The sequence below is a fragment of the Shinella sp. genome (assembly GCF_035998705.1).
GTDB lineage: Bacteria > Pseudomonadota > Alphaproteobacteria > Rhizobiales > Rhizobiaceae > Shinella.
In genome coordinates, this window is the sequence record NZ_DASYHH010000024.1 from 56,855 (window position 1) to 114,231 (window position 57,377).

50 protein-coding genes (2 of these 50 running past the window's edge) are annotated in these 57,377 nt (G+C 65.5%); 26 read left to right on the forward strand and 24 right to left on the reverse strand.

What is annotated here, in order from left to right:
- From VGN93_RS21015 to VGN93_RS21055, 9 genes are all read right to left on the reverse strand, one after another.
- Nucleotides 1-639 carry the 5' portion of an SDR family oxidoreductase gene (locus VGN93_RS21015; RefSeq protein WP_327508985.1) on the reverse strand. The gene continues 114 nt to the left of window position 1, outside the view, so the window shows 639 of its 753 coding nt (coding positions 1-639); the start codon lies at nt 637-639; its stop codon lies off the left edge, out of view.
- Between the two features lie 8 nt (nt 640-647).
- Entirely contained in the window at nt 648-1,682 is a 1,035-nt protein-coding gene (locus VGN93_RS21020) for a proline racemase family protein (RefSeq protein ID WP_327508986.1), read from the reverse strand.
- An 11-nt stretch (nt 1,683-1,693) separates the two neighbouring features.
- Nucleotides 1,694-3,169 carry an aldehyde dehydrogenase family protein gene (locus VGN93_RS21025; protein ID WP_327508987.1) on the reverse strand — a complete coding sequence of 492 codons (1,476 nt, stop codon included), beginning with the start codon at nt 3,167-3,169 and terminating at the stop codon, nt 1,694-1,696.
- An 11-nt stretch (nt 3,170-3,180) separates the two neighbouring features.
- The gene (locus VGN93_RS21030; RefSeq protein ID WP_327508988.1) at nt 3,181-4,419 is read right to left on the reverse strand and encodes an FAD-binding oxidoreductase; all 1,239 of its coding nucleotides are present in this window, start codon (nt 4,417-4,419) and stop codon (nt 3,181-3,183) included.
- A 127-nt stretch (nt 4,420-4,546) separates the two neighbouring features.
- The gene (locus VGN93_RS21035; RefSeq protein ID WP_327508989.1) at nt 4,547-5,422 is read right to left on the reverse strand and encodes a dihydrodipicolinate synthase family protein; all 876 of its coding nucleotides are present in this window, start codon (nt 5,420-5,422) and stop codon (nt 4,547-4,549) included.
- A 10-nt stretch (nt 5,423-5,432) separates the two neighbouring features.
- Nucleotides 5,433-6,098, reverse strand: coding sequence for an amino acid ABC transporter permease (locus tag VGN93_RS21040; RefSeq protein ID WP_327508990.1), 666 nt, complete (start codon nt 6,096-6,098; stop codon nt 5,433-5,435).
- 10 nt (nt 6,099-6,108) lie between these two features.
- Nucleotides 6,109-6,771, reverse strand: a complete 663-nt coding sequence (locus VGN93_RS21045; protein WP_319316089.1) for an amino acid ABC transporter permease — start codon at nt 6,769-6,771, stop codon at nt 6,109-6,111.
- Nucleotides 6,772-6,780: 9 nt separating this feature from the next.
- Nucleotides 6,781-7,557, reverse strand: a complete 777-nt coding sequence (locus tag VGN93_RS21050) for an amino acid ABC transporter ATP-binding protein (protein WP_327508991.1) — start codon at nt 7,555-7,557, stop codon at nt 6,781-6,783.
- Between the two features lie 226 nt (nt 7,558-7,783).
- Nucleotides 7,784-8,617 (reverse strand): substrate-binding periplasmic protein, encoded by an 834-nt coding sequence (locus VGN93_RS21055; RefSeq protein WP_327508992.1) that lies wholly within the window; start codon nt 8,615-8,617, stop codon nt 7,784-7,786.
- Between the two features lie 200 nt (nt 8,618-8,817).
- Between VGN93_RS21055 and VGN93_RS21060 the strand changes: the two genes are divergently transcribed.
- Together VGN93_RS21060 and VGN93_RS21065 are read left to right on the forward strand one after the other, a co-directional pair.
- A complete protein-coding gene (locus tag VGN93_RS21060; protein WP_327508993.1) occupies nt 8,818-9,537 on the forward strand; it encodes a GntR family transcriptional regulator in 720 nt (239 codons plus the stop codon).
- Nucleotides 9,538-9,540: 3 nt separating this feature from the next.
- Nucleotides 9,541-10,323: a pyrroline-5-carboxylate reductase gene (locus tag VGN93_RS21065; RefSeq protein WP_327508994.1), complete on the forward strand. Its 783-nt coding sequence runs from the start codon at nt 9,541-9,543 to the stop codon at nt 10,321-10,323.
- 29 nt (nt 10,324-10,352) lie between these two features.
- On the opposite strand, the gene VGN93_RS21070 is transcribed toward VGN93_RS21065, so the two are convergent.
- From VGN93_RS21070 to VGN93_RS21085, 4 genes are all read right to left on the reverse strand, one after another.
- On the reverse strand, nt 10,353-11,333 hold the full coding sequence (locus tag VGN93_RS21070; RefSeq protein WP_327508995.1) for an acyltransferase: 981 nt from the start codon (nt 11,331-11,333) through the stop codon (nt 10,353-10,355).
- Nucleotides 11,330-12,595, reverse strand: a complete 1,266-nt coding sequence (locus VGN93_RS21075; RefSeq protein WP_327508996.1) for an O-antigen ligase — start codon at nt 12,593-12,595, stop codon at nt 11,330-11,332. Before VGN93_RS21075 ends, VGN93_RS21070 begins: the two co-directional genes overlap by 4 nt.
- Before the next feature lie 7 nt (nt 12,596-12,602).
- On the reverse strand, nt 12,603-13,820 hold the full coding sequence (locus tag VGN93_RS21080; RefSeq protein ID WP_413818639.1) for a polysaccharide biosynthesis/export family protein: 1,218 nt from the start codon (nt 13,818-13,820) through the stop codon (nt 12,603-12,605).
- Nucleotides 13,821-13,921: 101 nt separating this feature from the next.
- A complete protein-coding gene (locus VGN93_RS21085) occupies nt 13,922-14,602 on the reverse strand; it encodes a sugar transferase (protein WP_327508997.1) in 681 nt (226 codons plus the stop codon).
- Between VGN93_RS21085 and VGN93_RS21090 the strand changes: the two genes are divergently transcribed.
- The 3 genes from VGN93_RS21090 (at nt 14,505) to VGN93_RS21100 (ending at nt 16,698) form a co-directional block, all read left to right on the forward strand.
- Nucleotides 14,505-14,843 (forward strand): hypothetical protein, encoded by a 339-nt coding sequence (locus tag VGN93_RS21090; protein ID WP_327509054.1) that lies wholly within the window; start codon nt 14,505-14,507, stop codon nt 14,841-14,843. The genes VGN93_RS21085 and VGN93_RS21090 overlap by 98 nt on opposite strands.
- Before the next feature lie 469 nt (nt 14,844-15,312).
- A complete protein-coding gene (locus VGN93_RS21095; RefSeq protein WP_319316053.1) occupies nt 15,313-15,624 on the forward strand; it encodes an exopolysaccharide production repressor protein in 312 nt (103 codons plus the stop codon).
- Between the two features lie 75 nt (nt 15,625-15,699).
- Nucleotides 15,700-16,698: a glycosyltransferase family 2 protein gene (locus VGN93_RS21100; RefSeq protein ID WP_327508998.1), complete on the forward strand. Its 999-nt coding sequence runs from the start codon at nt 15,700-15,702 to the stop codon at nt 16,696-16,698.
- Here the strand turns inward: VGN93_RS21100 and VGN93_RS21105 are convergent, their stop codons facing one another.
- Nucleotides 16,699-17,634, reverse strand: coding sequence for a polysaccharide pyruvyl transferase family protein (locus VGN93_RS21105; RefSeq protein ID WP_327508999.1), 936 nt, complete (start codon nt 17,632-17,634; stop codon nt 16,699-16,701).
- Nucleotides 17,635-17,659: 25 nt separating this feature from the next.
- Nucleotides 17,660-18,619, reverse strand: coding sequence for a glycosyltransferase family 2 protein (locus tag VGN93_RS21110; RefSeq protein WP_327509000.1), 960 nt, complete (start codon nt 18,617-18,619; stop codon nt 17,660-17,662).
- 121 nt (nt 18,620-18,740) lie between these two features.
- Between VGN93_RS21110 and VGN93_RS21115 the strand changes: the two genes are divergently transcribed.
- The 10 genes from VGN93_RS21115 to VGN93_RS21160 all read left to right on the forward strand — a co-directional run bounded on the left by VGN93_RS21115 (nt 18,741) and on the right by VGN93_RS21160 (nt 29,980).
- A complete protein-coding gene (locus VGN93_RS21115) occupies nt 18,741-20,219 on the forward strand; it encodes a lipopolysaccharide biosynthesis protein (protein WP_327509001.1) in 1,479 nt (492 codons plus the stop codon).
- 150 nt (nt 20,220-20,369) lie between these two features.
- The gene (locus tag VGN93_RS21120) at nt 20,370-20,519 is read left to right on the forward strand and encodes a hypothetical protein (protein WP_327509002.1); all 150 of its coding nucleotides are present in this window, start codon (nt 20,370-20,372) and stop codon (nt 20,517-20,519) included.
- Nucleotides 20,520-20,592: 73 nt separating this feature from the next.
- The gene (locus VGN93_RS21125; RefSeq protein WP_327509051.1) at nt 20,593-21,711 is read left to right on the forward strand and encodes an acyltransferase; all 1,119 of its coding nucleotides are present in this window, start codon (nt 20,593-20,595) and stop codon (nt 21,709-21,711) included.
- Between the two features lie 2 nt (nt 21,712-21,713).
- Nucleotides 21,714-22,487: a glycoside hydrolase family 16 protein gene (locus VGN93_RS21130; protein WP_327509003.1), complete on the forward strand. Its 774-nt coding sequence runs from the start codon at nt 21,714-21,716 to the stop codon at nt 22,485-22,487.
- A 13-nt stretch (nt 22,488-22,500) separates the two neighbouring features.
- Nucleotides 22,501-23,721, forward strand: a complete 1,221-nt coding sequence (locus tag VGN93_RS21135; protein WP_327509004.1) for a glycosyltransferase — start codon at nt 22,501-22,503, stop codon at nt 23,719-23,721.
- Nucleotides 23,711-24,709: a glycosyltransferase family 2 protein gene (locus VGN93_RS21140; RefSeq protein ID WP_327509005.1), complete on the forward strand. Its 999-nt coding sequence runs from the start codon at nt 23,711-23,713 to the stop codon at nt 24,707-24,709. Before VGN93_RS21135 ends, VGN93_RS21140 begins: the two co-directional genes overlap by 11 nt.
- Complete coding sequence (locus tag VGN93_RS21145; RefSeq protein ID WP_327509006.1) at nt 24,706-25,617, forward strand: glycosyltransferase family 2 protein; 912 nt, start codon at nt 24,706-24,708, stop codon at nt 25,615-25,617. Before VGN93_RS21140 ends, VGN93_RS21145 begins: the two co-directional genes overlap by 4 nt.
- On the forward strand, nt 25,614-26,627 hold the full coding sequence (locus VGN93_RS21150; RefSeq protein WP_327509007.1) for a glycosyltransferase family 2 protein: 1,014 nt from the start codon (nt 25,614-25,616) through the stop codon (nt 26,625-26,627). Before VGN93_RS21145 ends, VGN93_RS21150 begins: the two co-directional genes overlap by 4 nt.
- A 6-nt stretch (nt 26,628-26,633) precedes the next feature.
- Nucleotides 26,634-27,539 (forward strand): UTP--glucose-1-phosphate uridylyltransferase, encoded by a 906-nt coding sequence (locus tag VGN93_RS21155; protein WP_327509008.1) that lies wholly within the window; start codon nt 26,634-26,636, stop codon nt 27,537-27,539.
- A gap of 95 nt (nt 27,540-27,634) precedes the next feature.
- The gene (locus VGN93_RS21160; RefSeq protein WP_327509009.1) at nt 27,635-29,980 is read left to right on the forward strand and encodes a polysaccharide biosynthesis tyrosine autokinase; all 2,346 of its coding nucleotides are present in this window, start codon (nt 27,635-27,637) and stop codon (nt 29,978-29,980) included.
- A gap of 183 nt (nt 29,981-30,163) precedes the next feature.
- On the opposite strand, the gene VGN93_RS21165 is transcribed toward VGN93_RS21160, so the two are convergent.
- Nucleotides 30,164-31,096, reverse strand: coding sequence for a LysR family transcriptional regulator (locus tag VGN93_RS21165; protein ID WP_327509010.1), 933 nt, complete (start codon nt 31,094-31,096; stop codon nt 30,164-30,166).
- A gap of 143 nt (nt 31,097-31,239) precedes the next feature.
- Here VGN93_RS21165 and VGN93_RS21170 point away from each other — a divergent pair, with 143 nt between their 5' ends.
- The 3 genes from VGN93_RS21170 (at nt 31,240) to VGN93_RS21180 (ending at nt 36,813) form a co-directional block, all read left to right on the forward strand.
- A complete protein-coding gene (locus VGN93_RS21170) occupies nt 31,240-32,037 on the forward strand; it encodes an alpha/beta hydrolase (protein ID WP_319316023.1) in 798 nt (265 codons plus the stop codon).
- A gap of 58 nt (nt 32,038-32,095) precedes the next feature.
- Complete coding sequence (locus tag VGN93_RS21175; RefSeq protein ID WP_319316020.1) at nt 32,096-33,286, forward strand: efflux RND transporter periplasmic adaptor subunit; 1,191 nt, start codon at nt 32,096-32,098, stop codon at nt 33,284-33,286.
- Nucleotides 33,287-33,612: 326 nt separating this feature from the next.
- Nucleotides 33,613-36,813 (forward strand): multidrug efflux RND transporter permease subunit, encoded by a 3,201-nt coding sequence (locus tag VGN93_RS21180; RefSeq protein WP_327509011.1) that lies wholly within the window; start codon nt 33,613-33,615, stop codon nt 36,811-36,813.
- A 226-nt stretch (nt 36,814-37,039) separates the two neighbouring features.
- Here the strand turns inward: VGN93_RS21180 and VGN93_RS21185 are convergent, their stop codons facing one another.
- Together VGN93_RS21185 and VGN93_RS21190 are read right to left on the reverse strand one after the other, a co-directional pair.
- Nucleotides 37,040-38,293, reverse strand: coding sequence for a D-tagatose-bisphosphate aldolase, class II, non-catalytic subunit (locus VGN93_RS21185; protein ID WP_327509012.1), 1,254 nt, complete (start codon nt 38,291-38,293; stop codon nt 37,040-37,042).
- Entirely contained in the window at nt 38,290-39,279 is a 990-nt protein-coding gene (locus tag VGN93_RS21190) for a tagatose kinase (protein ID WP_414714138.1), read from the reverse strand. Before VGN93_RS21190 ends, VGN93_RS21185 begins: the two co-directional genes overlap by 4 nt.
- Nucleotides 39,280-39,584: 305 nt before the next feature.
- On the opposite strand from VGN93_RS21190, the gene VGN93_RS21195 reads away from it, so the two are divergent.
- From VGN93_RS21195 to VGN93_RS21210, 4 genes are all read left to right on the forward strand, one after another.
- Nucleotides 39,585-40,895, forward strand: a complete 1,311-nt coding sequence (locus VGN93_RS21195; RefSeq protein WP_327509013.1) for a sugar ABC transporter substrate-binding protein — start codon at nt 39,585-39,587, stop codon at nt 40,893-40,895.
- 121 nt (nt 40,896-41,016) lie between these two features.
- Nucleotides 41,017-41,787, forward strand: coding sequence for an L-iditol 2-dehydrogenase (locus VGN93_RS21200; RefSeq protein WP_327509014.1), 771 nt, complete (start codon nt 41,017-41,019; stop codon nt 41,785-41,787).
- The gene (locus VGN93_RS21205) at nt 41,787-42,797 is read left to right on the forward strand and encodes a zinc-dependent alcohol dehydrogenase family protein (protein WP_327509015.1); all 1,011 of its coding nucleotides are present in this window, start codon (nt 41,787-41,789) and stop codon (nt 42,795-42,797) included. Before VGN93_RS21200 ends, VGN93_RS21205 begins: the two co-directional genes overlap by 1 nt.
- A 125-nt stretch (nt 42,798-42,922) precedes the next feature.
- On the forward strand, nt 42,923-43,930 hold the full coding sequence (locus VGN93_RS21210) for a LacI family DNA-binding transcriptional regulator (protein ID WP_327509053.1): 1,008 nt from the start codon (nt 42,923-42,925) through the stop codon (nt 43,928-43,930).
- A 63-nt stretch (nt 43,931-43,993) separates the two neighbouring features.
- Here the strand turns inward: VGN93_RS21210 and VGN93_RS21215 are convergent, their stop codons facing one another.
- Entirely contained in the window at nt 43,994-45,322 is a 1,329-nt protein-coding gene (locus VGN93_RS21215) for a dicarboxylate/amino acid:cation symporter (protein ID WP_327509016.1), read from the reverse strand.
- Between the two features lie 222 nt (nt 45,323-45,544).
- Here VGN93_RS21215 and VGN93_RS21220 point away from each other — a divergent pair, with 222 nt between their 5' ends.
- From VGN93_RS21220 to VGN93_RS21230, 3 genes are all read left to right on the forward strand, one after another.
- Complete coding sequence (locus tag VGN93_RS21220; protein ID WP_327509017.1) at nt 45,545-47,383, forward strand: sensor histidine kinase; 1,839 nt, start codon at nt 45,545-45,547, stop codon at nt 47,381-47,383.
- Nucleotides 47,380-48,729 carry a sigma-54 dependent transcriptional regulator gene (locus VGN93_RS21225; RefSeq protein WP_327509018.1) on the forward strand — a complete coding sequence of 450 codons (1,350 nt, stop codon included), beginning with the start codon at nt 47,380-47,382 and terminating at the stop codon, nt 48,727-48,729. Before VGN93_RS21220 ends, VGN93_RS21225 begins: the two co-directional genes overlap by 4 nt.
- Before the next feature lie 129 nt (nt 48,730-48,858).
- On the forward strand, nt 48,859-50,160 hold the full coding sequence (locus tag VGN93_RS21230; protein WP_327509019.1) for a tetratricopeptide repeat protein: 1,302 nt from the start codon (nt 48,859-48,861) through the stop codon (nt 50,158-50,160).
- A gap of 3 nt (nt 50,161-50,163) precedes the next feature.
- Here the strand turns inward: VGN93_RS21230 and urtE are convergent, their stop codons facing one another.
- The 5 genes from urtE to urtA form a co-directional block, all read right to left on the reverse strand.
- Nucleotides 50,164-50,859 (reverse strand): urea ABC transporter ATP-binding subunit UrtE, encoded by a 696-nt coding sequence (gene urtE, locus VGN93_RS21235; protein ID WP_327509020.1) that lies wholly within the window; start codon nt 50,857-50,859, stop codon nt 50,164-50,166.
- 226 nt (nt 50,860-51,085) lie between these two features.
- Nucleotides 51,086-51,850 carry an urea ABC transporter ATP-binding protein UrtD gene (gene urtD, locus VGN93_RS21240; protein ID WP_327509021.1) on the reverse strand — a complete coding sequence of 255 codons (765 nt, stop codon included), beginning with the start codon at nt 51,848-51,850 and terminating at the stop codon, nt 51,086-51,088.
- Nucleotides 51,851-51,855: 5 nt separating this feature from the next.
- Nucleotides 51,856-53,019 carry an urea ABC transporter permease subunit UrtC gene (gene urtC / locus VGN93_RS21245; RefSeq protein WP_327509022.1) on the reverse strand — a complete coding sequence of 388 codons (1,164 nt, stop codon included), beginning with the start codon at nt 53,017-53,019 and terminating at the stop codon, nt 51,856-51,858.
- Nucleotides 53,016-54,647, reverse strand: a complete 1,632-nt coding sequence (gene urtB, locus VGN93_RS21250; RefSeq protein WP_327509023.1) for an urea ABC transporter permease subunit UrtB — start codon at nt 54,645-54,647, stop codon at nt 53,016-53,018. Before urtB ends, urtC begins: the two co-directional genes overlap by 4 nt.
- Nucleotides 54,648-54,917: 270 nt before the next feature.
- Nucleotides 54,918-56,210 carry an urea ABC transporter substrate-binding protein gene (urtA, locus tag VGN93_RS21255; RefSeq protein WP_319315984.1) on the reverse strand — a complete coding sequence of 431 codons (1,293 nt, stop codon included), beginning with the start codon at nt 56,208-56,210 and terminating at the stop codon, nt 54,918-54,920.
- Between the two features lie 338 nt (nt 56,211-56,548).
- On the opposite strand from urtA, the gene VGN93_RS21260 reads away from it, so the two are divergent.
- Nucleotides 56,549-57,377, forward strand: the beginning of a protein-coding gene (locus tag VGN93_RS21260; RefSeq protein WP_327509024.1) for a hybrid sensor histidine kinase/response regulator. It continues 2,540 nt past the right edge of the window; 829 of the gene's 3,369 nt are visible here — the first part of the coding sequence; it begins with the start codon at nt 56,549-56,551; the stop codon falls past the right edge of the window.

Sequence of the window (57,377 nt, forward strand, 5' to 3'; positions counted from 1 at the left end):
GCCGATCGGGATATCGGCCACCGCGGCCTGTTTGCCATGGGTGGCGATGAAATCCTCCGCCATGTCGGTGCGCACCCAGCCCGGCGCGATCGCCACGGCCGTCACGCCATCGGCGCCAAAACTGCGGGCGATGGATTTCGTGAGGTTGACGAGCGCCGCCTTGCTGGCGCCGTAGGGCATGGCATCCGCCGCATAACCGCGCTGCCCGGCCCGGCTCGCCATGGTGACGATGCGCCCGCCGCCCGCGACCTTGAAGTGCCGGATCGCCTGCTTGCAGAGATCGGCGGCGGCGAAGAGATTGACCTGGAACTCCCGCTGCCACGCCGCCTTCCAGTCCTCGGGCGAGGCCTCGATGGAGATTTCCGTGCGGACGCCGGCATTGTTGACGAGGCCATGGATGCGGCCTGCCGCCGCGACGGCCTTCGCCCACAGGTCGAACGGACCATCCGCGGCGGAAAGATCGGCCTGCACGACAAACCCGTTGCCGCCGATCTCCGCCAGCAGGGTTTCGGCACCCGTCTCGTCCCGTCCGTAATGGATGATCGGCCGCGCACCCTCCGCCGCGAGGCGTTTGACGATGGCGGCGCCGATGCCGCCAGAGGCGCCGGTGACGAGGATGGTCTGCCCCTGCAGGTCCATGAAAACTCCTATTTCAAAAGGCCGACCTGCGGCCCCCATGTATCGGACAGCGCAAACCCGGTGGCGAAGGGATCCTCCCCGTCGAGGCGCAGCTGAGAGCGGCCATAGACATAACCGCGCCCGGTGATGCGCGGCAGCACGGCGCGGCGCCCGCCGATCTCGGTCTCGCCGATCGCCTCGGCGCGGAATTCGCCGCCGATGATGGAGCGCGAGATCCGCGCATCGCCGACCGACACCTCGCCACGGGCGAAAAGCACCGCAAGGTTGGCGGAGCTGCCGGTGCCGCAGGGTGAACGATCGACGCGGCCCGGCTGGAGCGTGGTGCAGGTGCGCACAGCGCCGTCCGGTTCCCGGTCGCGGAACATGACATAGGCGATCTCGTCCACGCCAGGCAGCGTCGGGTGCTGCACCTTCATACGCTCGGCAAGCAGTTGCTTAAGCGCGATGCCGGCTTCGGCGAGCGTGCGGGCGTTTTCCGGGGCGATGGTCAGGCCGATCTGCCCGACATCGACCAGCGCATAATAGACGCCGCCGAAGGCGATATCGAGCTTGATGCGGCCCCAGGCCGGCGTGTCGATGTCGTGGTCCAGCAATTCGGCAAAACTCGGCACATTGTCGAGGCTGACGGAAAGGCAGCGCCCACCCTCGCACCGTGCCCGCGCCACGATCAGCCCGGCGGGCGTATCGAGCCGCACCAGGGTCTCCGGCTCCCGCATCGCTACCCGGCCGCTTTCCAGCAACGCGGTGACGACGCAGATGCAATTGCTGCCGGACATCGGATGCGCCCGGTCCGCCTGCAACACGATGAAGCCGGAATCCGCATCCGGCCGCGTCGGCGCGGTGATGAGGTTCACCGACATGGCGACATTGGCGCGCGGCTCGAAGGTGACGAAGCGGCGCAGGCTGTCGTCCACCGTGTTGATGTGGTTCATCTTGTCGAGCATGGTCGCGCCCGGAATGTCCGGCGCACCGCCGACGAGGACATGGCCGAGTTCGCCCTGGCAATGCACGAGCAGCAGGTCGAGGGATTTTTCGAAATGCATGGCGCCGGCTCCTACTTGATGTACCAGCCCCAGGGGTCTTCGCTGACGTAGCGGGTGATCTGCTTGACCTCCAGATAGTTATCGAGACCCCAGCGGCCGAGCTCTCGGCCGATGCCGGATTCCTTGTAGCCGCCCCAGGGCGCCTCGGTGAACGTCGGCTGCGAGCAGTTGATCCAGACGATGCCGGCGCGAAACGCCTTGGCGACGCGCTCGGCCCGCGCATCGTCCGCCGACATGACGGCGGCGGCGAGGCCGAAGCGGCTGTCATTGGCAATCGCGATCGCCTCCTCTTCCGTCTCGAAGGCGCGCAGGCAGACGACCGGGCCGAAGATTTCCTCCACCCAGGCGGCGCTGTCGAGCGGCACGTCGGTGAGGATCGTCGGGCGGAGATAATAGCCCTTGTCGAACCCTTTTGGCCGCGTGCCGCCGCAGGCAACCGTGGCGCCCGCCGCCCGTGCCGCCGCGATGGCGGCGATGACCTGGTCGTGCTGCTTCTTGGAGACGAGCGGGCCGAGCAGCACGCCCTCGTCGAGGCCGTTGCCGATGGTGATCCTGTTCGTCTCTTCGATCAGCCGGGCCAGCAGTTTGTCATAGATGCCCGCCTGTACCAGCACGCGCGAGGTGGCCGAGCAGACCTGCCCCTGGTTCCAGAAGATGCCGAACAGGATCCATTCGACGGCCTTGTCGATATCGGCATCGTCGAAGACCACGAAGGGCGACTTGCCGCCGAGTTCCAGGCTGACGCGCTTGATGTCGCGCGCGGCGGCGGCCATGATCTTCGAGCCGACCGGACCGGAGCCGGTGAAGGCGAGCTTGTCGACGCCTTTGTGGTCGATGATGGCCTGTCCGGCAACGGAGCCCGCGCCGGTGACCACGTTCAGCACGCCGGGCGGCAGGCCCGCCGCGTCGGCGATGGCGGCGAGTTCCAGCGCGGTGAGCGAGGTGACTTCGGCGGGTTTCAGCACCACGGTGCAGCCGGCGGCAAGCGCCGGTGCGACCTTCCACGAGGCCATCAGCAGCGGGTAGTTCCACGGGATGATGGCGCCGGTGACGCCGATCGGTTCCTTGACCGCCCTGGAGGTGAAGCGGTCGTCGGCAAGCGCGATCGTTTCTTCCGGATGGCTGTCGAGCTGTTCGGCGAGGCCGGCGTAGAAATCGAAGCAGCCGGCGGCATCGGCGATGTCCCAGTCGGCTTCCGGGAAGGGTTTGCCGTTGTCGAGCACCTCGAGGCGGGCGATCTCGGCCTGCCGGGCGCGGATGCCGTTCGCGATGGCGCGCAGGTATCTGGCGCGCTCGGTGCCCGTCTTCTGCGGCCAGCCGCCCGTGTCGAAGGCGCGGCGGGCGGCCTTGACGGCGGCGTCGACATCCGTGGCGGTGGCGGCGGCAATATGGTGGATGACCTCCTCCGTCGCCGGATTGATGACCTCGAAGGTTTCGCCGTTGGAGGCGGGTTTCCACGTGCCGTCGATATAGAGTTCGCTGCGCATGAAAAGTCCTTTCAGAAACGGTCGATGCGGTAGGGCTTGAGAGCGACGGGCGGGGCCGCTCCGGTCATGAGATCGGCAATCAGCCGGGCGGTCGTGGCGGCATAGGTGAGGCCGAGATGGCCGTGGCCGGTGGCGTAGACGACATTTTTGCGCGTCGCCGAAGGGCCGATGACGGGGACCGTATCGGGCAGCGCCGGGCGGTGGCCCATCCATTCGCGCGTCTGTTCGGCCTTGAGATCCGGCAAGGCCTCCTTCGCCCGCTTCACCAGCACTTTGGCGCGGCGGTAGTCCGGGGGCGCATCGAGGCCGGCCATCTCCACCGTGCCGCCGACGCGAATGCCGCCGGCCGTCGGCGTCACCATGAAGGCGCGGGCGGGCCAGATGATGGAGTGGCGCATGGCAATGCCGGGCGCCATGATCTGCGTGTGATAACCGCGCTCGGTTTCGAGCGGGATCGGCTCGCCGAGCAGTTTCGACAGACGCCCGGTAAAGGCGCCGGCCGCCAGCACCACGCGGTCCGTCGTCAGCCGGCGGCCATCGGCAAGCCGGAGCGCCGAGACGCGGTCCTCCCCTTCCTCGAAGCCCACGACCTCGCCGGTCTCGATGATGCCGCCGAGCGCCTGGAATTTTTCCGCAAGCGCCGCCACCAACTTATAGGGGTCGGCCACCGAACGGTTGTCGGGGAAGAGCACGGCCTTGGCGATGTTCGTCGTCAGGGCCGGCTCAAGGTCGCGGATGGCGTTGCCGCCGAGGATTTCGTGGCGGAAGCCGAAACGTTCGAGGATTTCGATATGCGCGCGGTCGGCGCGGAATTCTCCCTCGTCGGCATAGAGGCTGAGGCAGCCCTCGGCGCTCAGCATGTGGGTGAGGCCGGTTTCCGTCAGCAGGGCGTTGAGGTCTTCAAGAGCACGAGCGCAGAGGGCGGCGCCGGCCGCCTCCAGCTCGCGCAGTTTCGAGGGGCGGCTGGCGGCGAGGAAGCGCAGAAACCACGGCACGAGTTTCGGCATATAAGCGGGGCGGATGCGCACCGGGCCTTCCGGATCGAGCAGCCATTTCGGCATCTGCGCCCAGACGCCCGGGCGCGAGGCGGGCATGAATTCGGTGACCGCGATGCTTGCCATGTTGCCGTAGGAAGCGCCCCGGCCCGGCGCGTCGCGGTCGACCAGCGTCACGGCGAGGCCGCGACGCTGGAGGGCATAGGCGATGGTCGTGCCGATAATGCCGGCGCCGACGACGGCGATGGATGACACGGGGGTTCCTCCTGCGCTCGGTCTCGTAGAGCATTTCCAGTGAACCCCGGTTCACCGGAAATGCTCTAGGTTTTGTTTTTGCCGCATTATCCGATGCCGAAGCGGTGCCGCTTCGGCTGGAAATGCTCTAGTTGAGGATCGGCGCGATGGCCGCGCGGAAATCGGCCTTTTCCTGCGCGGTCAGTTCGCCGAGCGGCGCGCGGCAGGTGCCGACGGGCGTGCCCTGGAGCTCGCAGCCATACTTGATCTTCTGCACGAACTTGCCGCTCTCCAGGATGTTCATGGCGCGGTAGAGCACCGTCATCTTGTCGCGCGCGGCGGCGAGGTCGCCGGAGCGGAAGGTGCGGTCGAGATCGACGCAGGCCTCGGCCATGCAGTTTGCCGGGCCGCAGATCCAGCAATCGGCGCCCCAGAACATGAAGTCGAGCGCGATATCGTCCGAGCCGGAGATGAGGTCGATGCGGCCCTTGTAGCGGGCGTGGATATCGACCGCGCGTTGCAGCACGCCGGAGCTTTCCTTGATGGCTATGACGCGCGGATCGTCGGCCAGCGCATCCATCAGCTCGAAGCCGATCTCGATGCCGTCCTTCGGCGGGTAATTGTACATCACCAGGTTGACGTCGGCGGCGTCGAGCACCGCGCGGTAATGGGCGAGAAGCTCGTCCTGCGTCGGGCGAGTGTAGAAGGGGGTGGCGAGCAGCACGGTGTCGTAGCCGATTTCCTTGGCGCGCAAGGTGTTCTCGATGACCTCGCGCGTGGCGGGCGCATTGGTGCCGGCGATCAGCGCCTCACCCTCGTTGGCGAAATCCTTGACGAATGTCAGCACGTCCTCGCGCTCCTCGTTCGACATGGAGAAATATTCGCCGGTCGAGCCGAGCGGCACCCAGCCGGTGACGCCGGCGGCGCGAAGGTTGGTGAGGTGTTTTTCGAAGGCCTTGAAGTCGACGCGGTCGTTGGCATCGAAGGGGGTGACGAGGGCGGGCATGACGCCGGACAGTTTCATGGTCTTTCTCCTAGATGGCGAGTTTCTTGAGGATACGGCCTTCGATGAGCGTGACGGCGCGCGTCAGCGGGAAGGCGATGGCGAAATAGATGAGCGCGACGATGGTCAGCACCTCGACGGGGCGGGCCGTGTTGTTGGAAATGTTCTGGCCGACGAACATCAGGTCGGCCATGCCGACGGCCGAGACGAGCGCGCTTTCCTTGAACAGGCTGACGCAGTTGGACAGCAGTGTGGGAACGGCGCGCAGCACCGCCTGCGGCAGGATGACGTTGACGATCTGCGCCCGGCGCGGCAGGCCGAGCGCGACGCAGGCGTCGCGCTGTTCGCGGCCGATGGATTTCAGCGAGGCGCGGAAGGTCTCGCTGGTGATGGCGCCCATATAGAGCGTCAGCGCGATGACGCCGGAGGCGAGGTTGGAAAGTTCAACGCCGAGGATCAGCGGCAGGCAGAAGAAGATCCAGAACAGCTGGATCAGCACCGGCGTGCCGCGGAAGAATTCGACATAGACGCTCGCAATGGCGCGCAGGATGATGCTCGGCGCGGTGCGCGCGAGACCGACGAAAAAGCCGAGCGTGCAGCCGAGCACCATGCAGATCAGCGTCAGCTTGACCGTCGTCCAGAGGCCGAGCGCCAGCGCTTCCTGGAAGCGCAGTAGGACGGAGAAATCGAGCGCCATGGTCTTTCTCCTAGCTCGTCAGGATCTGGCGGCGGCGTTCGAGCCAGCCGACGACCTGGGTGACGGGAAACGACACGGCGAAGTAAATGAGCGCCGCGATGGTGAAGGTCTCGATCGGCCGGTAGGTCTCGGTGGCCAGCGACTTCGCCTGGTACATCAGATCCTGCACGGCGACGATGGCGACGAGCGCGCTCTGCTGGAAGATGACGATGCCGTTGGTGAGCAGCACCGGAATGGAGGCGCGCAGCGCGTTCGGCAGCACGATATGGACCACGCGCTGGAAGGGATTGAGGCCGAGCGCGATGCCGGCGTCGAGCTGCTCGCGCGGCACCGCCTGGATGGAGGCGCGGTAGGCCTCGGCGTTGAAGGCCATGAGGTTGAGGCCGAGCGCCAGGATGCCCATCGTCATCGAGCCGAGGAAGACGTTGAACAGCATGGGCACGCAGTAGAAGAACCAGACGATCTGGACGATCGCCGGCGTGCAGCGGAAGAACTCGACGAAGAGCGTCGCCGGCCAGCGGATGACGGCCACGCGGCTCATCAGGAGCAGTGCCAGCGGGAAGCCGAGGATCACGCCGATGAGATTGGCGGCGATCGTCAGCTCCAGTGTCACGACCAGCCCCTCGATCAGGGGCCTAAGCGATACGGCGTTGAAATCGAACGTATAGTTCACGGCCCGCCCCTACTGCTTGATGTGGAAGACGCGGTCGATGAATTCGCGCGTGCGCTCCTCGCGCGGCGCCGACAGCACCTGCTCGGGTGGCCCGTCCTCCACCACGACACCGCCGGCGCAAAAAATCACGCGCGAGGCGATGTTCCTGGCAAACCACATGTCGTGGGTGACGATCATCATCGGCATGTCCTGCCGGGCGAGCTGGAGGATGACCTGCTCGACTTCCGCGACGAGTTCCGGATCGAGCGCCGACGTGACCTCGTCGAACAGCATCAGCTTCGGATCGAGCATCAGCGCGCGGGCGATGGCGACGCGCTGCTTCTGGCCGCCGGAAAGCTGCGCGGGGAAGGCGTTCGCCTTGGCCGCGAGGCCGAAGCGCTCCAGCAGGGCGAGTGCGCGCTGCGTGGCGCTCGCCTTCTTCTCGCCGCGCACCTTGCAGGGTGCGAGCACGAGGTTCTGGATGACGCTCAGATGCGGGAACAGCGTGTAGTGCTGGAACACCATGCCGATCGAGCGGCGCACCTCGGTGTCGATCAGCGTCTTCGCATCCGTGCCGGCGGATGAAATATAGGGCTTGCCACCGAAGGTGATGGCGCCGCTGTCGATCTGCTCAAGCCCCATCATGACGCGCAGCAACGTCGACTTGCCGCCGCCGGAGGGGCCGATGACGACGACGCGCTCCCCGGGCTTCATCTCGATATCGAGACCCTTCAGCACCTGGATATGCGGGCCGAAACTCTTGTGCAGCGAGCGGATGGAAACGAGCGGAACAGATGCGGACGTCATGACATGCCTCCCTGATGGGGCTTCCTGTGAACGGGAGGAAAAGCCCGCGGCTACCCCCCCTCTGCCGGGCATCTCCCCCTCAAGGGGGGAGATCGACTCGTGGTGCCGCCCTGCCCCGTCGCGAAGGGTGCTTTTCGAGCCGGGTCCTCGCCCTTTGCCAATCTCCCCCCTTTGAGGGGGAGATGCCCGGCAGGGCAGAGGGGGGTCCGATGCGGGCGGAGGCGGTTTACTGCGCGGCCTTCAGCACGTCGTCGACGGCCTTCCGGATCAGCGCGTCCACGTGGCCGGTGGCGACCCGTTCCTCGAGGAAGATGTTGACCACCTCGACATCGGAGGCCGCGAGCTGGTGCGGCAGGCCGAAGGCGACGCCCTGTTTAGCGAGCGCCGGCGTCGGGTTGAGCGCGACGGCCCAATCGGGGTTCGACTGGGTGAAGAGCTGGTTGGTGTCGGACGCATCGACCAGGATATCGGCGCGGCGCGAGACGACGGCAAGCCGCGTCTCGTCATTGCCGGGCAGGCGCAGGATCGTCGCGTTCTTGATGGCCGCGGAGATCGCCTTGTCCTGCGCGGTGCCGGACATGACGGCGAGCGTGACGTCGGCCTTGTCGATATCGGCGACCGAGACGGCGCCGGCCGGGATCTTCGGATTTTCCTTGTTGTAGGCGAGCGAGATCTGGTACTCCATCGCGGGAATGGAGAACTGCACGGCCATGGCGCGCGCCGCGGTGCGGTTCAGCGCCAGCGACACGTCCCATTTGCCGGCCTGGAGGCCCGCGACGATGTTGTCCCAGGTCGTGTCGACGAATTCGGGCTTGACCTTCAGCACGTCGGCGAGCTCGCGGCAAAGGTCCGCATAGAAGCCGGAATATTCGCCGCTGGCCGGATCGCGCATCACATAGGGCGGCGCGACGGCGGCGCCGCAGCGCAGCGTGCCGTTCTTCTGCACGGTCTGCCAATATCCTTCGGCGGTCTCAGCCGAGGCGGTGGTGGTCGAAAGGCCTGCCACAAGGGCGAGCGCCGCCGTCGCCCGCAGCGCGGACGTCATCCAGTTCGAAAGCATGTGCAATCCCCATTTTTGAGCGCGTGTTCGCGCGGTTCCACCCGTCGGCTGCGGCCGTCTTTTTGGTCTTTTTCTGTCGGCTCCGTGTCGACTGACAAATTTATGTCGTCACCGTGTCGACAAAGTCAAGCGGAAATTTTACGATTGCTGTGCCGTCGGTTTTCTGGCCCAATGGCCGCGGAATACGGAAAGGGACGTAAGTGTCTGACGAAATTGAAATGAAACGGGTGCGCGGCACCGGCTGGAAAAACGTCTACGACACGCTGCGCACGGAAATCCTCGCGCTGGCGCTGCCGCCGGGCCAGTTGCTCGACGAGACGACGCTGGCCGAGCGGTTCGACATGTCGCGGTCCCCCGTGCGCGAGGCGCTGATCCGGCTGGCCGGCGAGGACCTGGTGGTGACGTTGTCGAACCGCAGCACCATCGTCGCGCCGATCGAGGTGGCGAGCTTTCCGAAATATGTCGAGGCACTCGACGTCGCCCAGCGCATGAACACGCGGCTGGCCGCGGCCCTGCGCACCGATGCGGACCTGAAGATCATTGCCAAGCGGCAGAAGGAATTCGAGGCGGCGGTGAAGACCGGCCAGCACCTGAAGATGTCGGAGGCCAACAAGCAGTTCCACATGGCCGTCGCCTATGCCGGCAAGAACGCCTATCTCGCCGCCTTCTACGAGCGGCTCCTCAACCAGGGCCAGCGCATGCTGCACCTGCATTTCGAATATCTCGAGCGCACCGGCGACGGCTACCTGCTCACCGACGAGCACGACGCCATGCTGGAGGCGATCCGGGCGAAGAATGTCGAGCTTGCCGATGAGCTGGCGCATGCCCATACGCGGCAATTCCAGGATAATTTCATCGCGTTCCTGCGCGAAAACTACACGACCGACGTGTCCTTCGGGCCCCTTGCTGCAGCGGAATAAAAGATGTCCCTCCCCCAGAAAATCGGCTTCATCGGCACCGGCGCCATCACCGACGCCATGGTGCGCGGCCTGCTCGCAAAACCCGCCGCCGTGCCGCATGTCATGGTGTCCATGCGCAGCGCCGACATTTCGGCGGCCCTTGCCGCGGATTTCCCCGCCGTGCTCGTCGCCGGCGACAACCAGGCGATCGTCGACGGCTGCGACACGGTGGTGCTGGCGATCCGGCCGCAGATCGCCGAGGAGGTCATCCGCCCGCTGCGCTTTCGCGACGGGCAGGGCGTGATCAGTCTCGTGGCGGCGACGGGCCGGCCGGCGCTGCTCGACTGGATCGGCGCGGATGTGCGCCTCACCCAGGCGGTCCCGCTGCCCTTCGTCGCGCGGCGCAAGGGCGTCACCGCGGTCTATCCGCCGGATCCGGCGACCGCTGCGCTGTTCAACGTGCTCGGCAATGCCGTCGAATGCGACACCAAGGAGGAATATGACCTGCTGGCCGCCGCAAGCGCGCTGATGGCCACCTATTTCGGCCTGATGCAGCGCACGACCGACTGGCTTGCGGCAAAGGGCCTGCCGGAGGAGAAGGGCCGCGCCTATCTCGCCCCCCTCTTCGCCGAACTCGGCCAGACCGCCGTCGCGGCGGGCGCGGGCACGGCCTTCATCGACCTCAGCCACGAATTCGCCACCAAGGGCGGCCTCAACGAGCAGGTCTTCCGCCATTTCGACGAGAGTGGCGGATCGCAGGCGCTGGCCGAGGCGCTCGACCGCGTCTATGCGCGCATTTCGGGATAGGACAGCTGCCTGTCCGAACAAGGTGCGTTTTAAACGGCGATCTTCGCCACTCTGCCGGCTTTGCCGGCCGGGCGCTCGATGAGCACGTAGCCGCATAGGCCGACCAGCGTGCCGACGGCGATCGACGTGACGAAGACGAGCGGCGGGGGAAGGCCGAGCATGCCCCCTGCCTTGGCCGCGACGGAGATTGCGAATGTGTGCCAGAGATAGATCGAGTAGGACGCGTCGCCGAGCAGCGCCGGAACTCTGAAACGCGCGATCGGCCCGTGTTTTTCCAGCGCCACGGTGCCGTAGACGAGGGCGATGGCGAGCGGGCCGCAGGTCCATTCGTCGAAGGGCAGGCGCAGGATGGCGATCGCGGCGAAGCCCGCTAGCGCCGTGCCGATGAGGGCGAGCGACACGGCCCGGTTCGGCACCCGGCCGGCGAGCGAGAGCCGGCCGATCAGCATGCCGGCGACGAATTCCAGGATGATCGGGCGCGTGTAGGTGAGGAAGAGCGGGTTGTCGCTCTCGACTGCGAAGCCGACCACGACGAGCGCGAGGAAGACCGTCGCCATCACCGGCAGCCGCAGGCGGGCGGGCAGCAGCAGGCAAATGGCGAAGACGGCGTAGAAGAACATTTCGTAGTTGAGCGTCCAGCCCTGCACGAGCACCGGCCAGATCTCGCCGCTGCTCGGCGAGCGCCACGGCACGAAGAACAGCGATGCGGCAACGTGGCTCACCGTCAGCACCAGATTGGGAAACAGGCCGGCCAGCGCGCCCGCCACCATGACGGCGGTCGCCAGCCAGTAGACCGGCACGATGCGGCGGATGCGGTCCGCCAGGAAGCGGCCGGGCGAGACCGGGCGGCGCGCGACGATCACCCACATGATGAAGCCGCTGATGACGAAGAACACGTCGACGCCGGCAGCACCGATGGCGAAGGCATAACCGCTGCGCTCGGCCGCGTGAAACACGACGACCGCAAGCGCTGCGAAGGCGCGCAGATACTGGATGCCGTAGAGCGTCATGCGGGTGCGGCCCGGCGGCGGCGGAGTGCGGGGCGGCGGTTCGCTGCGACGCTGCGTCGGGAATCGGCCAGCTTGCCGGCGGCGAAATAGAGCAGGAACGAGCCGACGTGATAGGGGTTGAGGATATCGATCTCCACGAAGGTGCGCACGGCCAGCAGCGCCGTGACCGTGAAGAGCACCAGCGCCTCCAGATCATGCGCGGTTGAGAGCAGCCGGCGCAGGTGGCCGGCCATGGTGACGAGGAGCACCATGGTCAGCAGCAGGCAGCCGATCAGTCCCGTCTCGACGGTGGCGGCGATGAAGGTGTTGTGGAAGTGGAAGCCGCTGCGGGTGCCGATGAAGAAGGCATCCCACAGCCGTTCGGCTTCCGCAAAACCCTGCACCCAGAAGGCCTGGTAGCCGAGGCCGACGGCGGGCGCCTGGTGCGCCGCCTCGATGCCCTGCTGCCAGAGATAGGTGCGGCCGGTGAGCGTCGCATCCTTGCCGAAGGCGCCGAGCACCATCTCGTATCCGCCGCCATAGGCGCCGGCGATGACGGCAAGCACGGCGGCGACGGCAAGTGCCAGAAACAGCGTCTTGCGTTGTTTCGGCGCCAGCATTTCCAGCGCGCGCAGCGCCAGGCACAGGCCGGCAATGGCGACGGTGGTGAGAACCGACGTCGCCGATTGCGAGGCCTTCAGGCAATAGAGCGCGATCAGCACCGCGCCGCCTGCCCCGAGCCGCCAGATGCCCCGCTCCGCCCCGAGGAAGAGTGCGGCGAAGGCGAAGAGCACGGCGAGCGAGGCATAGAAGCCGAGCTGGTTCTTCGACGCGAAGGCGCCGACGAAACTGTAGGTGCCGTCGAGCGGATCGAGATGGTAGACGCCGAAGGCCAGCGAGAAGAGCAGCACCAGCCCGGTGCCGATGAGCCCGCCGCGCACCAGCGTGCGGGTATCGACGACGCGCATGGCGATCAGCGCGCAGACGACATGCGAGAGATATTGCAGCCCGGCGCGCGCGCTGACGCCGGGTGCCTGCGACCAGAAGACCGAGAGACAGGCGAAAATCGCGAAGGCGAAGATCCAGGCATAACGCGTGTAGTTGCCGAGCACGCGCCGGTAATCGACGACGACGAGCGGCAACCACAGCGCATAATAGGCGAGGATCGAGACCTGCCCGAAGCGGAACGAATAGGCGAAGACGAAGAACGACAAGGCGACGGCGGTCGCGGCATAGGCCTCGTTGCCGACGGGTCCGATCAGGCGTGCCTTGGCGATCTTCACGAGCGCCTCACTGCGTGCCGAGGTTCAGCTCCACCTTGACGATATCGCCCGGCAGGACCGGCGTCGTCTCGGTGGCGCGGATCTGCTCTGTCTTGCCCTCGACCGTGCGCAGGATCGAATAGCCGATATTTTCGGCCGCAAGCCCGCCCTTCAGCGCCGCCGCGTCGGCCGATTGCATCATCGCCTCCGACATCAGGTCGCGGCTCGTGCCGAGCTTCAGCGTCAGCGTGTCGAGTTCCTGCTCGGTGTTCTGCAGCTCCTGGGCCAGCTGCGCATCCCAGTCGTTCTGCAGGTTGGTCTCGTCCTGTGTGGCCTTGTTGATGTCCTGCTTGGCCTTCAGCGACGAGGTGTCGATGTCGAGCAATGCCGCTTGCAGGTCGGCGGTGCGCTGCTCCAGCGCCAGCCGCCTTGAACTGATGGCAAGACCCTTTTCGGCGAGCGCATCGACCTTGTCGAGGTCGCCCTGCACCAGTTCGAGCTGCCGTGTCTGGGTTTCGGATTTCTTGCCGAGCGACGTGATCTCGCTGTCGAGCAGCGCCTTCAGGTCGGCAAGTGCGGTCAATTGCAGCCGGAGCCGCTTTTCGCGCGAGGTCATCAGCGCCGTTTCGCTGGCGAGGATGGCGCGGGCCTCCTCCGCCTTGCCGAGTTCCTTCGGCATCTCGATGTCCTTGGCTCCGCTCATCTCGGCGACGATGCGGGCGCGGCGGATCAGGAGGCGGTTGCGCTCGGCGAGATAGACGGCGGCGTCGCCTTCCGAGCGCAGGAAATCGCGGGCGAAGCGCTGCCCGGCCTCCGCGCGGCGAAGCCCGCCGCCGAAGCTGACCGCCTTCAGCACGGTGAGGCCGGGGGCAAAAGGATAGGCGCCCGGCGTCTGCACCTCGCCGGCGAGATAGACCGGCCTATATTCGGCAATCTCCACCGAGGCGGAGGGACGATCGCGCAGGCCGAACAGGATCTGCATCTTCTTGCCGATCTCCTCGGCAAGTTCGCCCGAGGTGCGGCCATCGGCCGGCAGCTGGCCGATGAAGGGCAGCGAGACCGAACCGTCGGCGCCGACGCTGTAGTCGCCGCTGACGGCGCTCCAGTCGCGGATGGCGCCCTCGGCCGTCTGCCATTCCGCCACGCGGATGCGCAGCTTGTCCATCACGCCGAGCCGGTATTCCGCGGCGAAGGCCGGCCCTGCCGCGAGCGTCAGCGCGAGGCAGAACGGCGCGACGAGGCGCATGGAAAGGGCAATCGCGGCCACCCGGGCCGCGTTCGAAATTCTCTTCATGGGAATCCCTCTCTCTGGCCGCCCGCCATTCAAGATGGCGAGCGTGCCCAGGATCAGTAGCTGCCGCGTGACAGGCACACGGCCGGGATGGTGCGGGCAACGATGACGAGGTCGGTGATCAGCGACCAGTTGCGCACATAATGGGTGTCGAAGGCGACGCGGCTCTCATAGGAGACGTCGTTGCGCCCGCTGACCTGCCAGAGGCCCGTCAGGCCGGGCCGCGTCTGGAGATAGTAGACGGCGGAAGCCTCGTAGAGCTCCAGCTCGTCCTCGACCACCGGGCGGGGTCCCACGATGCTCATCTCACCCCGCAGGATGTTGAACAGCTGGGGCAGTTCGTCGAGGCTCAGCTTGCGCAGCACGGTGCCCACCACGGTGACGCGGGGATCGTGTTGCAGCTTGCGCGTCGTGCGCCATTCCTCGTAGGCCGCCGGGTTCTGCTCCAGATATTGGTGGAGCAGGGCATCGCCGTTTTCCGCCATGGTGCGGAACTTCAGGCAACGGAAGGTCGAACCGTTATAGCCGATGCGGCGGTGGCCATAGAAGACGCTACCGCCGCCATCCGAATATTTCACGAGCGCCATGATCAGCACGAAGATCGGGCTGAGCAGGACGAGGGCGGCAAGCGCCACCAGAATGTCAAAACTCCTTTTTGATATTCCCCCTACCGGTGGAGCACCGGCGGTGACAGTACTGAAAAACGGCGAGATGGCCGATCGACTCGCGGACTTCATAGAGGTCGCTCCATTGGCTTGCGATTTGGTCGGGTCCTTCGGACGCGTTCTGACATCCAATGCCGAGTGTATGGTCACAGTTTGTTTTTTGAAGCGTGAAGAATCGATCAAAAAACAGGCAATCCGTATATCAGAAGATTTGAATGTCCTAATTTTAAGTTCTTTTCGAGAAAAGACCGGTGACCGGCGCCTCTATAGAGATAGAAGATGGCAAATGTTTCAGCCGAAATATGCTGGATAACACTTTGTATCACTTCTTCTGACGGGAAGCGATCGACGTGGTTACAGGGATTTTCGACATTTCTATGTAACCGGTCCGTCTATGCGGGGCCGTATACCTCTGAAGGGCGTAATTTTTTGCACTGCAATATTATTTTGCGGTGCACATTTTTCCGTGAACTGTTGCTGATATTGTAACAAAAGTTGATCGACAGCCCCCCGGCGCGCAACCCATCGGGTGCGACCCGCATCGACAAATTCGCGTCATCGGCGTAACCGCGGGTTTTTGAGGCAGAAGGCATGGCTGAATCTGGGCAGGAAGATGGCGGCGATTCTGCCGAAAGGCGTTCCGGCGCCTTAACGGAACCACAAGACAAATGAACGAGGATAGGAACTGGTCCCGCATGCGACTGGTTAATACCAATGATTGCACGGACCAAAATGGCACCCTATAGTCCGATGGAGCCTAAGAGGAGAAGGCGGACCCACCGATGAAACGCGCGCCCGAAACCAAATCGCGGGATAGCCTGGCCTACGCGCCACGCTTCTTCCTCAGCATGCTTCTTGCGCTCGTCGCCTTCGCGGTCGTGACCTATCTCGCCACCGGTTCCTTCGCCACGACCGCGATCCAGACGCTGGTCTGTGCCGTGCTCATCCAGCTCGGCTATTTCGCCACGATGCTCTATCTCGTCCGGCAGGAAGCCAAGGCCCGCAAGAGCGAGCTCGACGGCCGGCAGGAACCCGACAAGGCGACGCCGAAAGTCCCCGTGACGATGAACGAGCCCGGCCACTCGAAATTCTGATTATCCCCAAAGCCGTTTTTGTGCCCTTTTCGCCTTTCATGCTGCATTGCAGCGAAGCGAACGCGTGAAAGGGGTATGATCGTGACCGAGGACAACAGGGTCTGCGTCATCATTGCCGCGAAGAATGCGGAAGAGACGATCGGGCGGGCCGTGCGCTCGGCGCTGGCGGAGCCCGAAGTGGCGGAAGTCGTGGTGGTGGACGACGGCTCGAGCGACGCCACCATGGCCGCCGCCGATGCCGCCGACGATGGCAGCGGCCGGCTGGAGCTCATCCGCTTCAAGGTCAACCGCGGGCCGTCCGCCGCCCGCAACCACGCCATCGCCATTTCCCGCGCGCCGCTGATCGGCATTCTCGATGCGGACGATTTCTTCTTTCCCGGCCGCTTCCGCCAGATGCTCGCCTGCGAGGACTGGGATTTCATCGCCGACAACATCGCCTTCATGGAGAAGGCCGATCTTTCCCGCAAGCCGGCGTCGTTCGCGCCCCGCCCGAAAAGGCTCGACCTCAAGACCTTCGTGCTCGGCAATATTTCGCGCCGCGGTGCGCCGCGCGGCGAACTCGGTTTCCTGAAGCCCGTCATGCGCCGGGCCTTCCTCGATGCGCACGGGCTGCGCTACCGCGAGGAGATGCGGCTTGGCGAGGATTATGAACTCTATGTGCGCGCCCTCGTCGCCGGTGCGCGTTATACGGTGATCGAGAGCTGCGGTTATGGCGCGGTGGTGCGCGCCAATTCGCTGAGCGGCCAGCACCGCACGAAGGACCTGGAGGCGCTGCGCGATGCCGAACGCGCCATCCTCGCGACGGGCGACGTGCCTTCGGAGGCCGAGGCGGTGATGCGCCGGCACTGCCGGCAGATCGCCGACCGGCATGCGCTGCGCCACTTCCTCGACAGCAAGCGGGAGGCGGGTGCCGGCGCCGCCCTCGGCTATGCCTTTTCAAACCCAGCCGCCATGCCGGCCATTGCCGGCGGCATCCTGCGCGACAAGCTGGACGCCGCACGTCGTCGTGGACGCCCGCAAACGCGCGCCACCGAGGGCGACGGGCTGCGTTACCTGCTGCCCGTGGCCGATTGATCAGAGATAGTCGCGCCGGACGTCTTCCAAGACGGCGTAGAGCCGTTCCTTGCGCTCGGCGAGGCGTGCATCGCTGCTGAGCTGCGGCGTGGCGCGGCTTGCCTGCCAGAGCGCCAGCGTTGACGGTGCGGCGAGCACCTGCTTGGCCGCAAGACGCAGGCCGGATTGCGCCTCCACCTTCACGGCGATATCGCCCTCGTCGGGCCTGCGCGGTGGCGCGGCGCTTGATCGGTCATAATCGACGCCCCAGAAGCGGGCGCCCTTGACGATCGCCTCGGCGCGGCTGGAGATCGGGATGCGGCGCGGGCGATGCTCGACGCCGACGGTCGCGGCCCAGTCGCGCCACTTGAAGCTGTTGATGCTGTCCGACGTCGCGACGGCGACCCACGGCACGCGAAAGGCATCGGCGAGGATGGCGCCATGCATGGATTCGGCGACGATCAGCTCGGATTGCGCGATCTCGCGGATCACGTCCTTCGCCTCGCCGCGCGGATCGATGTAGTGCATGCCGACCGTGGCGCAGGTGACCGGCCAGAGGCCCGCCACCGCCGATTCCCAATGGGGCACGAAGGTGCGCTTGTGGCGCTTCCGCAGGTTCTTGAATTCCGGCATGTCGGGCACCAGCACGGCCGGATCGACGATGCCGAGCGCTTCCGGCACGCCGACCTTTTCGGCCGTCAGCGGCCCGCGCACGCAGCGGATGTCCCACAGGCTGCGGTCGCCCATTTCCGGCAGCGCGCCATAGCCGAAGCCGCTGCCGAGCACCAGCTTGCGGCCCTCCTCCGGCAGCAGCGCCTTGTTCAGCACCGTGCCGACGCCGACGAGAAGCACGTCCGGATGCACGTCCCTAAAGCCCGGCAGCAGGAAATCCCAGAGCCAGAGATTGAGGTCGTCACCGAAATTGCCGTGCTGCGATTCCCAGTAATAGGGCTTCATGTCCTGCTCCTTCGAAAGGGTGGTATCAGCGGGAGAATTTGCCGACGGCGAGGCCGACGGCGCTGGTGAGGATGCGCGGATCGCGCATCGCCCAGCGCGCCAGCATGTCGAATTGCGGCAGCTTGCGGCGTTTGAGCAGCCGCGCCTGGCTCCACAGCGCCTGGCGCCGCGCCGTCTGCTTGTAGGCGCGCAGCGACTGCACCTCCGCCGGCCGTTCGGCAAAACGCGATTCCAGCCGGTCGAGCGCCACCCAGGTGTTGAACTGCTGGGTGAGGAACTGCGGTGAATCGTTATCGACGCCGTGGAAGATGTTGAGCCCCTCGCCGCGCAGGGCACCCGCCGTGCCGCTCAGCACCGTGCGGCGCGATGCCAGCACGCAATCGCAGAAGAACAGCACGTCTTCCGCCGCAAGCCGCAAAGCCGCATCGAAGCGCACCTTTTCGAACAGCGGCCGGCTGATGACCATGCAGGAGAGGTGCAGAAAGCTCCAGTTCTTGAGCATGACCTGGGTGAGATCGGGGATTTCGATGAGCAGCGGATCGTCGCTCAGCCGGGTGACGGCCTCGGTCTTTTCCAGGTCCGCCACGCCGAAATGGTAGTAGAAGGCATCGCCCCCGGTGATCGAGGCGAAATAGCAATCGGTACCGAGACGCGTCATCGCGTCATGGGCGTTTGCGAGGTGGTCCGGGGTGAACGTATCGTCCGAATCGAGGAAGGCGACGAGGTCGGTTTCGGGCGACACATGGTCGAGCCCGGTATTGCGCGCGCCGCCCGGCCCGGCATTCTCCTGGCGGATGATTCGCACGCGCGCCTGGTCTTCTTCAGAAAAAGTCACGATGTCGCCATCGGCCGGATAGGGCGATTCGTCATCGACGACGATAACGTCGAAGTCCTTGAATCCTTGCGCAAAAACGGAGTCCAGCGCGCGCGTGAGGATGCCCGGCTCCTTCTGGTAGAAGGGGATGATAACTGTCAGCTTCGCCATCTTTTCGTCCCTGTGGTTTCTCTAGAAAGAGTTTCGTCTGGTCTCCTCCCACCGGGGCGCGGCCGTTTCCGGCGCAGGCTTCTGGTCTCGTCAAAGCTCCTTTTTGCAGCAGGAATCCGCCATGTCCCAGCACGTCAACGCGAAGTCGGTGACCCGAAACGTCGGCTGGAGCGTCCTATCCAAGACAAGTACATTCGGGCTTAAATTTGTCACGGTGCCCATTCTGGCAAGGCTCTTGACGCCCGAAGAGTTCGGCGCGGTGGCCGTGGCGCTCGCCGTCGTGCAGTTCCTGGCGATGATCGGCGGGGCCGGTCTCGCCTCCGCTTTGATCCTCGAACCGAACGAGGACGAGGAGACGATCCACTCGGTTTTCTGGGCGAATCTCGCCTTCGCCTGCCTGATGGCGGCGGGGCTCTACATCTGGGCGGAGCCGCTTGCCGGCTGGTTCGGCGCGGCGGACGCCGCCTATCTTCTGCGCCTCATGTGCCTGCTCATTCCCTTGCAGCTTGCCGGTGACGTCGCCTATGCGCTGGTCGCGCGCCGCATGCAGTTCAGCAAGGATGCGCTGTGGAGCATGATCTCCGAATCGATTGCGGCGATTGCCGCCGTCATCCTGGCGCTCGCCGGTTTCGGCGTCTGGTCGCTCGTCGCGCAGCTGTTCGTGTCGGGCGTCATCCGCCTTGGCGGGCTGTTCTTCGTGTCGCGCTACCTGCCGCGGTTCCGCTTTCGCCTTGCCGGCGTCGTGCGGCTCGCGCGCTTCAGCCTCGGCCTGATGGGTTCGGAAATCGCCAATTTCGTCACCTTCCAGTCGCCGATGGTCGTGATCTCGCGTTTCCTCGGCCTCGCCGATGCCGGCGCCTATTCCGCCGCCAACCGCTTTTCCAGCATTCCCAACCAGGTGGTGCTGTCGGGCGTCATGGGCGTGCTCTTCCCCGCCTTCAGCGCCATGATGCACGACCGCGAACGCCGCTCGCAGGCGCTGATGCTGAGCACGCAGGTGACGACGCTGCTCTTGGCGCCCATGATGTTCGGCCTCTGGGCGCTGGCGGAACCTTCGATGCTGCTGCTCTTCGGCGCGCAATGGGCGGCCGCCTGGCCGGTGCTCGGCCTGCTGGCGCTCTCCAAGGGGCTGCTCACGCCGTGCAGCACCTTCATCCCCTATCTCAAGGGCTCGGGCCATGGCGGCGCGTTGTTCTGGTGGGCGGTCGGCCGCGCCATCGTCACCACCGCCGCCGTCGCCTATGGCGCCTATAACGGCACGCTGATCGAAGCGATGGTGGCGCTCTGCCTGGTCAATGCGGCTGTCCTCGTCGGTTATTCCTGGGTGGTGTTCCGCGCCGACGGCACGCCGTTCCTCTCCGGCTTCTACCGCTCGATCCGCCCGATGCTGACCGCCGCCCTGATGGCGCTCGCCGTGCGCTACGCCCTCGAGCACTATCTCGCGCAGCATTTCCATCCGGTCGTGCAGGTCGGCCTCGGCATGGCGCTCGGCGGCGTGATCTACACGGTTCTCGTGCTCCTCACCGAACGCCCGCTCATCAAAAAAATCGTCGATCTCGTGCGCCGTCCCAAGGCGGCGCCCGCTGCCGCATTGCCCTGACCCTGCCCCAATTCGGCATCGACCGGCCCGAATCGCGTTCGTGGCCGCACAAATCGATTAAGCAGATCGAAAAAAGTTTTGGCCCGTATGCAGCCAGCAATTGCAGGTAAATCAGTATATTCGCATGTTATGCAAAGTATTGATGGACTGATGGCTGAACTTCCCATGCGGCCGCCCGCAGCACTATTTTCCGGCACATCTCGCCGCGCCGTTTTTGCTGCAATGCAACCAGGCGATCACGAAAATTTGCTGCGTTGCCATATTTTCTGGCGCACCGTCACCCATACTCAGCACCCGTAGGCTCGAGTCTGCTCTCGTTTGAATGGCCGTCCGGGGGGAACGGCCCACCAGAGGGGTGACATACACCGTGGATATCGACGCGACCGTTTCCGCGCGCATCAACATGATGCGCATCGTGCTGATTACCGGGATCATCTTCGTGCATGTTCCCTATGATCCCGCGACCAGTCCCTATCTCGGCCAGTTCGGCGGGCTCGACTGGCTGCGCGTGTTCCTGGCCGACAGCCTGTTTCGCATCGGCGTGCCGTGCCTCAGCGCGATCTCCGGCTTCCTGCTGTTCCACCGCGGCTGGCAGGCTTTCGATTATCGCAAGACGCTGCGCACCAAGGCCTCGACCATCCTCGTGCCGTTCCTGCTGTGGAACACGGCATTCCTCGTGCTGGTCTATGCCGCGCAGTCGCGGGGCATCGGCTTCGGCTACCTGCCGGATGTCGTCAACGCCACGCCGCGCGACTGGATGAACCTTGCGCTTGCCATCGAGACCTGGCCGATCAACATCCCGCTCTATTTCCTGCGCGACCTGCTGCTCTGCCTGCTGCTGTCGCCGCTGATCGCCCTTGCCATCCGGCACTATCCGCGCACCGTGCTGGCGCTGATGCTCGCCTATGCGGTGCTGCCGCTGCCGAACGGCATCTTTCTCAAGAAATCCATCCTGTTCGGCTTCAGCTTCGGCGTGGCGATGGCCCTGCACCGCGTCGATATCAAGCGCCTCGACCGCTTCGCCGCCCCGGTCGTGGCGGCGGTTCTGGCCATGGCGGTGGCCCTGTCTCTGGCGCTCTATGCCTTCGGCCCGGAATTCCCAGCCTGGCTCGACATGCTGCGCAGCCTCGCGGCGATTGCCGGCATTTTCGGCGCCTGGACGCTGTCGGCCTTGCTGATCCGCACGAATGCAGGACAGGCGCTGGCGCGCATGGGCGGCCTCAGCTTCTGGATCTTCTGCGGGCACTATCCGCTGCTCATCCTGTTCTGGATGGTCTGGAACCGGCTCGGCATTGCCGATTACCCGCTGTTCTACGCCGCAAGCCCCATCTTGGCGCTCGCCATCCTCGTCGCGACCCATTCCGCGGCGCGGCGCTTCCTGCCGTCGCTGCACGCCATCCTCACCGGCCGCCGCATCGGCGGTCCGAAACGGCTCGCCACAGAGCCAAATCCGCCGATGAAGCCTGCCGGCTCCATCGCGCAACGGAGGTGACCATGAAAAACACCCTCAGCGCCGCAGCACTTATCGCGGCCCTTACCGCCGCCGGTCCGCTCGCCGCGCAGGAAGGCGCCAACGGCACGTCCTTCGTGGAAGAGTTCGACACGCTCGACAAGGCGATCTGGTACGTCTCCGACGGCTGGAACAACGGTGCGCACCAGAACTGCACCTGGTCGAAGGATCAGGTCGCCGTCACCGGTGGCAAGCTTGAACTCTCCTTCGACGCCAAAAAACTCGGCGAGCGCGACTATGCCTGCGGCGAGATCCAGACCCGCAAGCGGTTCGGCTACGGCACCTATGAAGTGCGCATGAAGGCCGCCACCGGGCAGGGCCTGAACTCCGCCTTCTTCAGCTATATCGGCCCGGCCGACAAGAAGGTGCATGACGAGATCGACTTCGAGGTGCTCGGCAAGAACACGGCGCGCGTGCAGCTCAACCAGTATGTCGCCGGAAAGGGCGGCAACGAGAAGCTGGTGGACGTGGCCGGCGGTGCCGACGCCGGTTTCAACGACTATGCCTTCGTCTGGCAGAAGGAGCGTCTGCGCTACTATGTCAACGGCGCGCTGGTGCACGAGGTGACCGACCCGAAGGCGTTGCCGAACAACGCCCAGAAGATCTTCCTCTCGCTCTGGGGCACCGACACGCTCTCCAACTGGATGGGCAAGTTCGCCTTTGCCGGCCCGACGAAGCTGGAGGTCGAGCGCCTGGCCTTCACCGCGGAGGGGGACGCCTGCCAGTTTTCCGATTCCGTCGCCTGCCTGCTGAACTGATCGGATCGTGCCGATGCTGCGTGTCCTGTATCTCGTCCACGACCTTTCCGACCCGGCGGTGCGCCGCCGGGTGCTGATGTTGCAGGCCGGTGGTGCCGAGGTGGTGCTGGCCGGTTTCCGCCGCGGTGAAAACCGGCTCGCCGACATCGAGGGCATCGCGCCGGTGGAGCTTGGCGCGACGAAAGACGCGCAGTTCGCGCAGCGCCTGCTTGCGGTGGTGGGCGCCTCGGTGTCGCTCGGCCGACGGCTCGGCGGCATGGCGCGGCCGGACGTCATCCTGGCGCGCAATCTCGAAATGCTGGCGCTTGCCGGCCGGGCGGCGGCGCAGTTCGGCGGCGCGGTGCCGGTCGCCTATGAATGCCTCGACGTGCACCGCCTGCTGCTGCGCGAGGACGCCGTCGGCCGGGCGCTGCGGGCGGCGGAGAGCCATTTCGGCAGGCGGGCCAAACTGCTCGTCACCAGCTCGCCGGCCTTCGTCGAGCACTATTTCAAGCCGCTCTCCGGCATCCGCGCGCCGACGCATCTGCTGGAAAACCAGGTGCTGGAGCTCGACCGCGGCGAGGCCGGCCCGCCGGCCCGGACAAAGACGGAAGGCCAGCCCTGGCGCATCGGCTGGTTCGGCGCGATCCGCTGCCGCAAGTCGCTTGCGCTGCTCTCCGAATTCACCCGCCGCATGGAGGGGCGCTTCGAGGTGGTGCTGCGCGGCCGGCCGGCGCGTTCGGAATTCGAGGATTTCGACGGTCTCGTCGCCCGCGAACCGTTCATCCGCTTCGAAGGCCCCTATCGCAACCCGGAAGACCTCGCGGGCATCTATGCGGAGGTCGATTTCGCCTGGGCGATCGATTTCTTCGAGGAGGGGCAGAATTCGCACTGGCTCTTGCCTAACCGGCTCTACGAAGGCTGCCGCCATGGCGCCCTGCCGATCGTGCTGTCCGGCACCGAGACGGCGCGGCTGGCGGGCGAGCGCGGCGTCGCCATCACGCTCGACGATGCCCGGCTCGACACCCTGATGACCCGCTTCTCCGCCTTCGACGACAGCGCCTACCGGGCGCTGCACGCCCAACTCGTCGCCCTCGGCCCTCGGCCCTGGATCGTCGACCGCGCCGATTGCACCGCCTTCGTCCAGCGCCTCGCCGCCCTCCGCCAGCCGGGCGTGCAGCCGGTGGCGCGTCCCGTTCCCTCCCTCGTCACAAACCCCTCCCACATCGACAAGGTGGATTGCCATGACCGTTGACGCTGTAACGTCCGTGCGTTGCCTGATCGTGATCCCGTGCCTCAACGAGGCCCGCTACCTGGAGCCGCTGGTCCGCCAGCTCGAACCGACGCTGCAAGAGCTTTCCGCGACGCTGGTCGTGGTGGATGGCGGCAGCACGGACGGCACGCGGGAGATCGCGGCAAGCCTTGCCGCGAGCGTGCCGAACATGCGGGTGATCGACAATCCGAAGCGCATCCAGAGCGCTGCCGTCAACCTCGCCGTCGCGACCTTCGGCATGGATCACGACTATCTCATCCGCATCGACGCGCATGGCACCTATCCGGCGGATTATTGCCACGTGCTGGTCGAGGAGGCGCTGGCGACCGGGGCGGATTCCGTCGTCGTCGCCATGCAGACCGTCGGCTTCGGCCTGTTCCAGAAGGCGACCGCCGTGGCGCAGAATTCCGTGCTCGGCAATGGCGGCGCGAAACACCGCGTCGGTGCCGAAAGCCATTGGGTCGACCACGGCCACCACGCACTGATGCGCATCTCCGCCTTCCGCACGGTCGGCGGTTATGACGAGACGTTCAACGCCAATGAAGACGCCGAATGCGATTTTCGCCTGGCCAAGGCCGGCTATCGCATCTGGATGACGGCGCGCACCAGCATGATCTATTATCCGCGCGCCAGCGCCTCGCTGCTCTTCAAGCAATATTTCCGCTACGGCCGCGGCCGGGCGCGCAACTTCCTGAAACACCGGTCACGGCCGAGCATCCGGCAGATGATCCCGCTGATGGTGGCGCCCGTCGCCGTGGGGGCGGCGCTTGCGGCGATCAACTGGCTGGCGGCGGTGCCGGTGGTGCTGTGGGCGGCGGCCTGCCTCGGCTACGGCGCCTGGATGGCGCTTGGCCAGCGCAATCCCTACGGCCCGCTCGCCGCCGTCTCGGCGATGATCATGCATTTCGCCTGGTCGGCCGGTTTCTGGCGCGAGCTCCTGGATATCCGCCAGCGGAGGGTCGCGACATGACGCGCATCGATATCGCCGTCTGCACGTTTCGGCGTGAGGCCGTGAGCGAGACATTGGCCTCGCTCGCCCGGCTGACCGTGCCGCATGGCGTGCAACTGCGCGTCATCGTCGCCGACAACGATATCGAGCCGAGCGCGCGCGAGCGCGTCGCCGCCGCGCGGCTGCCGATGGACATCGCCTATGTACATTGCCCGGCCGGCAACATTTCCATTGCCCGCAACGCCTGCCTCGACCACGCGGACGCCGATTTCATCGCTTTCGTCGACGACGACGAGACGGTGGAGCCGCAATGGCTCGACCGGCTGCTGGCCGAGGCGAACAAGAGTGCTGCCGACGTGGTGCTGGGGCCGGTGCGCGCAATCTACGCCGCAGACGCGCCCGCCTGGATGCGGCGCGGCGACTTTCATTCCACCCTCCCCGTCTGGGTCGGTGGCGAGATTCGCACCGGCTATACCTGCAACGTGCTGATGCGCCTTGCCGCACCGTCGATCACCGGCCGGCGCTTCGACCTGACGCTGGGGCGCAGCGGCGGCGAGGACACCGCCTTCTTCGACGCGGTGCATGCCGCCGGCGGCCGTATCGCCTTTGCCGAGGAGGCCTGGGTGCAGGAACCGGTGCCCGCCAACCGCGCTCGCTTCGCCTGGCTCGCCCAGCGCCGGCTGCGCATGGGCCAGACGCATGGCCGGCTTCTCGCGGAACGGCATGAGGGTTTTGCGCGGCTCACCGCGGCGGCGCTGGCTACGGCGAAATGCGCCGCCTGCTTTACCAGCGCGGCGGCCTTCGTTCTCCTGCCGGTGCGGCGCAACCGATTTGTCCTGCGCGGCCTGCTGCATGCCGGCGCCGTCGGCGGCCTGTTCGGTGCCCGCGCCATCGAACCCTATGGAACCGTGGAGGCAACCGCCCGATGATGGACATGCCCGAGGTCAGCGTCGTCATCGCCGCCTACAATGCGGCCGATACGATCGAACGCGCCATCCAGAGCGCGCTCGCGCAGCGTGATGTGGCGGTGGAGATCCTCGTCGTCGACGATTTTTCCACCGACGGGACACGCGCGACAGTCGCCGCTCTGGTTGAACCCGCCGTGCAGCTCATCGCGCTCGATCGCAATCTCGGCCCCGGCGGCGCGCGCAATGCGGGTTTTGCCGCGGCACGTGGAAAATGGATCGCAGTGCTCGATTCCGACGACACGATCCGGCCCGACCGGCTTCGCCGCCTCGTCGATCTCGCCGAGCGCGAGGACGCGGCCGTCGCGGTGGACAATCTCGACGTGCTCACGCTCGATGGCCGGGTGGAGCGGATGTTTGCCGAGGACCTGCTTGCGCGCACGCCCTACCTGACGCTGGCCGACTTCATCGACTCCAACCTGATTTTCCAGAGCACGCATAATTTCGGCTACATGAAGCCGATGTTCCGCCGGGCCTTCCTGGAGGATAACCGGCTCGCCTTCGATACGGCGCTCAGGATCGGCGAGGACTATCTGCTGCTCGCCTCGACGCTTGCCGCCGGCGGCAAATGCGTGGTCGCGCCCGAAGTCGGCTACACCTATCACATCCGCGAAGGCTCGATTTCGCGCGTGCTGCACCCCCACCATGTCGATGCCATGCTGGCCGGCGACGGGCGGTTTCTCGCGCGTTTTGAACTCGAAGGCGCGGATGCCGCGGCACAGCGCCGCCGCACGCGCAACCTCATGGAAACGCGCGCCTTCCTGGCGCTCATCCAGCATCTCAAGAATCGTTCGTTCGGGCCTGCCCTCAAGGTGGCGCTCGGCGATCCCGTCGCGCTCCGGCATCTGAAGATGCCGATCGCCGCCCGATGGCGCCGTCTCACGTCGCCATCGTCCCATCGCACGATGGCTGCGCCCCGCGCGGCTCCCTCCCCATCGACAGCGCAAGACCTGGCGCTCAAGAACAAAGGATAAAATGCCATGGAGCGAACCAAGACCGTCCGCAAGGCCGTCATCCCCGTTGCCGGCAATGGAACGCGTTTCCTGCCGGCCACCAAGGCCATGCCGAAGGAAATGCTGACCATCGTCGACCGTCCGGTCGTGCAATATGCCCTCGACGAGGCCCGCGAGGCCGGCATCGAACATGTCGTCTTCGTCACGAGCCGCAACAAGCAGGTCATCGAGGACCATTTCGACGACACGCCGGAACTGATCTCGTCGCTGGAAAAATCCGGCAAGGACGACAAGGTGAGCGAACTCGGCCGGCTCTTGCCGGCGGCCGGCTCCGTGAGCTTCACCCGCCAGCAGGCGCCGCTCGGCCTCGGCCATGCGGTGTGGTGCGCGCGGGACGTGATCGGCGACGAGCCTTTCGCGCTGCTTTTGCCCGACATGATTTCCTTCGGCCCGCGCGGCTGCCTGGCCGGCCTGATGGACCTCTACGACGAGGTCGGCGGCAATGTGGTGGGCGTGGAGCAATGCGCGCCGGAAGACACCTCGCAATATGGCATCGTCGGTAAGGGAGAGGCCGTGCGCCACGGTTTTGCCGTCACCCATATGGTGGAGAAGCCGCGGGCTGGCGAGGCGCCGTCGAACTTCTTCCTCAACGGCCGCTATATCCTCCAGCCGCAGGTCTTCGATCACCTCGCCCGCCAGCAGCGCGGCGCGGGCAACGAGATCCAGCTCACCGACAGCATGCTGAAGCTCTCGCAGGCCCAGCCCTTCCACGCCCATGTCTATGAAGGGCGGACCTATGATTGCGGCTCGAAGCACGGCTTCATCGAGGCCAATGTCGCCTTCGCGCTGTCGCGGCCGGATATCGGCGCCGCCGTCTACCAGTCGCTGCGCGACCTGGTGATGGCCCATGAAGGGAGCGTGCGCGCCGCCTGAATCTTTCGGGTCCCGGGCCGCTACGGTCCGGCCCGGGACCCTCGCCTGCGGGAGGACGCAAGCACCCATCGAGCCGAAAGGCAGAACGGAGCCCCATGCATCAACGCACCGTGCCGCACAGCAGCGTTTTCCGAAGGGACCCGGACCCGTCCGATTCCTTCATCGACCTCAATCGCCTGCTGGCCATCCTCGCCCGCCATGCCCGGCTGATCGCGCTTTCCGTCGCGCTCGCCGTGGCTTTGGGCGTGACCTATCTCGTCTTCGCGACGCCGATCTACACCTCGCAGACGCAGGTGCTGCTCGATGAGAACCTGTCGCGCTATGCGGAGGAGACCGAACCCTCGCCGCAGAGCAGCCAGCAGGCGGACATGCGCATTTCGAGCGCCGTCGAGATCCTGAAATCGGGACGCATGGCGCTGCGCGTGGTCGACGACCTCAACCTTGCCGACAACGAGATCATCCTCAACCCGCCGCAATCGCCCGTGTCGATCGCCAAGGGCTGGGTGAAGTCGCTGACCGCGCTCGTCTCGACCACGCCGGCACCCTCGGAAGAAGCGCTGCTGAACGGCCGACGCCAGAAGGCGGCAGCTTTGTTGCAGCAGGCGCTCACCGTCGAGCGCGTGGCGCGCTCCTCCGTCGTCGCCGTCTCCTTTCGTTCCTCCGATCCGCAGCTTGCCGCCGGTATCACCAAGAAATATGCCGACGCCTATCTGGAAGACCAGCTCAACGCCAATTTCGACGCGACGGAACAGGCGACGATCTGGCTGCAGCAGCGCCTGACGGACCTGCAGGGCCGCGCCCAGGCGGCAGCCCTCGAGGTGGAGCGCTACCGGAACGAGAACGGACTGACCTCGGCGCGCGGCGAGCTGATGTCGGAACAGCAGCTTTCCGATCTCAACAGCCAGCTGATCGTCGCCCAGGCCGATACGGCAAGCGCCTCCGCGCGCTACAACCAGTTCAAGGCGATCATTGAGCAGGGTGCCGAAAAGGCCGTCGACAATGCGACGATCCCGACGAAGACCACCGACAATTCGCTGATCCAGGACCTGCGCGGGCGCTACATCTCGGTCGTCAAGCGCGAGCAGGAGATCACCCAGAATTTTGGCGCGGACCATCCGCAGGCCGCCGCCCTTCGCACCGACAAGGCGGATCTCACCCGGCAGATTTTTCAGGAGCTTCAGCAGCTGACCGCTAGCTATCGCAACGAATACGAGGTCGCGCGCTCGCGCGAGGATTCGCTGCGTGAGAGCATCGAGAAGGTCGCGGGCAACAATGCGGTGGCCAACCGCTCGCTGGTGCGGCTGCGTGAACTGGAGCAGAAAGCGACGGCGCTGAAGGTGCTGTCGGAATCCTATCTCAGCCGCTACGAGCAGGCCTCGCAGCAGCAATCCTTCCCGATCGCCAAGGCGCGCGTCATTTCGGATGCCGGCGTGCCCGTCTCGCCGTCAAGCCCGAGCCGGACGATGGTGATCGGCCTGTCGCTGGTGCTGGGCCTGATGGCGGGCGGCGCGCTGACCTTCGTGCAGGAAATGCGCGAGCGCTACTTCCGCGTCGAGGGCGACATCCGCACCGTTCTCGGGCTGAAACCGCTCGGCTATCTGCCGCTGGTCGGCGGGCAGAAGAAGCGCAAGCCGGCGATGATCGGCGCCAAGGTGGTGAAGGCCGAACAGGGGCCGCCGGAGGAAGAGGAGGTCATCCCGCTTGAACGCATGACGCGCGTCGTGCTGGATGCGCCGCGCTCGGCCTTTGCCGAGACGCTGCGCAACGCCAAGCTCGCCAGCGACGTCATGCTGCAAGGCCTGGAAAGCCGGGTGATCGGCGTCGTCTCGGCGCTGCAGGGGGAGGGCAAATCCACCGTCGCGACCAATTTCGCCGCCCTCCTGGCAGCCAGTGGCAAGCGAACGCTGCTGATCGACGCGGACCTGCGCAAGCCGAGCCTCAGCGCCATGCTGAAGCCCACCCCGCAGGCCGGCCTCGTCGAGACCATTCTCGGCGAAATCCCCTGGAATCAGGCAATCAAGATCGACCGCCAGACCAAGCTCGCCGTGCTGCCGATCGCGCTGCGCTCGGCCAGCGGCGCGCTGCACCACACCAACGAACTCGTCTCCTCGCCGGGCATGAAGCGGCTGATCGCCGAGGTCCGCAAGGCCTTCGACTATGTCATCGTCGATCTCGCGCCGCTCGGCCCCGTCGTCGATGCCAAGGCCTTCGAGCCGCTCGCCGATGGTTTCGTCTTCGTGGTGGAATGGGGCCGCACCCCGTCCGCGCTGGTGCGCGACCTGCTCGCCGCGGAAAACCGCATCGAGGCAAAGGTGCTCGGCGTCGTGCTCAACAAGACCGACATGGCCGTGCTGCCGCGCTACAGCGATTTCGGCGGCGCGGAAAAGTATCGGCAGCTTTATGACGAGTATTATACGGAATCGGTGAACGGGGGGGCGTGAGCGGGGCGGGGCACCCCCCCTCTGCCCTGCCGGGCATCTCCCCCTCAAGGGGGGAGATCGGCAAGTGGCAGAAACCCCACTTAAATTGCACCGTTTGTGATGGGCGAAACGGTGCTCAATCCAATCTCCCCCCCTTGTGGGGGAGATGTCCGGCAGGACAGAGGGGGGGGCCCCACCCGCGACCTACTGCCGAGTACCCTTCCCCGCCGCAGCACCCAGCTCCGTCCGCGCCAGCAGCCGCACGAGCCAGTCCACGAAGACGCGGACCTTGTTGGAGAGGTGGCGGTTCGGGGGGTAGACGATGTAGAGCGGGATCGGATCCGAGCGCCAGCCGGGCAGCACCGGCACGAGCTGACCGCTGGCGAGCGCCTCGGTCGCCATGAAGCGCGGCAGGGGCGCGATGCCGAGGCCGGAGAGCGCGGCGGCGAGGTAGCTTCGCGCGTCGTTGACGGCGAGCAGATAGCGGCTGTTGATCTCGACCTTCTCGCCGTCCCGTTCGAATTCGAAGGCCATGGTGCGGTTTGTCTGCGCCAGGAAATAATTCACGCAATGGTGGACCGATTCGAGCTCCGAGGGGTGCTGCGGCATGCCGAAGGTCTCTATATAACTGGGGGCCGCGCAGGTCGTGACGTCGATCTCGGCGATGCGGCGCGCAATCAGCGACTGGTCCCCCGGCGCGCCGCCGCGCAGCGCGCAATCGACGTTTTCCGCAAGATAATCCACCGTCCGGTCGCCGACGCCGAGGTCGATGTGGATATCCGGATAGGTGTCATGAAATTCGCCGAGTGACGGAATGACCAGCAGGTCGGCAAAGGCGCCCGCCATCTCGACGCGCAGCCGGCCGCTCGGATTGGTGCGCGAATGGGAGAGGCTGCCATCCAGCTCGTCGATCTCGGTGACGATCTGGATCGCCCGCTCGTAATAGAGCGCGCCGTCGGTCGTCACCATCACGCGGCGGGTGGTGCGGTTCAAGAGCTTGGTCTGGAGGTGGGTCTCCAGATTCTGGATGAGATTGCTGACGGTCGCCTTGGGCATGCCGAGCGCGGAGGAGGCGCGGGTGAAATTGCCCATCTCCACCACGCGGAGGAAGGCACGCATTGCTGAAAGCTGATCCATGGAACATTCCCACGTTGTAAGGCGCTATTGTTCGAAAATTTGGATAGTGAAGTCAGTTTTCCCACACTTATCTGGGCGAAAGCAATTACGATATAAATGGTGAGGCCCCATCCTATTTCCAAGCCGGGGCAAGGACGAAAACGATGCCCGTAGAGATCAAGGATATGACGTTCGACAAGGTGGCCAGCGGCCCCGTGTCGGTGCGCGTCTACCAGGGCGCGGAATTCGCCAAGGGCGCGCCGATCCTGCTCTATTTCCATGGCGGCGCCTTCCTGACGTCCGGCATCGTGCATTGCCCGCTTGCCGAAACGCTCGCCGCGACCGGCGCCATCGTTGCCGTGCCGGATTACAACGCGCCGGGCGGCGGCGTCTTCCCGCAGTCGCTGGAAGTGGGCTTCGAGGTGTTTTCCTATCTCGCCAAGAAGCGCGCGGGCCTCGGCGACCGCAAGTCGGCGCTGCTCATCGGCGGCGAGGAAGCCGGCGGCAATGTCGCAGCCGGCGTGGCGCTCAAGGCGCGCGACCACTTTGCCAACGAGCTGGACGGCCAGGTGCTCATCTCGCCGCTGCTCGATCCCTTCATGGGGACCTCGTCCTTCCGCAATGCCGACGCGATCGGCATGCGCGAGCGCTGGTCCGATGGCTGGAGCCACTATCTGAGCGGTGGCGTCTGCCACCCCTATGCGGCCCCCAGCCTCTGTTCGCGCCTTTCGGGCGTTGCCCCCGCACTCGTGCTGTCGGCGGCGGACGATCCGCTGCTCGACGAAGCACAGGGTTATGCCGACCGCCTGAAGGCATCGGGCGTCAAGGTTCAGCAGCATGTTCTGCCCGCTGGGACAGGCTGGTCTTCCATCTACAGCGGGAAATCCGATGTAACCGGGGAATGGAAGGCCTGTCTGGCCGGCCATTTTTCCGATTTCGTTCATAACATAAGCATTCACTAATTTAAATTGGGACCAAGCCGATAGAGCGTGGCCTGGAAGGCCACAAGGAGAAGAGAACATGATGTCGAAGCGCAAACGCTGGGCCCTGACGGGCGCCGGCCTGGGACTGGCTGTGTCCGTTTCCGCCGCAGCCCTGATCTTTCAACTGCCGGGCAATGTCGCCCAGGCCGAAGCAACCGTGACCGCGGAAGTGCCGGCCGTGCCGGTCACGGTCGCCGTCGTCGAGAACCGCGACGTGGTGACCTGGCAGGAATTTTCCGGCCGCCTGGAGGCGATCGACCGGGTGCAGATCCGCTCGCGCGTTGCCGGTGCCATCGAGTCGGTGAATTTTCGCGAGGGCGCGCTGGTGAAGGCCGGCGACCTGCTGTTCACCATCGACCAGGAACCCTTCAAGACCGCGGTGACGCAGGCCGAAGGCCAGTACGCCTCGGCTGAAGCCCGGGTGAAGCTCGCCACCACCGAGCTCGAGCGCGGCGAACGCCTCGCCAAGAGCAACAGCATCTCGCAGAGCGACGTCGACACGCGTCAGAACGCGCTTGCCGAAGCCCGCGCCGCGCTGAAGACGGCGGAAGCCACGCTGCACGCCGCCAAGCTGGAACTCGGCTATACCGAAGTGCGCGCCCCGGTTTCCGGCCGCGCCGGCCGTGTCGAGATCACGACGGGTAACCTCGTTGCCGGCGGCTCGACCTCGCCGGCGCTGACGACGCTGGTCTCGGTCGATCCGATCTATGCCGGCTTCAATGTCAGCGAGGAGATCGTCGCCAAGGCGCTTTCCACCCTGCCGGTCTCCGACGGCGCCCTGCCGCCGATCGAGCAGATCCCGGTCGAGGTCGGCACGCTTGCCGATGAAGGCACGCCGATCCACGGCAAGCTCCAGCTCATCGGCAACGAGGTCGATGCGGCGAGCGGCACCATCACCGTGCGCGCCGTCTTCGACAATCCGGGCGGCAAGCTGATCCCCGGCCAGTTCGTGCGCATCCGCATGGGCGAGCCGAAGGCCGAAAGCAAGATCCTCGTCAGCGAGAAGGCGATCGGCACCGACCAGGACAAGAAGTTCGTCTTCGTCGTCGACAAGGACAACAAGGTGACCTACCGCCCGATCGTTCTGGGCAGCCTTGCCGGCAGCGACCGCGTCGTCGAAAGCGGCCTGGCCGGCGGTGACCGCATCGTCGTCAACGGCCTGCAGCGCGTCCGCCCCGGCGTCGTCGTCGACCCGCAGATCCAGGAAAACGTCGCCTCCGCGAAATAGCCGGGCCGCCGCGCCTGCGGCGTCCTTGATATAAGCATTATGCCGACGGTGCCGTAGCACCCCCCTCTGGCCTGCCGGCCATCTCCCCCTCAAGGGGGGAGATCGGCAGGAGGCGAGAACCCCGCTCAATCCGCAACGCTGGATATGGGCAAAGCGCTGCTCCATCCAATCTCCCCCCTTGAGGGGGAGATGGCCGGCAGGCCAGAGGGGGGTGCTACGGCAAACGGTCGAGAGCAACGACCGCCAATACCAACAATCCAACACCCGCCGGCAGCGCATCGCTTGCCGGATGGGTCCGTTCATCCCTGGAGAGGGGTCCTTTCGTCATGAACATCTCCCGTTTCTTCATCGATCGCCCGGTCTTTGCCGGGGTGCTGTCGATCCTCATCGTGGTCGCAGGCCTGATCGGCATGCGGGCGCTGCCGATTTCCGAATATCCCGAGGTGGTGCCGCCGTCGATCGTCGTGCGCGCCACCTATCCGGGCGCCAATCCCGTCGTCATTTCCGAGACCGTCGCGACGCCGCTCGAAGAGCAGATCAACGGCGTCGAGGACATGCTCTACATGAACAGCCAGGCGACCTCCGACGGCGTGCTGACGCTGACGGTGACCTTCAAGCTCGGCACCGACCCGGACAAGGCCCAGCAGCTCGTGCAGAACCGCGTGTCGCAGGCCGAACCCCGCCTGCCGGCGGAAGTGCGGGCCCTCGGCGTCACCACGGTCAAGAGCTCGCCGGACTTCATCATGGTGGTCAACCTCGTCTCGACGACGGACCGCTATGACATCACCTACCTGCGCAACTACGCGACCTTGAACATCAAGGACCGCCTCGCCCGCATCGAGGGCGTCGGGCAGGTCCAGGTGTTCGGTGCAGGCGACTATGCGATGCGCGTGTGGATCGACCCGCAGAAGGCGGCCGAACATGCGCTGGCGGCCAGCGACATTTCCAACGCCATCCGCGAGCAGAACGTGCAGGCCGCCGCCGGCATCATCGGCGCCTCGCCGACGCCGACCGGCGTCGACCTCCAGCTCAACGTCAACGCCCAGGGGCGCCTGCGCACGGCGGAGGAATTCGGCAACATCATCGTCAAGACCGGTGCGGAAGGCCAGATCACCCGCCTTCGCGACGTCGCGCGCATCGAACTGGGTGCAGCCGACTATACGCTGCGTTCGCTGCTCGACGGCGAGCCGGCCGTCGCCATCGCGGTGCTCCAGGCGCCGGGCTCCAACGCCATCGAGATCGCCGACAATGTCCGCGCCACGATGGACCAGTTGCAGATCGCCATGCCGGAAGGCGTGAAATACGAGATCGTCTACGACACGACGGAATTCGTGCGTGCCTCGATCGAAAAGGTCGTCGATACGCTGCTCGAAGCCATCGCGCTGGTCGTGCTCGTCGTCATCGTCTTCCTCCAGACCTGGCGCGCCTCGATCATCCCGCTGCTCGCCGTCCCGGTCTCCATCATCGGCACGTTCGCGGTGATGTATGCCTTCGGCTTCTCGGTGAACGCCTTGACGCTCTTCGGCCTCGTGCTGGCGATCGGCATCGTGGTGGACGACGCGATCGTCGTCGTCGAAAACGTCGAGCGCAACATCGAGAACGGGCTTTCGCCACGCGAAGCCACCTACCGGGCGATGCGCGAAGTGTCCGGCCCGATCATCGCGATCGCGCTGGTGCTCGTCGCGGTCTTCGTGCCGCTCGCCTTCATCAGCGGCCTGTCCGGCCAGTTCTACCGGCAGTTCGCGCTGACCATCGCGATTTCGACCGTCATCTCGGCGATCAACTCGCTGACGCTCTCGCCGGCTCTCGCCGCCCTCCTGTTGAAGGAGCACAATGCGCCGAAGGATTGGCTGACGCGCTTCATGGACGGCCTGTTCGGCTGGTTCTTCCGCGGCTTCAACCGGTTCTTCGGGGCTGCCTCCAACGGTTACGGCCGCAGCGTCGGCGGGCTCGTCTCGCGCAAGTCGCTGGTCATGATCGTCTATCTGGCCCTCGTCGGCGCCACCTATACGGTTTTCAACGCCGTGCCGGGCGGCTTCGTGCCGGCGCAGGACAAGCAGTACCTCGTCGGCTTCGCCCAGCTGCCGGACGGCGCCACCCTCGACCGCACGGAAGAGGTCATCAAGAAGATGAGCGACATCGCGCTCGAGCAGCCGGGCGTGGCGCATGCCATCGCCTTCCCGGGCCTGTCGATCAACGGTTTTACGATCGGCTCCAACTCGGGCATCGTCTTTGCCGTCCTCGACGACTTCGAGGAGCGCACGACGCCGGACCTGTCCGGCGGCGCGATCGCCATGCAGCTGAACCAGAAGTTCGCGGGCATCCAGGACGCCTTCATCGCCATGTTCCCGCCGCCGCCGGTCAACGGCCTCGGCACGACGGGCGGCTTCAAGCTCCAGATCGAAGACCGCGCCGGCCTTGGTTACGGCACGCTCAATGAAGCGACGCAGGCCTTCCTGGCGAAAGCCTACCAGACGCCGGAGCTGGCGGGCCTGTTCTCCAGCTTCCAGATCAACGTGCCGCAGCTTTACGCCGACCTCGACCGTTCCAAGGCGCAACAGCTCGGCGTGCGGGTGACGGACGTCTTCGAGACCTTGCAGATCTATCTGGGCTCGCTCTACGTCAACGACTTCAATGCCTTCGGCCGCACCTACTCCGTACGCGTGCAGGCGGACTCCGCCTTCCGCGCCAAGCCGGAAGACATCGGCCAGCTCAAGGTGCGGTCGCAATCGGGCGAGATGATCCCGCTTGCGGCCCTCCTGAAGGTCGACGCCACGACGGGGCCGGAGCGCACCACGCGCTACAACGGCTTCCTCGCCGCCGACATCAATGGCGGGCCGGCGCCGGGCTTCTCCTCCGGCCAGGCGCAGGCCGCGGTGGAAAAGATCGCTGCCGAAACCCTGCCCGCGGGCATCGACTTCGAGTGGACGGACCTGACCTACCAGCAGATCCTTGCCGGCAATTCGAGCATCTTCGTCTTCCCGCTGGCGCTGCTCCTGGTCTACCTGGTGCTCGCCGCGCAATATGAAAGCCTGACGCTGCCGATCGCCATCATCCTGATCGTGCCCATGGGCGTGCTCGCCGCACTCGCCGGGGTCTGGTACACGGGCGGGGACAACAACGTCTTCACCCAGATCGGCCTCGTGGTGCTGGTGGGACTATCGGCGAAGAACGCCATCCTCATCGTCGAATTCGCGCGCGAGCTGGAATTCGAGGGGAGGACGCCGGTCCAGGCCGCAATCGAGGCCAGCCGCCTGCGCCTGCGCCCGATCCTGATGACCTCCATGGCCTTCATCATGGGTGTCGTGCCGCTGGTTCTGTCGACGGGTGCCGGTGCCGAAATGCGCGCCGCCATGGGCCTTGCCGTGTTCTCCGGCATGATCGGCGTCACCTTCTTCGGCATCTTCATGACGCCGGTCTTCTACGTGCTGATGCGCCGCCTGACGGGCAACCGCCCGCTGGTGCAGCACGGCAAGTCGACGATGGAAGGCGATGAGCCGAAGGTCGCTGCGGTCGCCCATCACTGACGGGCGGCAGGCAGGAACGAACAGCAAAAGGGCGGCCAATCGGCCGCCCTCAGACTGCTGACAAACCCTCCATGGGAAGATGTCGTCATCCTCGGCCTTGTGCCGAGGATCTAACGACATCAATAAAATCAAAAGTTTGCAGATGCTCGGGACAGGCCCGAGCATGACGGCGGAGAGGTTTCATGCCTTTGTCGGGCGCCCTTTTTCGTGTTCAGTGTTTGGCGTTTTACGGACGGCAGGCGCCGTCATAGACGGCGAGCACCCGGTCCACGGCGGCGACGAGGATGTCGCCGGCATTGGTGCCCTCTATCTGCGGCAGGTATTGGTGCAGCACCGTTTCCGGGATGCGCACGCCCTCGAGCGCCGTCATCAGCGCCGCGACCGCGGCCTCCGCCTCGGGGCGTGTCCAGTAATAGCGGATGCGGTCGCTGTAGCTGAAATGGCGCTGGATGCGCAGCGCGGTCTCGTCGCCGTGGTAGTAGCCGCTCCAATAGCCGGGTGCCGCCGTCATCAGGGCTTCCATGGCCCTGGCGAGCGGACGGTCGCCGTAGCCGGGCACGAGGTCGGAGGCGACGAGGTCGAGCGCGTAGAGCGCTTCCCGGTAGGCGAAGGTCAGGCCGGGGCCGACTTTCAGGATGGGATAGCCGTCTCGCACGAGGGCGGCGAGTGCGGCCTCCGTCTGGTAATCGGTGGAATGGGCCTCGAAGACCAGCGCGGGCTCCTCGCCGAGCAGAGCGCTCAAGGCTGCGGCGCGCGGCGGATCGTAGGCGATGACATTGTCGCTGCCGAATTCGACGCCGGGCTGTACGACGAAGGCGATGACGCGGGCGAAAGCCGCGTCGAGCCCCGCCTTGCCGAAGGCGGCGCGGTGTACGGCGATCGTTTCTCGCGCCGCGGCGGGCGATGTCGGCTCGACGGTCGAGAGCGCGTGGTCGGCACCGCCGGGCACCGGCACTTCCGTGCCGAGGATATAGACGGGCGGGGCGAGGCCGGCCCGTGCGGCCGCCGTTTCGGCGACGGCGCAGAGGGTCGCGGCCCGCTCGGCCACGGTGTCGTCGTCCAGTGCCACGGGTTCGCCCGCGCAGCCCATCGAGGCGTCGAGATGGATTTTGGTGAAACCCGCCGCGACATAGGCGTCCACCATGTCGGCGGCCTTCTTCAGCGCGATCGCCGCCGGCTCCTTGCGCCAGGGATTGGGCCCGAGATGATCGCCGCCGAACAGGATCTGTTCACGCGCCACCCCCTCCTCGCGGGCGATGCCCTCGACGAAACCGATGAAATCGGCGGGCGTCATGCCGGTATAACCGCCGAACTGGTTGACCTGGTTGCAGGTCGCCTCGATGAGCACCGGCCCGCCATTTTTCGCCGCACGGCGAAGGGCCGCGCGCAGCACGGTCGGATGGGCGGAGCAGATGGAGGCGATGCCGTAGGGCAGCCCGGCGCGGCGGGCGCCGGCGAGGCCGGTGAGGACGGTGCTCATGCGTCGATCTCCCGGCCGGCGGCCGCTATGAAGCGGTCGAGTTCTGCCTTGCCGGACACACCCTCCATCGGCCCCTGTTTCGTCACCGTGCGCGCGCCCGCGGCATTGGCGTAGAGAAGTGCTGCGGCCGGCGGCAGGCCGGCGCGGCGGCTCGTCAGATATGCGGCGCCGAAACAGTCGCCTGCCCCGGTCGGGTCGATTTCCTCCACGCTGAAGGCCGCGCAATCGACGCGGCCGAAGGCCGTGCTGAAATGGCTGGAGCCCTCGCTGCCGCGCTTCAGCACGATCTCGCCGATGCCGAGCGCCAGCAGGCGTTCGACCGCCGCCGCTTCCGTCGCCTCGCCGGCCGCGACCAGCAATTCGTCGCCCGACGGCAGCAGCAGATCGGTGGCGGCGAGCACGTCGTCGATCAGCCTGCGCCCCGCCTCACCCTGCACCAGCTCCTTGCGGATGTTCGGATCGAAGGAGACCGAGCCGCCGCGCGCCTTCACCACGGCGATCGCTTCGAGGAGGATTTCGGCGATGCCCGGAATGGCGAACGCCGAGCCCATGACATGCACGTGGCCGGCCCGCGCGATGAGGGCGCGCGCCGCCTCGGTCATGCGCGTGTCGCCGGCGGCGGAATGGGTGATGTTGAAGACGAAGTCGCGCGCGCCGTCCGGCCGATAGCGCACGAAGGCGCTGCCGGTGGGCTTGCCCGCGATGGTGGCGATGGCGGAAACGTCCACGCCGTCGTCCCGCAGGCGCGCGACATTGAGCGTGCCGAAATCGTCGTCACCGACGGCCGAGACGATGCCCGCCGCCCCGCCGATCTTCGCCACCTGGTCGATGAAGATGGCCGGCGCGCCGCTCGGAAACGGCCCGATGAGGGATTGCGGCGCCAAAAACCCGGCGCCGATGGTGGTGGCCATGATTTCGACGAGGATTTCGCCGACCGTGACCGTCGGCCCCAGGGCCTCCGGCGCCAAAATGCTTTTTCCTGCCAATGCTCTCTCCCTGCGGGCGCATCCATTCTTTCCCGGAGAGTGCGGATTGGTCACGGAAAAGTCAAGATAATTTACACGCGTAAACAATTGATCGTGGCCGCGAAATGCCGCATTGCAGCAAGCGTAATTCCGCATTGCAAAACAGAAATGAAATTAGCGGTATATTTTCAGGTATTTAGGAAGTCTCGACGGACGTGGCTAAAAAGCCGGGCGGATTTGCCACTTGACAATTCAGCCGCTCTTGCCTGATAAAAATTTACGCATGTAGCTTTATGCGTGTGCATCCGTAAAGGAGGAACGGACTCATGAGGACCCTTACCCGCATTCTCTCGTCGACTGCCGTGTTTGCCCTTGCAGCCGGGCTGGCGCAGGCCGAGGAGATCAGCATCGCCACCGTCAACAATGGCGACATGATCATCATGCAGAAGCTGTCGGCCGCCTGGGAGAAGGAAACCGGCAACAAGATCAACTGGATCGTTCTGGAGGAAAACGTGCTGCGCGAGCGCGTGACGACCGACATCGCCACCAAGGGCGGCCAGTTCGACATCATGACCATCGGCGGCTACGAAGCGCCGATCTGGGGCAAGCAGGGCTGGCTGACGCCGGTCGACGATCTCGGCGACGACTACGACTATGCCGACCTCTTGGAGCCGATCAAGGCGGGCCTGACCGTCGACGGCAAGCTCTATGCCGTGCCGTTCTACACGGAAAGCTCGTTCACGCTCTACCGCAAGGACCTGTTCGACGCCGCCGGCCTGACCATGCCGGAACAGCCGACCTACGAGCAGATCAAGGAATTCGCCGCAAAGCTCACCGACAAGGACAAGCAGCAATATGGCATCTGCCTGCGCGGCAAGCCGGGCTGGGGCGAGAACATGGCCTTCGTCGGCACCATGGTGAACGCCTATGGCGGCCGCTGGTTCGACATGGACTGGAAGCCGCAGCTGAACTCCGAGCCGTGGAAGAAGGCGATCACCGACTATGTGGCGCTGCTGAGCGAATACGGCCCGCAGGGCGCCACCGCCAACGGCTTCAACGAGAACCAGACGCTGTTTGCCACCGGCCGTTGCGCCATGTGGATCGACGCCACGTCCGCGGCAGGCCGCGTCTATGATCCCAAGCAGAGCCAGGTGGCCGACAAGATCGCCTTCACGCGCTCGCCGATCGCCGAGACGGCCAACGGATCGAGCTGGTCCTGGTCGTGGAACCTCGCCATTCCGGCAACCTCGCAGAAGGCCGACGTGGCGAAATCCTTCCTGAAATGGGCGACGTCGAAGGACTATGTGAAGCTGGTCGGCGAAAGCGAAGGCTGGGTCGCCGTGCCGCCGGGCACGCGCAAATCCACCTATGCGCTTGCCGAATACCAGAAGGCGGCCCCCTTCGCCGAAACCGTGCTGCAGGCGATCCTGTCGGCCGATCCGTCGAAGCCAACCAAGGATCCGGTGCCCTATACCGGCGTGCAGTTCGTCGCCATTCCGGAATTCCAGGCGATCGGCACCTTCGTCGGCCAGCAGGTGAGCGCGGCCCTTGCCGGGCAGCAGACGGTGGATGCGGCGCTGGACGCTTCGCAGACCCAGGTCGAGCGCGACATGACGCGCGCCGGCTACATCAAGTAGGGTTTCAGCCCGCGGCCTGGCCGCGGGTCCTCCCAGGAGCCCGGCGCCTTGGCGCCGGGTTTCTCGAATGCCAGACTATGCTTTTGAACCGGCCTCGCCAGGCGACCGGATGGAGAGACACATGAGATTGCAGGACAAGATAGCCCTCATCACCGGCGGCGCACGCGGCATCGGCCTCGGCTTTGCGGAAGCCTTCGTCGCCGAGGGCGCGCGCGTCGTCATCGCCGATATCAACCTCACGCGCGCCAGCGAAGCGGCCGCCGCGATTGGTCCTGCGGCCAGCGCCATCAAGCTCGACGTCACCAACCTCGCCGACATCGACGCCGTCGTCAAAAAGGTCGACGCGGATTTCGGCGGCATCGACATCCTCGTCAACAATGCCGCGATCTTCGACATGGCGCCCATCCAGGCGATCACCGAGGAGAGTTACGATCGCGTCTTCGATGTCAATCTCAAGGGGCCGCTGTTCACCATGAAGGCGGTCGCCAATGTGATGATCGCGCGCGGGCGCGGCGGCAAGATCATCAACATGGCAAGCCAGGCCGGCCGCCGCGGCGAGGCGCTGGTGACGCTCTACTGCGCCTCCAAGGCCGCGATCATTTCGGCGACGCAATCGGCCGCACTCGCCCTCGTCAAACACGGCATAAACGTCAATGCGATTGCGCCGGGCGTCGTCGATGGCGAGCACTGGGATGTGGTGGATGCGAAATTCGCCGAATGGGAAGGGCTGAAGCCGGGCGAGAAGAAGGCCTCGGTCGCGAAATCCGTGCCGATCGGCCGTTTCGCCACGCCGGACGACATCAAGGGCCTCGCCGTCTTCCTCGCCTCCAGGGACAGCGACTACATCCTCGCCCAGACATACAATGTCGACGGCGGGAACTGGATGAGCTGATGAAGGCGATCCGCTTCACCGGCAAGGGCGAGGCGTCGCTTGCCGAGCTCGACCTCGGTGACCTGCCCGCCGGCCATGCGCTGGTCAAGGTCAAGGCCGCCGGCCTCTGCCACACGGATATCGACGTGCTGCACGCCCGCTACGGCGACGGCGCCTTTCCGGTGGTGCCGGGCCATGAATATGCCGGCGAGATCGCGGCGCTTGCCGCCGATGTCACCGGGTTCCGCACCGGCGACCGCGTCGCCGTCGATCCGAACCTGCCCTGCGGCACCTGCCCGTCCTGCCGCAAGGGGCTGACCAACCTCTGCCGCGACCTCAAGGCCTATGGCGTGTCGCATGACGGCGGCTTTGCCGAATACAGCGTGGTGCGCGCCGAGCACCTGCACGCCATCGGCGACATGCCCTATTCCGTCGCAGCACTTGCCGAACCGCTCGCCTGCGTGCTGAACGGGCTGGGTGCCGCGGGCCTGCGCCACGGCGCGCCGATGCCCAAGGATGCGCTGGTCATCGGCGCGGGGCCGATCGGGCTCTTCCTGGCACTGTCGTTGAAGGCGGAGGGCGCGGAAAACGTCACGGTCGCCGACATCAACGAAAGCCGCCTCGCCTTCGCCGCCGAACTCGGCCTCGGCGGCATCGTCTCGGGGTCGCAGGCGCTGGCGGCCAAGCGGCGCTCCTACGATTTCGTGGCTGACGCCACCGGCATTGCCAGCGTCGTGGAAGGCATGATCGATCTTCTCGCCGATGGCGGCACGGCGCTCGTCTTCGGCGTCTGCGCGCCGGATGCCCGCATCTCGGTCGCGCCCTTCGAGATCTTCCGCCGCCAGCTGAAACTCGTCGGCTCCCATTCGCTGAACCGCAACATCCCCGATGCGCTGGACATCCTCAAGCGGGACGACGGCCGCATGGCGAAACTCGTCTCGCACCGGCTGCCGCTCGCCGACATTCTTCCCTTCTTCACGAAGAAGCCGACGGACCCGGCCACGATGAAGGTGCAATTCGTCGCCGACTGAGTCCGGAAATTGCGGAAAACAAAGGAATAAAGCGTTTTCGCGATTCGGAGAAAAGCGGAAATGCTCTAAGAAGGCGAGAGCAGAACCCGCAAGGAGCGCCAGGCTTGGCCAAGTCGATCAGGACCATGGAGGATTTTTCCGAATTCGCCGGCCTCTCCCGGCCGACGGTGTCGAAATACTTCAACGACCCCTCCTCCGTGCGCAAGAAGACGCGCGACGTGATCGAGGAGGCGTTGAAGAAATCCGGCTTCCGGCCGAACATCTTTGCCGTAAATCTCAACCGCCGCCGCTCCAACATCCTCGGCGTGGTCATTCCCAACTCCACCGACCCGTTCTACATGGCGCTGACGCGGCGCATCGAGCTCATCGCCAACGAGGCCGGTTTCCTCGCCTTCGTGCTCTCCTCCGACGGGCGCAAGGAGATGGAGGACAATGCGATCAGGACCTTCAAGTCGATGAACGTGGCGGGCGCCATCATCGCGCCGCTCGGCGTGGGCGCGCGCCAGACGCTGGAGCAGCTCGGCCAGTCCATCCCGCTGGTCTATGTCGATTCCCCGATCGACGAGACCTCCGCCTTCGTCGGCACGGACAACCGCCAGAGTTTCGGGCTGATCGTCGACTATCTCTGCCGCTCCGGCGAGCCGCCCTGCTATTTCGGCATGCCGAGCGTCAACACCAATGCCGCCACCCGCCTCAGCGCCTATCGCGAGGCGATGGCGCGGCTGAATGTCGAGCCGCATATCCTGCCCGTCGCAAACGCCACCACCTGGGATTTCGAGCGTTTCGCCTTCGAGGAGGCAAGCCGCCTCTTCGAGAAGCCGGATGCGCTCGCCTCGCGCACCATCCTCTGCGCCAACGACCGCCTCGCCTTCGGCGTCATCGCGGCCGCCTGGCAGCGCGGGCTGAAGGTCGGCCACGGCGCGGATTACGACCTGCGCGTCGCCGGCCATGACGACCACCCGCTGTCGCAATATGCCTGCCCGCCCATCACCACGGTGGCGCAGAACTACAACGAGATCGGCCGGCTGGCGATCGAGCTCCTGCTGCGCAAGCTCAGCGACACGGAAGACCCGGCCTCGACCAAGGACCAGATCCTGCTGAAGTCCGACCTGATGCTGCGCCGCTCGGCGTGACGTTCCCCCAAAAAAAGACAACCCCGCTTTCGCGGGGTTGCACGTGTCTCGAAAGGCTGAGGTTCACTCGGCCGGCTGCAGCACCGGCGTGTCGGCGATGGGCTCGCGGCCGCCGCTGAGCGCCTCGTTGAGTTTCTCGACGTCGAGTTCGTTTTCCCAGCGGGCGACGACGATGGTGGCGACGGCATTGCCGATGAAGTTTGTGAGTGCGCGGCATTCCGACATGAAGCGGTCGATGCCGAGGATCAACGCCATGCCGGCGACCGGCACGGAGGGCACGACCGAGAGTGTCGCCGCCAGCGTGATGAAGCCCGCACCCGTGATGCCGGCGGCACCCTTGGAGCTGAGCATCGCGACGAGCAGCAGCAGCACCTGGTCGCCGAACGACAGGTTGATATCGACCGCCTGGGCGATGAAGAGGGCTGCGAGCGTCATGTAGATGTTGGTGCCGTCGAGGTTGAACGAATAGCCCGTCGGGATGACCAGGCCGACGACCGAGCGCTTGCAGCCGGCGCGTTCCATCTTCTGCATCAGGCCCGGAAGGGCGGCCTCGGACGAGGACGTGCCGAGCACGAGCAGCAGCTCTTCCTTGATGTAGCGGATGAGCGCCAGGATGGAGAAGCCGTTGTATTTGGCGACCGCGCCCAGCACGACGAAGACGAAGAGGAAGGCGGTGAGGTAGAAGGTGGCGATCAGGAAGGCGAGGTTGGCGACCGAACCGATGCCATATTTGCCGATGGTGAACGCCATGGCGCCGAAGGCACCGATGGGGGCGGCCTTCATGAGGATGGCGACCAGCCGGAAGATCGGGCTCGTCAACGCCTGGAGGAAATCGACGACCGGCTTGCCCTGTTCGCCGACCATGCCGAGCGCGATGCCGAACAGCACCGAGAAGAAGAGCACCTGCAGGATATCGCCCTCGGCGAAGGCGCCGACGATGGTCTGCGGGATGATGTTCATCAGGAAGCCGGTGATGGTCGATTCATGCGCCTTGGAGGCATAGGTCGCCACCGCATTGGCATCGAGCGAGGCGGGATCGATATGCATGCCCGCACCCGGCTGGATGACATTGGCGACGATCATGCCGACGACCAGGGCCAGCGTCGAGAAGGTGAGGAAGTACAGCATCGCCTTGCCGGCGACGCGGCCCACCTTCTTCAGGTCCGACATGCCGGCAATGCCGGTCGCGACCGTGAGAAAGATCACCGGGGCAATGATCATCTTGACGAGCTTGATGAAGGCATCGCCGAGCGGCTTCAGGCTGGCGCCGAAATCGGGATAATAATGGCCGACCAGCATGCCGGCGACGATGGCGACGATGACCTGGACATAGAGGTGGCGGTAGAACGGGATTTTGGCACGCGGTTGCGCGTCTGCAGACGGAATATGCATGACTTCCTCCTTTGCACCCCAACCGGAAAACCGGCTCTTCCCAGGGTGACTCGCTGAAACTGCAACAAACTCAGCAAGGGGCGTGCCAGTTCGCGAATTATCGATTAAGTTATTGAAATAACTGGATTTAGTTTTTTGGGCTTGAAGCGAGACCTCAGCATCTGTGCGGATATCCGCACGGGCTTTCTTGCCAATCGTGCGGTTTCATGCTCAAAATCCCCGATGGACGCGCCCGCGCAAACCAGCACGCAGAAGACTCTCTCCCGCGCGACGCGGCGGCAATGGGTGGCGTTTGCCCTCGTGCTGCTGCTGGTGTCGATCGCGGCGCTCTACACCGCCGGCGTCTATGGCCGCTCGGCTGCTCTCTCGACGCTGGAGGCGCAGGGCCGCACGGATGCGAACCTCAAGGTGGCGCTGCTGCGCGCCGTGTTGGAGCGGCCGCGGGCGCTGCCCTTCCTGCTGTCGCGCGACCGGGATGTCACGGAGGCGCTGGCGGGCGCCGACCCCGCGAAACGCAGCTTCCTCGACCGTAAGCTCGAGGATCTCGTCGCCGGCACCAGCGCGGCCGTGATCTATGTCATCGATCCGAAGGGCGTGGCGATTTCGGCGAGCAACTGGCGCGAGCCGACCAGCTTCGTCGGCAACGACTATTCCTTCCGCGCCTATTTTTCCCGCGCGATGGCGGAGGGCGCGGCCGAGCATTTTGCGCTGGGCTCGGTCAGCAAGCGGCCCGGCCTCTACATCTCGCACCGCATCGGCCCGGCCGCGGCACCGCTCGGCGTCGTCGTGGTCAAGATGGAATTCGACCAGCTCGAACGGGACTGGCACGAGACGCAGCGCCCCTCCTATGTCGTCGATGCCGACCATGTGGTGCTGATCACCAGCATCCCCTCCTGGCGCTTCATGACGACCGAGCGGCTGCCCCCTGAAAGCCTTGCCGCCATTCGCGAAAGCCTGCAATTCGGCGAGGCGCCGCTGGCTCCGCTGCCCTTCGAGGAGACGGCGGACAGCCGCGTCATCCGCGCCGTGCAGCCGGGCGGCGGCGCGGAGGCCTATCTGCGCATCACCACGCCGGTCGCCACCACGCCCTGGCAGTTCGAATATCTGGTGCCCGTCGCCGACGCCGTCGCGACCGGCATGCGCGAGGCGCGGCTTCTGGCCGTGCTGGCGCTCGGCGCGATCACGCTTGCCGCCGCCATCTGGCTGCGCCGCCGCCAGATGGCGCTCGCCACCATCGCCCGCGATCAGGCCGCGCGCGAGGAACTGGAACGCCGCGTGATCGCGCGCACCCGCGACCTCAGCCTCGCCCGCGACCACCTGCAAGCCGAAATCGCCGACCACCGCGAGACCGAGACGAAGCTGCAGGCCGTGCAGCAGGATCTGGTACAGGCGAATCGTCTCGCCATTCTCGGCCAGGTGGCGGCGGGCGTGGCGCATGAAATCAACCAGCCGCTCGCCACCATCCGCGCCTATGCCGACAATTCCAAGGTCTTCCTGGCGCGCAGCAAGCCGGAGCCGGTGCTGGAAAACCTCGGCCTCATCGCCGACCTCACCGACCGTATCGCGACGATCACCGAAGACCTCAAGGCGCTCGCCCGCAAGGGCCGCTCCGGCGAGGAGCCGGTGGCGCTGCGCGATGTCATCGATGGCGCGATCATGCTGCTGCGCAGCCGCTTTACCGGCCGGCTGGAACGTCTGATCATCGCGCCGCTGCCGGAAGGGCTGAGCGTCATGGGCAACCGGCTGCGGCTGGAGCAGGTGTTCATCAACCTCTTCCAGAACGCGCTGGAGGCCGTGGAGGACCGGGCGGACGGCCGCGTCGACGTGTCGGTCATTATCAATGGGGACGTGGTTATCGCCGTCGCCGACAACGGCCCCGGCCTGTCGCCCGCCATTCTGGGCTCGCTGTTCGAGCCCTTCAACACATCGAAGGAAAAGGGCCTCGGCCTCGGCCTCGTCATCGCCAAGGACATCGTCTCCGATTATGGCGGGCGGCTGGAGGTGGAGACGGGCGAGCGGGGCGCCTGCTTCAAGGTCCATCTCAGAAAGGCGCCGGCATGACGACGCCCGTGCTCCTCATCGACGACGACCGGCAGCTCCTGCGCGCCACCGCCCAGACGCTGGAACTGGCGGGTTTCGACGTCTCGCCGCTCGGTGCCGCCACGGACGCGCTCGGCATGCTCGACCGGGATTTTGCCGGCGTCGTCGTCTCCGACATCCGCATGCCGGGCATGGACGGCCTCCAGCTTTTCGAGCGCATCCAGGCCCTCGACGCCGAAATTCCCGTCATCCTCGTCACCGGCCACGGCGATATCCCGACCGCCGTCAAGGCGATCCAGGACGGCGTCTACGACTTCATCGCCAAACCTTTCCCGGCGGAACGGCTGATCCAGTGCGTGCGCCGCGCCGCGGAAAAACGCGGCCTCGTGCTGGAAAACCGCCGCCTGCGCGAGGCCGCGCGCCAGGCGGAGGACGACTTTCCGCTGATCGGCCAGACGCCGGTGATGGACCGCCTGCGCCAGACATTGCGGCAGATCGCCGATACCGATGTCGACGTGCTGGTGACGGGTGAGACGGGCAGCGGCAAGGAGGTGGTCGCCCGCCTGCTGCATGGCTGGAGCCGCAGGGCGAAGGGCCATTTCGTGGCGCTCAATTGCGGCGCGCTGCCCGAACAGGTGATCGAGAGCGAGCTGTTCGGCCACGAGCCCGGCGCCTTCACCGGCGCGCAGAAGAAGCGCATCGGCCGCATCGAACATTCGAGTGGCGGCACGCTGTTTCTCGACGAGCTGGAAAGCATGCCGCTCTCGACGCAGATCCAGATGCTGCGCGTGCTGGAACTGCGCGAGGTGACGCCGCTCGGCACCAACGAGGTGCGGCCGGTCGACATCCGCATCGTCGCCGCCGCCAAGGTGGACCTTGCCGATCCCGCCCAGCGCAAGGCCTTTCGCGAGGACCTCTATTATCGCCTGAACGTCGTGTCGCTCGCCATCCCGCCGCTGCGCGAGCGGCGCGACGACATTCCGCTGCTCTTCAGCTATTTCGCCGAACGCGCCGCCCGGCGCTTCCAGCGCGCCGCACCCGGGCTTTCGGCCGAAATCCTGCGCCATCTGCGCGCGCACGACTGGCCGGGCAATGTGCGGGAGCTCTCCCATTTCGCCGAGCGTGCGGTGCTGGGCCTGATGCCTTCGGCAGCCACGCCGGCCCCACCCGTTGCCGATGCCGGCGGCACGCTGCCCGAGCGGCTGGAGCGGCTGGAGGCGGAGATCATTCGCGACACGCTGTCGGCCCATGGCGGCGACGTGCAGGAAACGATCGCGGCCCTCGGCATCCCGCGCAAAACCTTCTACGACAAGCTCCAGCGCCACGGCATCGTGCGGCGGGAATTTTCCGCCAAGGGCGAGTCCTGAGCACAATCATCAGCAACAGTTGCACCTTCGCCACGGCGAAGCGGTTCGGAATGTCCTAACATCCGGTCGGATCGCTCGGGGGGGGGCCGACGGGCGATCCGCGAAACTTGCCGTAAACGGAGGATCGGCATGAAAGCTGCAATTGGCGCAATCGCGCTCTGGCTGGCCCTTTCGCCCGCCGCCGAGGCCCAGCAAAGTGGCGGCGATGCCGCTGCCGGCCAGACGATCGCCGACTTCGACCGGGCGATCCGGCTCGATCCGAAGAATGCCGTCCCCTACAATGAACGCGGCAAGCTGCATTTGCAGGCGGGCCGGTTCGACAAGGCGATCGCCGATTTCACGGCCGTTGTCGAGCTCGTGCCCGACAACGCGACCGCCCGCCACAACCGCGGCATGGCCTATCTGCTGGCCGGCGACCTCATAAAGGCGGTGCCGGATTTCGACGCGGCCCTGACGCTCGATCCGACCCGGGCCGACAGCTACCAGAACCGCGGCGTCGCCCATGTGCGGCTCGGCGATGTCGACAAGGGCATTGCCGATTTCGACGAGGCGATCCTGCGCCGCCCGACCGCCAATTCCTACAATTCGCGCGGCTCGGCCCATGCGATGAAGGGCGATTTTTCGCGCGCCATGGCCGATTACGACCAGGCCCTGATGCTCGAACCGAAACGCGCCGAGACCCTGCAAAGCCGCGGCTCCACCCGGCTGGAGATGGGAGAGGTGGACGCGGGCATCGCCGATCTCTCCGAAGCCATCCGGATCGACGTCCGGAACCCCGGCTATTACGACATGCGCGGCGTCGCCTATCTGCGGAAGCGGGATTACGCGGCGGCGATCGCGGATTTCAACCGGGCGCTCGACCTTGATCCCGCCCGCGTCGTCTCGCTGCGCAATCTCGGCGTGGCGCAATCGGAAAGCGGCGAGGGTCGGCTTGCCGTTGCCAGTTTCGACAAGGCCCTGGCGCTCGATGCGAAGGATGACGGATCGCTGTCGGCCCGCGGCTTCACGCTCTACCGGCTCGGCGAGTTCGACAAGGCCTATGCGGACCTCAATGCCGCAATTGCGCTCAATCCCAGGAATGCCGACACCTATAACAACCGCGCGGAAGTCTACCGGCGCGACGGCAAGCTCAAGGAGGCGATGGCGGACCTCGACCAGGCGCTCGCGCTGAACCCGCGGCAAAGAAACGCCCGGCACAATCGCGGCATCGTGCTGGTGGAAACCGGACGCTACGACGAGGCGATCGCCGATTTCGAAACGGCCATCCAGATGAAATTCGACGACGAAGAGACCTATTACGGCCGCGCCACCGCCTACCGGAAGAAGGGCGAGACGGCGAAGGCGCTGGCGGACCTGGAATACGCCCTGCGGCTCAACCCGAATTTCCTGAAGGCGCGTGACCTGCGCACCGAGATCAAGAGCGCGCAGTAGGAATCACACCGTCAGGTGCCGGCGGGCTTCCGGCGTGTCGAGCGTTTCGGCGGCGCCCTCGTGCACGATCTCGCCGCGATCCATGATGTAGACGTGGTCGGCCAGCTCGCGGCAGAAATCGAGGTACTGCTCGACGAGCAGGATGGCCATGCCGGTGGAATCGCGCAGATATTGGATCGCCCGGCCGATATCCTTGATGATCGACGGCTGGATGCCCTCGGTCGGCTCGTCGAGCACGAGGATCTTGGGCCGCGTCACCAGCGCCCGGCCGATGGCGAGCTGCTGCTGCTGGCCGCCGGACAGATCCCCGCCGCGCCGGCCGAGCATGGATTGCAGCACCGGGAACAGGCTGAAGATCTCGTTCGGGATGAAGCGGTCCGAGCGCTTGACGGGGGCATAGCCGGATTCGAGGTTTTCCTTGACGGTGAGCAGCGGGAAGATTTCGCGGCCCTGCGGCACATAGCCGATGCCGTGTTTGGCCCGGTTGTAGGGCGCCATGCCGTCGAGCTTCACGTCGTTGAATGTGACGGTGCCTGATGACAGCGGGTGCTGGCCGGTGATGGCGCGCAAGAGGCTGGATTTGCCGACGCCGTTGCGGCCGAGCACGCAGGTGATCTTGCCCATCTCGGCGGTGAGCGAGATGCCGCGCAGCGCCTGGGCGGCGCCGTAGTGGAGGTTGGCTTTTTCGACGGTCAGCATGAAATATCTCCGTTCGAGCGGGTGGCAACACCCCCCTCTGGCCTGCCGGCCATCTCCCCCTCAAGGGGGGAGATTGGCAGGTGGCTGGCGTATTGTTCCAAGGCAACGCCTGTGATGGGCAGGGCCTCGCCCCATCCGATCTCCCCCCTTGAGGGGGAGATGCCCGGCAGGCCAGAGGGGGGTATCACAGCCGCGAATTCCAACGACAAGAACACCGAATACACCCTCACCTCCCCAGATAGTTCTCGATGACCTTCTGGTCAGCGCTGACGAAGTCTATCGAGCCTTCCGCCAGCACGGATCCTTCCGCAAGGCAGGTCACCTTCACGCCGAGATCGCGGATGAAGCCCATGTCGTGCTCGACGACGACGACCGAGCGGGTCTTGGCGATTTCCTTGAGCAGGATCGCTGTCTCCGCCGTCTCGGCATCCGTCATGCCGGCGACGGGTTCGTCGACCAGCAGCAGCTCCGGCTCCTGCGCCAGCAGCATGCCGATCTCCAGCCATTGTTTCTGACCGTGGCTGAGATTGGCAGCAAAATCGTCCTTGCGGTTCATGAGGCGTACGGTCGAGAGGATTTCTTCGATGCGCGCCTTGTCCTCGGCGGTCAGGCGATAGAACAGCGTCGAAAAAACGCCGCGGTTGCGGTTCAGCGCCAGTTCCAGATTGTCCCAGACGGTGTGGCTCTCGAAGACCGTCGGCTTCTGGAATTTTCGGCCGATGCCGAGCTGGGCGATTTCGGCCTCGTCTTTCTGGGTAAGGTCGATCATGCCCTTGAAGAAGACCTCGCCGGAATCCGGCCGGGTCTTGCCGGTGATGATATCCATCATCGTCGTCTTGCCCGCACCGTTCGGGCCGATGATGGCGCGAAGCTCGCCGGGTTCGACGACGAAGGACAGCGAATTCAGCGCCTTGAAGCCATCGAAGGAGACGGAAACGCCGTCGAGATAGAGGATGCTGGTGGGTTTTGCGTTGCTTGCGAGCGTGTTCATGCCATCTACTCCGCCGCCTGGGGTTCTGCCGCCGCAAAGGCGCGCGCCGCTTCATCGGCCTTCGCCTTGCGATAGTCCTTGCGCCGCTCGACAAACTGCCGCGCGGTGCCGACGATGCCCTTGGGCAGGAACAGCGTGACGAACACGAAGAGGCCGCCGAGCGCGAAGAGCCAGAATTCCGGGAAGGCGGCGGTGAAGATGCTTTTGCCGCCATTGACGAGGATGGCGCCGACGATCGGCCCGATCAGCGTGCCGCGCCCGCCGACCGCCGTCCAGATGACGACCTCGATGGAATTGGCCGGATCGAATTCGCCCGGATTGATGATGCCGACCTGCGGCACATAGAGCGCGCCGGCGACACCCGCCATCATGGCGGAGACCACGAAGGCGAAGAGCTTCATGTGCTCGACGCGGTAGCCGAGGAAGCGGGTGCGGCTCTCGGCATCACGGACGCCGACGAGGATCTTTCCGTATTTGGAGCGCACGATGCCCGAGGTGATGACCAGCGAGAGGGCGAGTGCGATGGCCGACGCCGCGAAGAGCGCCGAGCGCGTGCCGTTCGACTGGATGTTGAAGCCCAGGATGTCCTTGAAATCGGTGAGGCCGTTATTGCCGCCGAAACCCATGTCGTTGCGGAAGAAGGCGAGCAGCAGGGCGAAGGTCATCGCCTGGGTGATGATCGAGAGATAGACGCCGTTGACGCGCGAGCGGAAGGCGAACCAGCCGAAGACGAAGGCGAGCAGGCCGGGCACGAGGATCGCCATCAGCGCGGCGAACCAGAACATGTCGAAGCCTTGCCAGAACCAGGGCAGCTCTTTCCAGTTGAGGAAGACCATGAAGTCCGGCAGCAGCGGATTGCCGTAGGAGCCACGCGCGCCGATCTGGCGCATCAGGTACATGCCCATGGCATAACCGCCGAGCGCGAAGAAGGCGGCGTGGCCGAGCGAGAGGATGCCGCAGAAGCCCCAGACGAGATCGAGCGCCAGCGCCAGCAGCGCATAGGTGAGGTATTTGCCGAACAGCGAGACGATGTAGGTGGGCACATGCAGCGGATGGTCCGGCGCGGTCATGAGGTTCAGCGCCGGGATGACGGCGGCAAGCGCCAGCAGGATCGCGACGGTGATGACGATGTTGCGCCCGAGGGCTTTCGCGAGAAACGAGGTGATCATGCTTCCACCGCCCTGCCTTTGAGTGCGAAGAGCCCGCGCGGCCGCTTCTGGATGAAGAGGATGATCAGCACGAGCACGAGGATTTTACCCAGCACCGCGCCGGCATAGGGCTCCAGGAACTTGTTGAGGATGCCGAGCGTGAAGGCGCCGACCAGCGTGCCCCAGAGATTGCCGACGCCGCCGAAGACCACGACCATGAAGCTGTCGATGATGTAGCCCTGGCCGAGGTTCGGCGAGACGTTGTCGATCTGGCTGAGCGCGACGCCGGCAATGCCCGCGATGCCGGAGCCGAGCGCAAAGGTCAGCGCATCGACCCAGGGCGTGCGGATGCCCATGGAGGAGGCCATGCGGCGGTTCTGCGTGACGGCGCGCATCTGCAGGCCCATGGGGGTCTTCTTGAGGAGGAAGAGCAGGAAGGCGAAGACGGCGAGCGAGAAGACGATGATCCACAGGCGGTTCCAGGTGATCGTCAGCCCGCCGAGTTCGAAGGCGCCGGACATCCAGGAGGGATTGCCGACCTCCTGGTTCGTCGGGCCGAAGATCGAACGCACAGCCTGCTGGAGGATCAGCGAGACGCCCCAGGTGGCGAGCAGCGTTTCGAGCGGCCTTCCATAGAGGAAGCGGATGATGCCGCGCTCCATGACGAGCCCGACGGCGCCGGTGACGAGGAAGGCGAGCGGCAGCGCGATCGCCAGCGACCAGGCGAAGGCGTCCGGATAGGAATCCCGGATGACCTGCTGCACGACGAAGGTCGTGTAGGCGCCGAGCATGACCATCTCGCCGTGTGCCATGTTGATGATGCCCATCACGCCGAAGGTGATGGCAAGGCCGATCGCGGCCAGCAGCAGCACGGAGCCGAGCGACAGGCCGTACCAGATGTTCTGGCCGGCGGCCCAGATTGCCAGCTGGTCCTCGATCTTCTGGATGCCGGCCTCGATATCGGGGCGCAGGCTTTCGTCGGCGGAGGACAGCGCGCCGGACAGCAGGGACAGCGAATCCCGCCCGCCGGTCTCGACGACGGTCGCCACCGCGGCCTTTTTCTCTTCCACCGGACGATCGGAAATCAGCACGGAGGCGGCGCGGGCCTGGGCGAGCACCGTCTTGACGCTGTCGCTCGTCTCGGCGGCGATTGCGGCATCGAGACCTTCGAGCGCATCGGCCGACGGCGTGCGCAGGATCGTGCTGGCGGCCTGAAGACGCACATTCACGTCCGGGCTCATCAGGGTGAGGCCGCTGAGCGCGGCGCGGATCACCCGGCGCAGCCCGTTGTTGACCTTGACCTTTTCGAGCGCCGCCTTGGCTTCCTCGCCGGCCTCGTCGCCCGTCAGGGCATCGATGATCTTGAAATTGGCGCCGGCCGGCTTGACGATGAACACGATGCCATCGGCCTTGCGCAGGTAGAGATCGCCCTCGGAAAGCGCTTCGAGCGCGGGTACGATCTTCGGATCGCCGGTCTTGGCCAGCGCTTCGACCTGTTTCTGGTTCTGCTGGAAATTGCCGCTGCCGAGCGCGTTGACCATGCTGCGCAGGTCGTCTGCCGCGTGCAGGTCGGTGGCGAGCAGGCTTACCACCACGCAGACGGCGACGAGCAGGCATTGCAGGAAACGATGGATGAGCCGCGTGTGCATCGCATGGCCTCGAAGCGTTGGGTGATGTGGCCATCCCGATGCGGCGGGATGGTGGTTGGTCGGCAGGCCCCTCATCCGCCTGCCGGCACCTTCTCCCCGCAAACGGGGAGAAGGGAACATGTCGTACCGCTTCCCCAATCCGCGCCCGTTTGCGGGGCACGTCCCCTCTCCCCGCTTGCGGGGAGAGGGTTAGGGTGAGGGGCAAACCACGCACCGGCTGGAAGGTGGCCCGAAGGGTGGGCTTCACACCCCTCCCCTCAAGCCATCCAATCAGGAGCCCTTGCCGCCGCACTTGCCGGTGACGACGTTGAAGTTGCCGCATTCCATGGGCTTGCGCCAATCGGCGATCAGGTCCTTGGAGTCGGGCAGGAAGTCCGACCATTCGTCGCCGACCACGAGGCCGGAGGTCTGCCAGACGGTCTCGAACTGGCCGTCGGCCTGGATTTCGCCGATCAGCACGGGCTTTGTGATGTGGTGGTTCGGCATCATGGTGGAATAGCCGCCCGAGAGGTTCGGCACGGAGACGCCGATCATCGCGTCGAGCACGGCGTCGGTATCGGTCGTGCCGGCCTTTTCCACCGCCTTCAGCCACATGGCAAAGCCGATATAATGGGCTTCCATCGGGTCGTTGGTGACGCGCTTGTCGTTCTTGGTGAAGGCCTTCCACGTCTTGATGAACTCGGCATTGGCCGGGTTGTCGACGGACTGGAAGTAGTTCCAGGCGGCGAGATGCCCGACGAGCGGCGCGGTGTCGAGACCGGCGAGTTCTTCCTCGCCGACCGAGAAGGCGACGACCGGAATGTCTTCCGCCTTGACGCCCTGGTTGCCGAGTTCCTTGTAGAAGGGAACGTTGGCGTCACCGTTGATGGTGGAGACGACGGCCGTCTTCTTGCCGGCCGAGCCGAACTTCTTGATGTCGGAGACGATCGTCTGCCAATCCGAGTGACCGAACGGCGTGTAGTTGATCATGATGTCCTCGGGCTTCACGCCCTTGGAGATCAGGTAGGCTTCCAAAATCTTGTTGGTCGTGCGCGGATAGACATAGTCCGTGCCGGCCAGAACCCAGCGTTCGACGCCTTCGTTCTCGGCGAGGTAATCGACGGCCGGGATTGCCTGCTGGTTCGGCGCGGCACCCGTGTAGAAGACGTTGCGCTGGCTTTCCTCGCCCTCGTACTGCACGGGGTAGAAGAGGATGGAATTCAGCTCTTCGAAGACCGGGAGCACCGACTTGCGCGATACCGAGGTCCAGCAGCCGAACACGGCCGAGACCTTGTTGACCGAGACGAGCTCACGCGCCTTTTCGGCGAAGAGCGGCCAGTCGGAGGCCGGATCGACGACGACGGCCTCGAGCTGCTTGCCGAGAAGGCCGCCCTTCTTGTTCTGCTCCTCGATGAGCATCAGCATGGCGTCCTTGAGCGTCGTCTCGGAAATCGCCATGGTGCCGGAAAGCGAATGCAGGATGCCGACCTTAATCGTGTCGTCGGCCGCGAAAGCGCCGTGGAAGGCGGTTGTCGAAAGAATTGCAGCAAGCAATGCGCCGGTGGCGCGCGCCTTGATGGACATTGTCGGAACCCCTCTCGTTCTTTTTGACCGCAACGGGAGCGGAAGCTGTTTAACCGTTGCTTAAGAAACTATCCGCCGGGGATGCTGCGCTGCACATACGTCATTCTACGTAGTTGCCGGGGGGAAGCGGGAAGTTTTGCGGCGCTGCACCAATTTCAGGGGCGCTGTATCTGTGTTACGAAGGCCTATGGGTCGGGGCTCCCTCCCTCTCCTCCGTCATCCTCGGGCTTGACCCGAGGATCCACACGGCACCCGCGGCATGGATCCTCGGGTCAAGCCCGAGGATGACGTGGAGGGAGGGGGAAGCCCAAAACAACACGTGAGAACGACAGCAAAACATGGCCGCACGCCAGCGCATCATACCGATCCGCCGCGAGTATAACCGTTGGGTCGCGAACCAGACGCTGGAAGACTATGCGCTGCGTTTCACCGCCAAGAGCGCGCGCCGCTTTTCCTCCGATCGCATCTCGCAGACCGCCATCGGCGCGATCTCCTTCCTGGCGCTGGAAGCCATCGGCGGCGCGATCACCATGTCCTACGGCACGACCAACGCCATCGTCGCCATCGTGGTGGCGAGCCTGATGATCCTCGTCGTCGGCCTGCCGATCAGCCGCTATGCCATCCGCCACGGCGTCGATATCGACCTTCTCACGCGCGGCGCGAGCTTCGGCTATATCGGCTCGACGCTGACCTCGCTGATCTATGCGAGCTTCACCTTCATCCTCTTCGCCATCGAGGCGTCCATCATGTCCGGCGCGCTGGAGCTGGCGCTCGGCATCCCGCTGTGGATCGGCTACATCATCTCGTCGGTGGTGGTGATCCCGCTGGTGACGCATGGCGTGCAGCTCATCTCGCGCTTCCAGCTCGTCACGCAGCCGTTCTGGATCGTGCTCAACATCCTGCCCTTCGTCTTCATCGCCTTTGCGGACTGGGAGAAGGTCGGGCAGTGGCTCGCCTATTCCGGCCTGCACCACGCCTCCGGCCCACCCGGCACCTATGCGCCGTTCAATCTGGTGGAGTTCGGCGCGGCCTCGGCTGTCATCTTCGCGCTGATGGCGCAGATCGGCGAGCAGGTGGATTTCCTGCGCTTCCTGCCGCCGGACGGGCAGAAGAAGCTGCACCATCGCATCGCCGTGTTTCTTGCGGGTTCCGGTTGGGTCATTGTGG

Coding starts and splice junctions, on each gene's coding strand:
- VGN93_RS21020 (WP_327508986.1), bottom strand. CDS start 1,682: ATGCATTTCGAAAAATCCCTCGACCTGCTGCTCGTGCATTGCCAGGGC.
- VGN93_RS21025 (WP_327508987.1), bottom strand. CDS start 3,169: ATGCGCAGCGAACTCTATATCGACGGCACGTGGAAACCCGCCTCCAAC.
- VGN93_RS21035 (WP_327508989.1), bottom strand. CDS start 5,422: ATGAAACTGTCCGGCGTCATGCCCGCCCTCGTCACCCCCTTCGATGCC.
- VGN93_RS21040 (WP_327508990.1), bottom strand. CDS start 6,098: ATGGCGCTCGATTTCTCCGTCCTACTGCGCTTCCAGGAAGCGCTGGCG.
- VGN93_RS21050 (WP_327508991.1), bottom strand. CDS start 7,557: ATGACGTCCGCATCTGTTCCGCTCGTTTCCATCCGCTCGCTGCACAAG.
- VGN93_RS21055 (WP_327508992.1), bottom strand. CDS start 8,617: ATGCTTTCGAACTGGATGACGTCCGCGCTGCGGGCGACGGCGGCGCTC.
- VGN93_RS21065 (WP_327508994.1), top strand. CDS start 9,541: ATGTCCCTCCCCCAGAAAATCGGCTTCATCGGCACCGGCGCCATCACC.
- VGN93_RS21070 (WP_327508995.1), bottom strand. CDS start 11,333: ATGACGCTCTACGGCATCCAGTATCTGCGCGCCTTCGCAGCGCTTGCG.
- VGN93_RS21080 (WP_413818639.1), bottom strand. CDS start 13,820: ATGCGCCTCGTCGCGCCGTTCTGCCTCGCGCTGACGCTCGCGGCAGGG.
- VGN93_RS21090 (WP_327509054.1), top strand. CDS start 14,505: ATGTCAAAACTCCTTTTTGATATTCCCCCTACCGGTGGAGCACCGGCG.
- VGN93_RS21085 (WP_327508997.1), bottom strand. CDS start 14,602: ATGAAGTCCGCGAGTCGATCGGCCATCTCGCCGTTTTTCAGTACTGTC.
- VGN93_RS21095 (WP_319316053.1), top strand. CDS start 15,313: ATGAAACGCGCGCCCGAAACCAAATCGCGGGATAGCCTGGCCTACGCG.
- VGN93_RS21100 (WP_327508998.1), top strand. CDS start 15,700: ATGATCGTGACCGAGGACAACAGGGTCTGCGTCATCATTGCCGCGAAG.
- VGN93_RS21105 (WP_327508999.1), bottom strand. CDS start 17,634: ATGAAGCCCTATTACTGGGAATCGCAGCACGGCAATTTCGGTGACGAC.
- VGN93_RS21110 (WP_327509000.1), bottom strand. CDS start 18,619: ATGGCGAAGCTGACAGTTATCATCCCCTTCTACCAGAAGGAGCCGGGC.
- VGN93_RS21115 (WP_327509001.1), top strand. CDS start 18,741: ATGTCCCAGCACGTCAACGCGAAGTCGGTGACCCGAAACGTCGGCTGG.
- VGN93_RS21120 (WP_327509002.1), top strand. CDS start 20,370: ATGGCTGAACTTCCCATGCGGCCGCCCGCAGCACTATTTTCCGGCACA.
- VGN93_RS21130 (WP_327509003.1), top strand. CDS start 21,714: ATGAAAAACACCCTCAGCGCCGCAGCACTTATCGCGGCCCTTACCGCC.
- VGN93_RS21135 (WP_327509004.1), top strand. CDS start 22,501: ATGCTGCGTGTCCTGTATCTCGTCCACGACCTTTCCGACCCGGCGGTG.
- VGN93_RS21140 (WP_327509005.1), top strand. CDS start 23,711: ATGACCGTTGACGCTGTAACGTCCGTGCGTTGCCTGATCGTGATCCCG.
- VGN93_RS21145 (WP_327509006.1), top strand. CDS start 24,706: ATGACGCGCATCGATATCGCCGTCTGCACGTTTCGGCGTGAGGCCGTG.
- VGN93_RS21150 (WP_327509007.1), top strand. CDS start 25,614: ATGATGGACATGCCCGAGGTCAGCGTCGTCATCGCCGCCTACAATGCG.
- VGN93_RS21155 (WP_327509008.1), top strand. CDS start 26,634: ATGGAGCGAACCAAGACCGTCCGCAAGGCCGTCATCCCCGTTGCCGGC.
- VGN93_RS21160 (WP_327509009.1), top strand. CDS start 27,635: ATGCATCAACGCACCGTGCCGCACAGCAGCGTTTTCCGAAGGGACCCG.
- VGN93_RS21165 (WP_327509010.1), bottom strand. CDS start 31,096: ATGGATCAGCTTTCAGCAATGCGTGCCTTCCTCCGCGTGGTGGAGATG.
- VGN93_RS21170 (WP_319316023.1), top strand. CDS start 31,240: ATGCCCGTAGAGATCAAGGATATGACGTTCGACAAGGTGGCCAGCGGC.
- VGN93_RS21175 (WP_319316020.1), top strand. CDS start 32,096: ATGATGTCGAAGCGCAAACGCTGGGCCCTGACGGGCGCCGGCCTGGGA.
- VGN93_RS21180 (WP_327509011.1), top strand. CDS start 33,613: ATGAACATCTCCCGTTTCTTCATCGATCGCCCGGTCTTTGCCGGGGTG.
- VGN93_RS21185 (WP_327509012.1), bottom strand. CDS start 38,293: ATGAGCACCGTCCTCACCGGCCTCGCCGGCGCCCGCCGCGCCGGGCTG.
- VGN93_RS21195 (WP_327509013.1), top strand. CDS start 39,585: ATGAGGACCCTTACCCGCATTCTCTCGTCGACTGCCGTGTTTGCCCTT.
- VGN93_RS21200 (WP_327509014.1), top strand. CDS start 41,017: ATGAGATTGCAGGACAAGATAGCCCTCATCACCGGCGGCGCACGCGGC.
- VGN93_RS21205 (WP_327509015.1), top strand. CDS start 41,787: ATGAAGGCGATCCGCTTCACCGGCAAGGGCGAGGCGTCGCTTGCCGAG.
- VGN93_RS21210 (WP_327509053.1), top strand. CDS start 42,923: ATGGAGGATTTTTCCGAATTCGCCGGCCTCTCCCGGCCGACGGTGTCG.
- VGN93_RS21215 (WP_327509016.1), bottom strand. CDS start 45,322: ATGCATATTCCGTCTGCAGACGCGCAACCGCGTGCCAAAATCCCGTTC.
- VGN93_RS21220 (WP_327509017.1), top strand. CDS start 45,545: ATGGACGCGCCCGCGCAAACCAGCACGCAGAAGACTCTCTCCCGCGCG.
- VGN93_RS21225 (WP_327509018.1), top strand. CDS start 47,380: ATGACGACGCCCGTGCTCCTCATCGACGACGACCGGCAGCTCCTGCGC.
- VGN93_RS21230 (WP_327509019.1), top strand. CDS start 48,859: ATGAAAGCTGCAATTGGCGCAATCGCGCTCTGGCTGGCCCTTTCGCCC.
- urtE (WP_327509020.1), bottom strand. CDS start 50,859: ATGCTGACCGTCGAAAAAGCCAACCTCCACTACGGCGCCGCCCAGGCG.
- urtD (WP_327509021.1), bottom strand. CDS start 51,850: ATGAACACGCTCGCAAGCAACGCAAAACCCACCAGCATCCTCTATCTC.
- urtC (WP_327509022.1), bottom strand. CDS start 53,019: ATGATCACCTCGTTTCTCGCGAAAGCCCTCGGGCGCAACATCGTCATC.
- urtB (WP_327509023.1), bottom strand. CDS start 54,647: ATGCACACGCGGCTCATCCATCGTTTCCTGCAATGCCTGCTCGTCGCC.
- urtA (WP_319315984.1), bottom strand. CDS start 56,210: ATGTCCATCAAGGCGCGCGCCACCGGCGCATTGCTTGCTGCAATTCTT.